At 66.2% G+C, this 48,277-nt stretch carries 42 protein-coding genes and 1 pseudogene; 31 read left to right on the top strand and 12 right to left on the bottom strand.

The window, feature by feature from the left end; all coding sequences use genetic code 11:
• The 4 genes and pseudogenes from BH95_RS29435 to yczE form a co-directional block, all read left to right on the top strand.
• Positions 1-490 (top strand): cbb3-type cytochrome c oxidase subunit I (locus BH95_RS29435; RefSeq protein ID WP_244164846.1); only part of this gene is annotated, 490 nt, incomplete at its 5' end.
• Between the two features lie 130 nt (positions 491-620).
• Entirely contained in the window at positions 621-1,862 is a 1,242-nt protein-coding gene (gene serB, locus BH95_RS07495; protein WP_051127719.1) for a phosphoserine phosphatase SerB, read from the top strand.
• Complete coding sequence (locus BH95_RS07490) at positions 1,859-2,650, top strand: aminoacyl-tRNA hydrolase (RefSeq protein WP_020110360.1); 792 nt, start codon at positions 1,859-1,861, stop codon at positions 2,648-2,650. The genes serB and BH95_RS07490 overlap by 4 nt, the downstream gene beginning before the upstream one ends.
• Positions 2,651-2,764: 114 nt before the next feature.
• Positions 2,765-3,358: pseudogene (yczE, locus tag BH95_RS30065) on the top strand (membrane protein YczE); the annotation flags it as partial.
• An 11-nt stretch (positions 3,359-3,369) separates the two neighbouring features.
• Here yczE and glgX read toward each other — a convergent pair.
• Positions 3,370-5,523, bottom strand: coding sequence for a glycogen debranching protein GlgX (gene glgX / locus BH95_RS07480; protein WP_037181503.1), 2,154 nt, complete (start codon positions 5,521-5,523; stop codon positions 3,370-3,372).
• A 31-nt stretch (positions 5,524-5,554) separates the two neighbouring features.
• On the opposite strand from glgX, the gene BH95_RS07475 reads away from it, so the two are divergent.
• From BH95_RS07475 to BH95_RS07455, 5 genes are read left to right on the top strand one after another with little or no spacing between them, the layout of a single operon-like run.
• Positions 5,555-6,397 carry an ABC transporter ATP-binding protein gene (locus BH95_RS07475; protein WP_020110358.1) on the top strand — a complete coding sequence of 281 codons (843 nt, stop codon included), beginning with the start codon at positions 5,555-5,557 and terminating at the stop codon, positions 6,395-6,397.
• A gap of 34 nt (positions 6,398-6,431) precedes the next feature.
• Positions 6,432-7,232, top strand: coding sequence for an NUDIX hydrolase (locus BH95_RS07470; RefSeq protein ID WP_019664345.1), 801 nt, complete (start codon positions 6,432-6,434; stop codon positions 7,230-7,232).
• A gap of 28 nt (positions 7,233-7,260) precedes the next feature.
• Complete coding sequence (locus BH95_RS07465; protein ID WP_019664344.1) at positions 7,261-8,040, top strand: enoyl-CoA hydratase/isomerase family protein; 780 nt, start codon at positions 7,261-7,263, stop codon at positions 8,038-8,040.
• Positions 8,041-8,097: 57 nt separating this feature from the next.
• Positions 8,098-9,135: a class I SAM-dependent methyltransferase gene (locus tag BH95_RS07460; RefSeq protein WP_019664343.1), complete on the top strand. Its 1,038-nt coding sequence runs from the start codon at positions 8,098-8,100 to the stop codon at positions 9,133-9,135.
• A gap of 33 nt (positions 9,136-9,168) precedes the next feature.
• Entirely contained in the window at positions 9,169-10,371 is a 1,203-nt protein-coding gene (locus tag BH95_RS07455) for a THUMP-like domain-containing protein (RefSeq protein WP_037181502.1), read from the top strand.
• On the opposite strand, the gene BH95_RS07450 is transcribed toward BH95_RS07455, so the two are convergent.
• Positions 10,338-11,648: an outer membrane protein assembly factor BamB family protein gene (locus tag BH95_RS07450; RefSeq protein ID WP_230594063.1), complete on the bottom strand. Its 1,311-nt coding sequence runs from the start codon at positions 11,646-11,648 to the stop codon at positions 10,338-10,340. The two genes, BH95_RS07455 and BH95_RS07450, sit on opposite strands and share 34 nt — an antisense overlap.
• A 303-nt stretch (positions 11,649-11,951) precedes the next feature.
• On the opposite strand from BH95_RS07450, the gene BH95_RS07445 reads away from it, so the two are divergent.
• Positions 11,952-12,728, top strand: a complete 777-nt coding sequence (locus BH95_RS07445; protein ID WP_037181501.1) for an acyltransferase — start codon at positions 11,952-11,954, stop codon at positions 12,726-12,728.
• On the opposite strand, the gene BH95_RS07440 is transcribed toward BH95_RS07445, so the two are convergent.
• From BH95_RS07440 to BH95_RS07430, 3 genes are read right to left on the bottom strand one after another with little or no spacing between them, the layout of a single operon-like run.
• Positions 12,711-13,958, bottom strand: a complete 1,248-nt coding sequence (locus BH95_RS07440) for a glycosyltransferase family 4 protein (RefSeq protein WP_019664339.1) — start codon at positions 13,956-13,958, stop codon at positions 12,711-12,713. The two genes, BH95_RS07445 and BH95_RS07440, sit on opposite strands and share 18 nt — an antisense overlap.
• Complete coding sequence (locus BH95_RS07435) at positions 13,955-15,505, bottom strand: 1,4-alpha-glucan branching protein domain-containing protein (protein WP_176458852.1); 1,551 nt, start codon at positions 15,503-15,505, stop codon at positions 13,955-13,957. The genes BH95_RS07440 and BH95_RS07435 overlap by 4 nt, the downstream gene beginning before the upstream one ends.
• A 32-nt stretch (positions 15,506-15,537) precedes the next feature.
• Positions 15,538-16,329, bottom strand: coding sequence for a class I SAM-dependent methyltransferase (locus BH95_RS07430; protein ID WP_019664337.1), 792 nt, complete (start codon positions 16,327-16,329; stop codon positions 15,538-15,540).
• Positions 16,330-16,550: 221 nt separating this feature from the next.
• Between BH95_RS07430 and BH95_RS07425 the strand changes: the two genes are divergently transcribed.
• From BH95_RS07425 to ligA, 8 genes are all read left to right on the top strand, one after another.
• A complete protein-coding gene (locus BH95_RS07425; protein WP_019664336.1) occupies positions 16,551-17,351 on the top strand; it encodes an electron transfer flavoprotein subunit beta/FixA family protein in 801 nt (266 codons plus the stop codon).
• 45 nt (positions 17,352-17,396) lie between these two features.
• Positions 17,397-18,353, top strand: a complete 957-nt coding sequence (locus BH95_RS07420) for an electron transfer flavoprotein subunit alpha/FixB family protein (RefSeq protein ID WP_019664335.1) — start codon at positions 17,397-17,399, stop codon at positions 18,351-18,353.
• A gap of 149 nt (positions 18,354-18,502) precedes the next feature.
• The gene (locus tag BH95_RS07415; protein ID WP_019664334.1) at positions 18,503-19,333 is read left to right on the top strand and encodes a GNAT family N-acetyltransferase; all 831 of its coding nucleotides are present in this window, start codon (positions 18,503-18,505) and stop codon (positions 19,331-19,333) included.
• Positions 19,330-20,271, top strand: a complete 942-nt coding sequence (locus tag BH95_RS07410; RefSeq protein WP_019664333.1) for a lysophospholipid acyltransferase family protein — start codon at positions 19,330-19,332, stop codon at positions 20,269-20,271. The genes BH95_RS07415 and BH95_RS07410 overlap by 4 nt, the downstream gene beginning before the upstream one ends.
• A 120-nt stretch (positions 20,272-20,391) precedes the next feature.
• Complete coding sequence (locus BH95_RS07405; RefSeq protein WP_027498573.1) at positions 20,392-21,630, top strand: cysteine desulfurase family protein; 1,239 nt, start codon at positions 20,392-20,394, stop codon at positions 21,628-21,630.
• Entirely contained in the window at positions 21,630-22,721 is a 1,092-nt protein-coding gene (gene mnmA / locus BH95_RS07400; RefSeq protein WP_019664331.1) for a tRNA 2-thiouridine(34) synthase MnmA, read from the top strand. The genes BH95_RS07405 and mnmA overlap by 1 nt, the downstream gene beginning before the upstream one ends.
• On the top strand, positions 22,718-23,737 hold the full coding sequence (locus BH95_RS07395) for a methionine synthase (RefSeq protein ID WP_019664330.1): 1,020 nt from the start codon (positions 22,718-22,720) through the stop codon (positions 23,735-23,737). Before mnmA ends, BH95_RS07395 begins: the two co-directional genes overlap by 4 nt.
• Positions 23,738-23,777: 40 nt before the next feature.
• Positions 23,778-25,964, top strand: a complete 2,187-nt coding sequence (gene ligA / locus BH95_RS07390; protein ID WP_037181500.1) for an NAD-dependent DNA ligase LigA — start codon at positions 23,778-23,780, stop codon at positions 25,962-25,964.
• A 1-nt stretch (position 25,965) separates the two neighbouring features.
• On the opposite strand, the gene BH95_RS07385 is transcribed toward ligA, so the two are convergent.
• Positions 25,966-26,616: an amino acid-binding protein gene (locus tag BH95_RS07385; RefSeq protein ID WP_019664328.1), complete on the bottom strand. Its 651-nt coding sequence runs from the start codon at positions 26,614-26,616 to the stop codon at positions 25,966-25,968.
• A gap of 302 nt (positions 26,617-26,918) precedes the next feature.
• Between BH95_RS07385 and gatC the strand changes: the two genes are divergently transcribed.
• From gatC to BH95_RS07370, 3 genes are read left to right on the top strand one after another with little or no spacing between them, the layout of a single operon-like run.
• Positions 26,919-27,218 carry an Asp-tRNA(Asn)/Glu-tRNA(Gln) amidotransferase subunit GatC gene (gene gatC / locus BH95_RS07380; RefSeq protein ID WP_026347656.1) on the top strand — a complete coding sequence of 100 codons (300 nt, stop codon included), beginning with the start codon at positions 26,919-26,921 and terminating at the stop codon, positions 27,216-27,218.
• Positions 27,215-28,687, top strand: a complete 1,473-nt coding sequence (gene gatA, locus BH95_RS07375) for an Asp-tRNA(Asn)/Glu-tRNA(Gln) amidotransferase subunit GatA (RefSeq protein WP_020110347.1) — start codon at positions 27,215-27,217, stop codon at positions 28,685-28,687. Before gatC ends, gatA begins: the two co-directional genes overlap by 4 nt.
• A 5-nt stretch (positions 28,688-28,692) precedes the next feature.
• On the top strand, positions 28,693-29,754 hold the full coding sequence (locus BH95_RS07370) for an alpha/beta hydrolase (RefSeq protein ID WP_037181499.1): 1,062 nt from the start codon (positions 28,693-28,695) through the stop codon (positions 29,752-29,754).
• Positions 29,755-29,756: 2 nt separating this feature from the next.
• Here the strand turns inward: BH95_RS07370 and BH95_RS07365 are convergent, their stop codons facing one another.
• Both BH95_RS07365 and BH95_RS07360 read right to left on the bottom strand, forming a co-directional pair.
• A complete protein-coding gene (locus tag BH95_RS07365) occupies positions 29,757-31,118 on the bottom strand; it encodes an alpha/beta-hydrolase family protein (RefSeq protein ID WP_037181498.1) in 1,362 nt (453 codons plus the stop codon).
• Positions 31,115-31,756 carry a hypothetical protein gene (locus BH95_RS07360; RefSeq protein WP_033189945.1) on the bottom strand — a complete coding sequence of 214 codons (642 nt, stop codon included), beginning with the start codon at positions 31,754-31,756 and terminating at the stop codon, positions 31,115-31,117. The genes BH95_RS07365 and BH95_RS07360 overlap by 4 nt, the downstream gene beginning before the upstream one ends.
• A gap of 167 nt (positions 31,757-31,923) precedes the next feature.
• Between BH95_RS07360 and BH95_RS07355 the strand changes: the two genes are divergently transcribed.
• From BH95_RS07355 to BH95_RS07345, 3 genes are all read left to right on the top strand, one after another.
• Positions 31,924-33,165 (top strand): sensor histidine kinase, encoded by a 1,242-nt coding sequence (locus tag BH95_RS07355; RefSeq protein WP_037142627.1) that lies wholly within the window; start codon positions 31,924-31,926, stop codon positions 33,163-33,165.
• 114 nt (positions 33,166-33,279) lie between these two features.
• Positions 33,280-33,942 (top strand): response regulator, encoded by a 663-nt coding sequence (locus BH95_RS07350; protein ID WP_037181495.1) that lies wholly within the window; start codon positions 33,280-33,282, stop codon positions 33,940-33,942.
• A 75-nt stretch (positions 33,943-34,017) separates the two neighbouring features.
• Positions 34,018-35,049, top strand: a complete 1,032-nt coding sequence (locus BH95_RS07345; protein ID WP_026347655.1) for an ATP-dependent 6-phosphofructokinase — start codon at positions 34,018-34,020, stop codon at positions 35,047-35,049.
• A 3-nt stretch (positions 35,050-35,052) separates the two neighbouring features.
• Here BH95_RS07345 and BH95_RS07340 read toward each other — a convergent pair whose 3' ends face one another.
• Positions 35,053-35,517, bottom strand: a complete 465-nt coding sequence (locus BH95_RS07340; RefSeq protein ID WP_208601162.1) for an acyl-CoA thioesterase — start codon at positions 35,515-35,517, stop codon at positions 35,053-35,055.
• Between the two features lie 94 nt (positions 35,518-35,611).
• Between BH95_RS07340 and gatB the strand changes: the two genes are divergently transcribed.
• Positions 35,612-37,117 (top strand): Asp-tRNA(Asn)/Glu-tRNA(Gln) amidotransferase subunit GatB, encoded by a 1,506-nt coding sequence (gene gatB / locus BH95_RS07335; protein WP_020110342.1) that lies wholly within the window; start codon positions 35,612-35,614, stop codon positions 37,115-37,117.
• A 60-nt stretch (positions 37,118-37,177) separates the two neighbouring features.
• On the opposite strand, the gene BH95_RS07330 is transcribed toward gatB, so the two are convergent.
• Positions 37,178-38,320: a PQQ-dependent sugar dehydrogenase gene (locus BH95_RS07330; RefSeq protein ID WP_037142623.1), complete on the bottom strand. Its 1,143-nt coding sequence runs from the start codon at positions 38,318-38,320 to the stop codon at positions 37,178-37,180.
• Between the two features lie 78 nt (positions 38,321-38,398).
• On the opposite strand from BH95_RS07330, the gene BH95_RS07325 reads away from it, so the two are divergent.
• Positions 38,399-39,271, top strand: coding sequence for a DoxX family protein (locus tag BH95_RS07325; protein ID WP_019664316.1), 873 nt, complete (start codon positions 38,399-38,401; stop codon positions 39,269-39,271).
• 53 nt (positions 39,272-39,324) lie between these two features.
• On the opposite strand, the gene ilvD is transcribed toward BH95_RS07325, so the two are convergent.
• Positions 39,325-41,166 carry a dihydroxy-acid dehydratase gene (gene ilvD, locus BH95_RS07320; RefSeq protein ID WP_037159764.1) on the bottom strand — a complete coding sequence of 614 codons (1,842 nt, stop codon included), beginning with the start codon at positions 41,164-41,166 and terminating at the stop codon, positions 39,325-39,327.
• Positions 41,167-41,221: 55 nt separating this feature from the next.
• Complete coding sequence (locus BH95_RS07315; protein WP_026347654.1) at positions 41,222-41,731, bottom strand: PH domain-containing protein; 510 nt, start codon at positions 41,729-41,731, stop codon at positions 41,222-41,224.
• A 259-nt stretch (positions 41,732-41,990) separates the two neighbouring features.
• On the opposite strand from BH95_RS07315, the gene BH95_RS07310 reads away from it, so the two are divergent.
• The 5 genes from BH95_RS07310 to BH95_RS07290 all read left to right on the top strand — a co-directional run.
• A complete protein-coding gene (locus BH95_RS07310) occupies positions 41,991-43,943 on the top strand; it encodes an acetolactate synthase large subunit (protein ID WP_019664313.1) in 1,953 nt (650 codons plus the stop codon).
• Positions 43,940-44,443 carry an acetolactate synthase small subunit gene (ilvN, locus tag BH95_RS07305; protein WP_019664312.1) on the top strand — a complete coding sequence of 168 codons (504 nt, stop codon included), beginning with the start codon at positions 43,940-43,942 and terminating at the stop codon, positions 44,441-44,443. The genes BH95_RS07310 and ilvN overlap by 4 nt, the downstream gene beginning before the upstream one ends.
• Positions 44,444-44,503: 60 nt before the next feature.
• On the top strand, positions 44,504-45,505 hold the full coding sequence (gene ilvC / locus BH95_RS07300) for a ketol-acid reductoisomerase (protein WP_019664311.1): 1,002 nt from the start codon (positions 44,504-44,506) through the stop codon (positions 45,503-45,505).
• Between the two features lie 176 nt (positions 45,506-45,681).
• Positions 45,682-47,277, top strand: coding sequence for a phosphoglycerate dehydrogenase (gene serA / locus BH95_RS07295; RefSeq protein ID WP_037142620.1), 1,596 nt, complete (start codon positions 45,682-45,684; stop codon positions 47,275-47,277).
• 41 nt (positions 47,278-47,318) lie between these two features.
• On the top strand, positions 47,319-48,277 hold a 959-nt coding region (locus tag BH95_RS07290), incomplete at its 3' end, for a 3-isopropylmalate dehydrogenase (RefSeq protein ID WP_037181919.1).

Here is a 48,277-nt window from a genome sequence, read left to right as displayed (position 1 = left end):
GCATTTCTGGTTGACGTTCTTCGGGTTCCACGGCACGTTCCTGGTGCAGCACTGGCTCGGGAACGAGGGTATGCCGCGTCGGTACGCCGATTACCTGGCGTCGGACGGGTTCACCACACTCAACATCATTTCCACGATCGGGGCGTTCGTGCTCGGTGCGTCGACGTTGCCGTTCGTGTGGAATGTCTTCAAGTCCTACCGGTACGGCGAAGTGGTCACCGTCGACGATCCGTGGGGATACGGCAACTCGTTGGAATGGGCGACCTCCTGCCCGCCGCCGCGGCACAACTTCACCGAACTGCCCCGGATCCGTTCCGAGCGTCCCGCGTTCGAACTGCACTACCCGCACATGGTCGAACGCCTCCGCGCCGAAGCCCACGTCGGACCAGGCAGCCATGGCGGACACACCACCGAAGTCCTCGAACAGGCACGTCGCGCACCTATCGCGACGAGCGACCACGAAGGATCCGGCGACCACGACCCCAAGTAAACATCCAGTCAGTCGGCAAGAGCCCCTCCCGGAACTCGGGCGGGGCTCTTCGCTTGCGACAATCTGATCAGTGAAGCAGCAAGAATGGCGACGCACCACCGAGGTCAGCGTCGTCGCGAAGGGAGAATCGGTGCCTGACAGAGGTTTCGCTACCGAGGACATCGCTGTACTCGTCACCGTCACCGGGCCCGACAAACCTGGCGTCACCTCGGTTCTGTTCGCGGCGCTCTCGCGTCACGAGGTGAGCCTCCTCGATGTGGAGCAGGTGGTCATCCGCGGCCGTCTGACTCTCGGCGTCCTGCTGTCGTGCCCACGCGATCCCGAGGCACTGCAGGACGAGCTGGAGGAGGCCATGTCCACCGTCGGCGTCCACGTCGACGTCGAGATCGGTGCCGACCCGGTGGGCAGTCGGAGTCTCGCGACTCACGTCGTCGTCGTCCTCGGCCGTCCGGTCACCGCTCGGGCCTTCAGCAGCATCTCGCGCGAGCTCGCGAGACAGGGTGCCAACATCGACTCCATTCGTGGAGTCGCCGACTATCCGGTCACGGGTCTCGAACTCGACGTCACGGCCACCAACACGTCGCCCGACGCCGACCGTCAACTCAGAAAAGGTCTGTCCGAGGTCGCGGCGGGCGTCGGTGTCGACGTGGCCGTCGAACGAGCAGGCATCGCGCGCCGCTCCAAGCGACTCATCGTCTTCGACGTCGACTCGACGCTGGTTCAGGGCGAAGTGATCGAGATGCTGGCCGCCAAAGCCGGACGTGAGGCCGAGGTTCGAGCGGTCACCGAATCCGCCATGCGCGGCGAGATCGATTTCACCGAGTCGCTGCACCAACGCGTGCAGGCATTGGCCGGACTCGACGCGTCCGTCATCGAAGACGTCGCCGACGAACTCGAGCTGACGGCGGGTGCCCGCACGACCATTCGTACGCTGCGTCGTCTCGGGTACGCCTGCGGCGTCGTCTCTGGTGGTTTCCGTCAGGTCATCGAGGGACTCGCTCACGAGCTGGAATTGGATTTCGTCAAGGCGAACACACTCGAGATCGTCGACGGCAAACTGACCGGGCGTGTGGTCGGCGAGATCGTCGACCGAGCTGCCAAAGCGACAGCGTTGCGCGAGTTCGCGGCCCAGGCCGGTGTTCCGATGGAACAGACGGTGGCCGTCGGAGACGGAGCGAACGACATCGACATGCTGACAGCCGCGGGTCTCGGAGTGGCGTTCAACGCGAAGCCTGCGTTGCGCGAGATCGCGGACACCGCGATCTCGCACCCGTACCTCGACGCGGTCCTGTTCATGTTGGGCGTGACACGTAGTGAAATCGAAGCTGCGGACGCCGTCGACGGCGGCGTCAGGCGAGTCCCGATCCTGTGAGCGACATCCCGGAAACCCCGGTGCCCGGCGCCGGGCCGATGGAGGCGACCGCCGAGAGTTCGCTCAGCACGTTCGCCGAGCGGCATGCGGTGCTGGCCCGGGGCTACGGCGGTCGTGCCGATCCGGAGGATCCCGCGGACGTGCTGGCGATGGCCGTTGTTCTGCACATCCCCAAGGCGGATCCGCCGCCGCGCAGCAGTCTGCTGGAAGCCGCCGCGGCCGCGGCCGTCGCGGTGTGTCTGGACGAACGTGTCGGATCCGGCGGCGAGTGGGAGGACCGCTTCCTCGCGTGGACCGGGTCGAGAATCCGCAAGGTCGCCAGGCGCGCGCGGGGTGCGCACTGGACCGCTGCGCAGGACGTTCCCGGACTGACCGTCGACGTCGGCGGCGCGCACGCCCGCGCTTTCGTTCCCGGCAGGGTGGGTGATCTGGATCCTCGCGTGAAGCGTCTGCAGATCGGCGGCACCGATGTCGCGCACGATGATGCGGGTGCACCGACACCGGGAGTACCGGTGCTGTGGATAGATCCAGCCCTCGAGATGACGGTGGGGAAAGCCGCCGCCCAGGTCGGACACGCGTCGATGTTGCTCGCGGGCGCGATGACTCCGGAGCAGTGCCAGGACTGGGCGCACACCGGGTTCGCCTGTTCCGTGCGTGACGCCGACGAGCAGCAGTGGCGCCGAGCGCGTGCGCTGGTCGAGGCAGGTCAGGCCGTGGCCGTGCGGGATGCGGGGTTCACCGAGGTGGCGCCCGGCTCGATGACGGTAGTCGCGGCAATCCGACCGTAGTCTCCACGGACCCGACGATCACGCCGCCGTACAGCGTCCACGTCCGGTCGGAGGGGTCCACTGCCTGAAAACTGGATGTTTCGGCAAGCGCCAGATCAGAACGACACTGGGTGAATGAGAAGGACGAAGCTCGACACACCGGTGCCGCCGCGCGCACGCAGAGAACTGACGATCCGACTGGTTGCCCTCTACGTCGGACTGTGGCTCTACGGAGCGTCCATGGCGTTGATGGTGACGGCCGGTCTCGGCCTCGATCCGTGGGATGTGTTCCATCAAGGAGTCAGCCGGCACGTGCCGTTGAGCTTCGGCGCGATCACCGCACTGACCGGCGCCGTCGTTCTGCTCCTGTGGATTCCGTTGCGCCAGAAGCCCGGACTGGGGACCGTCAGCAACGTCGTGGTCATTGCGATCGCGGTGGACGCCACGCTGCACTGGCTCCCGGAGGTAGGGAACATGGCCGTCCGCATCGCGCTGTTGGTGACCGGAATCGTCGTGAACGCCTTCGCGACTGCGCTGTACATCGGTGCGGGCATGGGGCCGGGTCCGCGCGACGGGTTGATGACGGGACTCGTCGCGCGAACCGGACTGTCCGTGCGACTGATTCGCACGTGCATCGAGTTGGCGGTGGTGGCAACGGGGTGGCTCCTGGGCGGCACTGTCGGGGTCGGGACCCTGCTGTACGCGTTCGGAATCGGACCCCTCGTTCAACTGTTCATGACTTACCTGCCGTCGCTGCGGAACACGAGCACACCCGGTCCGGTCAGCGAGATCGCCGATCCGGCTTCGACGGACGCCGCGTCGGTCGGAATTCCGCGTGGTTCGGCCGAATCGAACACCGGCGCGAATCGTCGGGCAGCCCACGACGGGCAGGCCAGTGAGATCTCCGTCGGACCACCGGAGTGCACGATCAGCAGTGAGCTGTCGTCGTCGACGCGCACGCCGTCCGGCTCGTAGGACCGGACGTCGCCGCCGTCGACCCACGCCTGGATGGTGCGGACGGAGTCGTCGTTCCACTGTTCGGTCGTCAACTCGCTGCCGTGTCCGTCGAACCAGACCAGGTCCGGTCGGCCCGACGGGGTGTCCCGTCCGAAGAAGAATTCCTGCTGCCGGAGCGACGGTGCGCTTCGTCGGATGCGCAGCAGGCGTGAGACGAACGCGACGAGATCGGAATCGACGTTCGACCAGTCGATCGCCCACGCGTCCTCGGCTGGTGCGTCCTCGGCGATGCAGTACGCGTTGTTGTTGCCGAACTGCGTGTGTCCCAGTTCGTCTCCGGCGAGCAGCATCGGCGTTCCGGTGGACAGTGCAAGGGTGGCGAGCAGCGCGCGTACGTGGCGGGCTCGAGCACCGGTGACGGCCGGGTCGTCCGTCGGTCCTTCGACGCCGTGGTCGACCGAGATGTTGTTGTCGGTCCCGTCGCGGTTCTCCTCGCCGTTGGCCTCGTTGTGCTTGCGCGAGTACGACACGAGGTCCCGGGCGGTGAAGCCGTCGTGGGCGGTGACGAAATTGATCGATGCCCAGGGCTTTCGGCTGCCACCGCCGTAGATGTCCTCGGATCCGGCGAGCCGTGACGCGAGCTCGCGCACACCGATCTGTTCCGCCCAGAATCGGCGGATCGTGTCGCGATAGCGGTCGTTCCATTCGGACCACATCGGGCCGAATCCACCCACTTGATAGCCGGCTCCCGTTGCATCCCACGGCTCGGCGATGAGCTTGACTCGTGAGAGAACCGGATCGGTCGTGATGGCTGTGAGGAGGGGTGCGCGGGAATCGAATCGCCACCCTCCCGGCCGGCCCAGCGTGCTGGCGAGATCGAATCGGAAGCCGTCGACTCCCATGACCTCGGTCCAGTACCGCAGGCTGTCGCAGACCATGCGCACCACGGCGGGCGACGCGGAGTCGAGTGTGTTGCCGCACCCGGTGATGTCGACGTCGTAACCGCGACCGTCCAGCAGGTAGTAACCCGGCGCGTCGAGTCCGCGCCAGCTGATCGACGGCCCGGACACCGACGACTCGCACGTGTGGTTGTAGACGACGTCGAGCACGACTTCGATTCCGGCGCTGTGCAGTACGTCGACCATCGTCTTGAACTCGGTCACCTCGGCGCCGGGTTCGGACGCGAAACGTGGATCGGGCGCGAAGAACGCACCCGTCGAATATCCCCAGTGATTACGCATTCCCCGTGCCCGCACGTCGGGTTCGGTCGACATCGCCTGCACCGGAAGAAGTTCCACCGTTGTCACGCCGAGTGTGGTCAGGTGTCGGAGTACCGCGGGTGCCGTGAGGCCCAGGTACGTCCCTCGGTGCTGCGCGGGTACGTCCGGATGCCTGGCGGTGTAGGCGCCGACGTGGAGCTCGTACAGCACGGTTCGATCCCAGGGAACGGACGGCCGGACGACCTCGCGCAGGACGGCCGGGTCGGTGACGACCGACAACGGCATGTGCCCGAGCGAATCGACTGTGCTCGGTTGCCCGAACGGCTCGTCGTCGTAGGGGAGAAGGGCATGCGCGTCGCCCAGCTGCCCGGCGATCTGCCGGCCCGCGGGGTCGAGAAGAATCTTCCGGCCGTTGAAGCGTCGCCCGCCCGCCGGGTCCCACGGACCGTGCGCTCGGAACCCGTATCTGGTGCCGGGGGTCACGCCGGGGACGAAACCGTGCCGAATCCCGAAGGTCTTCTCCCGAAGTTCGACGCGCCGTTCGGAGCCGTCGGGATCGACAAGGCATACCTCGACGCCGTCGGCCTCGGGCGAGTGGACCGCGAATTGCGTACCACTTACCGACGCAGTAGCTCCCAACGGAAACGGAGAGCCCGGAGGAGAGGACTCCTCGCGGGAGGCGGGACGATCGTCGGTGTGATCAATGAAGGGCGACACGCTTCGAGATCCTGCCGTGTGTGGGGGATGGATGTGCGACAAGATAGATCACGTGTCTGAACCGGATCCCGATTTGCTCATCGATTTCAACGACGTACTCATCAGGCGAGGTGGGGTGACGCTGGTCGGCCCGGTCACCTGGCAGGTGGAACTCGACGAACGATGGGTGGTGCTCGGACCCAACGGGGCGGGCAAGACCTCCCTGATGCGGATCGCAGCCGCCGAGGTGCATCCGACGTCGGGCACCGCACACGTCCTCGGTGAAGTGATGGGGAAGGCCAACGTCGCTGATCTCAAGACGCGCATCGGACTGTCGTCGTCGGCTCTCGCTCATCGCATCCCTGCCGACGAGACGGTGAGCGATCTGGTCGTGTCCGCCGGATACAGCGTGCTGGGACGGTGGCGTGAACGGTACGACGACATGGACACCGAGCGCGCGGTGGACATGCTGGAGAGTCTCGGAGCCGAACATCTGTCGCAGCGGACGTACGGAACGTTGTCCGAAGGCGAACGCAAGCGCGTGTTGATCGCCCGTGCGTTGATGACCGACCCCGAACTCCTTCTGCTCGACGAGCCCGCCGCGGGTCTCGACCTGGGCGGCCGCGAGGAACTCGTCGCGCGACTGGCGGATCTCGCCGCCGATCCCGACGCACCGGCCACCGTTCTGATCACCCACCACGTCGAGGAGATTCCCCCGGGCTTCAGTCACGCACTGCTGCTGAAGGAAGGTGGTGTGGTGGCGCAGGGGCTCGTCGACGACGTGATCACCGCCGAGAACCTGACGGAGGCATTCAGCCAGTCGATCACTCTCGATCGGGTCGACGGGCGTTTCTTCGCTCGGCGGACACGGGCTGCCGGGCAGCACCGCCGGTGACACGTCCGACAATCGGACGTTGTAGTTTCCGAGGATGACTCCGACCGAAGTTGTGCCCGCCCGGGACGCGTCGACCGTGATCCTCGTCCGCGATGCCACGGCCGGAATCGAGGTGTTCCTCCTCGAGCGCGTGTCCGGCATGGCGTTCGCGGGCGGCATGACGGTGTTTCCCGGCGGCGGCGTCGACGCGTCCGACGGTGACGCCGACCTGGCCTGGGCAGGGCCCGATGCCTCGTGGTGGGCAAGCAGGCTGGGCGTCGACGAACGCAGAGCTGCGTCACTCGTCTGCGCGGCGGCCCGCGAGACGTTCGAGGAATGCGGAGTGCTGCTCGCCGGTCCGACACCCGACTCGGTTGTGCGTGACACCTCCGTCTACGCCGACGACCGGGCGGCACTCGAACGGCACGAACTCACCTTCGCAGCCTTCCTCGAGCGCCACGGTCTGGTCCTGCGGACCGACCTGCTGCGACCGTGGTCCAACTGGATCACGCCGAACGGCGAGGCGCGCCGCTACGACACCCACTTCTTCGTCGCGGTCACGCCCGAAGGGCAGATCGCCGACGGTGACACGCGCGAGGCCGCGTCGGTCGGGTGGCGGTCACTCGAATCGGCCCTGGACGACTGGCGCGGCGGACGGACGATTCTGCTTCCCCCCACGTGGAGTCAACTGGCCGGGTTGTCGGCCTTCGACTCGGTGTCCGACGTCCTTGCCGCGGAACCGGTCATCACTCCCATCCAGCCGAACCTCTACCACGTCGACGGGGAACTGCGGGTCGAGTTTCCCGACCACGAGGCCTACTACGCGGGCAGTGCGCACCCGTGGTCGGGGAGATGACACCGGGCACCCGGTAGCGTGTGCGGACATGGCTGAGTTCGTGAATCTCGAGGTATCCGACGGTATCGGCACCATCCGCTTGGACCGACCACCGATGAACGCGTTGAACCGTCAGGTGCAAGAGGAGATCAGGGCCGCCGCGCGTGCCGCGACGATCGATTCATCGGTCAAGGCTGTCATCGTCTACGGCGGCGAGAAGGTCTTCGCCGCCGGTGCGGACATCAAGGAAATGGTGGAGTTGTCGCCTGCGCAGATGACCGACATCATCGGGGATCTGCAGTCCGCACTCGGGTCGGTGTCCGAGATCCCCAAACCCGTCGTCGCGGCGATCACGGGTTACGCACTCGGAGGTGGCCTCGAGGTCGCGTTGAGCGCCGACCGGCGAATTGCGGGCGACAATGCGAAACTCGGTGTGCCGGAAGTGCTTCTCGGCGTCATCCCCGGCGGCGGCGGTACCCAGCGGTTGGCACGGCTCGTGGGTCCGAGCAAGGCCAAGGATCTGGTCTTCACCGGTCGATTCGTCGGAGCCGAGGAAGCGCTCCGCATCGGACTGGTCGACGAGGTCGTCGCCCCGGACGAGGTGTACAACGCCGCGAGAAAATGGGCGTCGCAGTTCACCAAGGGTGCTTCGCGGGCGCTGGCTGCGGCCAAGGCGTCGATCGATCAGGGCCTCGACACGGATCTGCACACGGGCCTGAAGATCGAAGCTCAGCAGTTCGCCGCTCTGTTCGCGACGAAGGATCGGACCATCGGCATGGAGTCGTTCATCGCCAACGGACCGGGCAAGGCCGACTTCACCGGCGAGTGACCGCCTGACCACGAAACTGGAACTTGTTCATTTCCTACCGGATAGTAGGCTGCCCTCATGACTGCAAGCCCTCACGACGGTTCGTCCGACACCAAGGCGGCCGGCGCTGATTCCAGCCTCCACGTCGTACCGGACCCCGCGCCCAACCCGCACGCCACGGCGGAGCAGGTGGAGGCCGCGCGGAGCGACACCAAGCTCGCCCAGGTCCTCTACCACGACTGGGAGGCCGAGACGTACGACGACAAGTGGTCCATCTCGTACGACGAGCGCTGCATCGACTACGCCCGCGGACGGTTCGATCAAGCGGTCGGCTCCGCTCCCGACGCGCAGGACGCGCTGCCGTACGGTCGCGCACTCGAACTGGGGTGTGGGACCGGGTTCTTCCTGCTGAACCTCATGCAGGCGGGTATCGCGAAGAAGGGTTCGGTCACGGACCTGTCGCCGGGCATGGTCAAGGTGGCACTGCGCAACGCCGAGCACCTGAACCTCGACGTCGACGGCCGTGTCGCGGACGCGGAGACCATCCCGTACGAGGACAACACGTTCGATCTCGTCGTCGGACACGCCGTGCTGCACCATATTCCGGACGTGGAGCAGTCGCTCCGCGAGGTACTCCGCGTGCTCAAGCCCGGGGGCCGCTTCGTGTTCGCCGGCGAGCCGACGACGGTCGGAAACTTCTACGCTCGGTGGTTGGGCCGCGCTACGTGGGAAACCACCACGCGAATCACGAAACTGCCGTTCCTGGAGAGCTGGCGCAAGCCGCAGGAGGAACTCGACGAGTCCTCGCGGGCCGCGGCTCTCGAAGCCGTCGTCGACCTGCACACGTTCGATCCGAGCGATCTCGAGAACATCGCGGCGAGCGCGGGTGCCGTCGACGTCGAGGCGCGAACGGAAGAGTTCGCCGCAGCGCTGCTCGGCTGGCCGGTCCGAACGTTCGAAGCAGCAGTTCCCGCCGAGAAGCTGGGATGGAACTGGGCCAAGTTCGCGTTCGGCGGCTGGAAGACACTCAGCTGGGTCGACGAGAACGTGCTCAAGCACGTCGTGCCGCGTGGATTCTTCTACAACGTGATGATCACCGGTGTGAAGCCGTCCTGACCGTTCGCACTCGCTGAACGTATCGGCACTGTCATGAGCTACACCTTCACCGACGCCGACATCGACTACCTCACCGGTGATGTCGGCGTCGGTGCGCTCGACTGGATGTCCGGCCGGGCGCTGACCAGGCAATCCATGCTCGCGGACGTCACCGCGGCACGCAGCAGGTTCGGCGAGAACTCCGCCGTGCTCGTCGAGACCACCACCGTGCGGCGCAAGGCGTCGGGCAAGCTCGACGGTGCCGAGTCATGGCTGCTGACCGACGACGCCGTGCAGCAGGCGACGCCGACGATCGTGGCGCGGCGCCGTGCCGAGCGGCTCGCGGGCCGCGACGTGCACGACGTCACCTGCTCGATCGGCACCGAACTGGACTCGTTGGTCCGTACCGCACGGACCGTGCTGGGAAGCGACCTCGACCCGGTGCGGTTGCGCATGGCACGTCACAACGTTCCGGCGGCGTCGGTCGTTCGCGCCGACGCACTCGTCCCCGTGTCCCGCGGCACCGTCGTGCTCGCCGACCCCGGGCGACGTTCCGGAGGCAGACGCACCCATGACCCTGCGGCTCTGCAGCCGCCGCTACCGGACCTGATCGAGACGTACTCCGGCCGCGATCTCGTCGTCAAGTGCGCTCCCGGTTTGGATTTCGACTCACTCGGGTGGGCCGGTGAAGTCGAACTGGTGTCGCTCGACGGCGGGGTCAAGGAAGCGTGCCTGTGGTCCGACGGCCTGTCCACGACGTCGATCACACGGCGCGCGTCGGTACTGAGTTCCGACGGATCCGCCTACGAGATCACCGATTCCGAGCCCGACGACATCGACTCCGCCGAACCCGGGGAGTGGTTGATCGACCCCGACGGAGCCATCGTCCGCGCAGGTCTCGTTCGTCACTACGGGGCTCGGCACGGGTTGTGGCAACTCGATCCCCGCATCGCATACCTGACCGGCAACGCGGTGCCCGAGGGCGTGAACGGATTCCGCATCCTCGACCGGATCAAGTACTCGGAGAAATCGTTGCGGCAGGCCCTTGCCGCGCACGGATGCGGATCGGTGGAGATCCTGGTGCGTGGCGTGGACGTCGACCCCGCAGTGCTACGGCCCCGACTGAAGCTGAAGGGGGACACAGCACTGTCGGTGATCATCACGCGGATCGGCCGGTCCGGTGTGGCGTTCGTCTGCCAGGCTCGTCGCCCGGGCAGGACCGATCAGGACGTGAAGGTGAAGATCTCGCCGAGGTAGGTCGACGTGACCACCTGGCCGTCCGGCCCGATCGACGTACCGACCGTGGAGCCGGAGGCGCCGTCGAGCACCTGCTCGGACACCGTCTCCCCGCTCGCCGAGTCCAGCGCAACGAGTACTACGTCGTCACCGCGGCCGACGACCGTGACGATGCGGCCGTCGGCGGTGCTCACCGGAGTACCCAACTGCTGCAGATCATCTCGCGACCACGAGACACTCGCGCTGGTGCCGTCGTCGCGGATGGAGCGCACCGACCCCTCGCCGCCCGACGGGACGATCGAACCGTCGCCCGCGACCGATGGTGTGTTGCTCGCACCGAATCCGGCTCCGAACGTCCACCGCTGCGCACCGTTCGAGGCGTCGAACGCGGACACCCGGCCGTCGACGTCGGCGAGATAGATCGTCGAGCCGTCCTCCGACAGAACAGGACTCGACGACACTCCGGCCGGGAGCAGTTCCGACGACCAACGCTCCGTGATCGACGGTGTCGCCTCCGCGTCGTAGTGCAGCGAGATCAACTGCGGTGCAACGGCACCCGAACGCCACAGAACGAGATAGATGTTCGACGCATCCAGGTCCACGGCAGGCGTGGCCGCCACCGCGCACTCGGCGGAACCCGACGCGCACGCATCGAGACCGGTTGCAGGCGGAAGAAAATCGGCGCCGGGCTCGGCCAGGAAGTCGGGAGGGTCGATCAGATCGTGGATCGGCACGACGGACTTGCCGGTCTGGGTGTCCAGGACATTGATCTGACCGAACTGCGTCACAGCCAGAACGCTGCCGTCACCGAGGAACTGCGCAGAACGTGGAACGCCGTTGGTGGGAGTGCGCCAACGCAATTGACCGTGCTCGTTGAACGACGAGAACCCACCGTCGTCGCCGACGTACACATTGGCCACGGAATCGACCAGAGGTGTCTCGGTGCCCACGGACGGCCCCACACGGTTGCACCAACGCTTACGGCCCGACTCGATCTCGAACGAGAAGAGATTGCACCCGGCCTCACCGAACGTCGAGACGAACATCTGACCGCTCGCCGCGATCGACACCGGCGACGACGTCGTCGCCCCCAGCGGCCGCGACCACGCGAACCGAACGTCCGACAGTCCGACATGCTCGGTGGAGCTGCTGTTCCGGGAGTCACCGTGCACGACAGGCCACCCGTCGGGCGCGAAGGCGTCGATTGCCTCGCCGCCCCCGCCGCACGCCGCGGCGGTCAGGGCTGCAACGGTCGCCAGCGACACCACGCGAGCCACACCAGCTCTACCGCCAAGCACCTTGTTACTTCTCCTCGACCGTGTCCGACGCACATGATTCAAGGACAGAGACTATCCCGGCCACCGTCGCGATGGCCAAAGCGGTCCACACCGATCGTCCCGCAGGCTCCACTCGTGCCCTATCGGGTCGTTCCGCAAGCTCCACTCCTGCCGTCCCCGGGTCGTTCCGCAAGCTCCACTCCTGCCCTCCCGGGTCATTCCGCAGGCTCCACTCCTGCCGTCCCCGGGTCGTTCCGCAAGCTCCACTCCTGCCGTCCCCGGGTCGTTCCGAGTCACCCTGCAGTGCCGCTAGGGTGGACGGCTATGACGAGCATGTGGAACGCGCCGCTGCGTTCACGCTGGCGGGGATCCCGACGACGCGACGAGGATCAGGCCAGGTTCCTCACCCGCGATTCGCTCCGCTGGGTGCTGAAGAACAAGGCCTACACACCGTGGTACCTCGTTCGGTACTACCGGCTCGCTCGGTTCAAGGCTGCCAATCCTCATGTCGTGCTTCGGGGAATGGTGTTCCTGGGCAAGAACGTCGAGATCCATTCGACTCCCGAGTTGTCCCGGCTGGAGATCGGGCGATGGGTACACATCGGCGACGGCAATGCCATTCGCTGCCACGAAGGATCGCTGCGGATCGGCGACAAAGTGGTCTTCGGCAAGGACAACGTCGTCAACACCTACCTCGACATCGAGATCGGTGCGTCGACGCTCGTTGCGGACTGGTGCTACATCTGCGATTTCGACCATCGGATGGAAGACGTCACCACACCGATCAAGGACCAGGGGATCGTCAAGGGACCGGTCCGGATCGGTCCCGACACCTGGATCGCCGCCAAGGTGACGGTTCTACGCGAGACCAGCGTCGGCCGCGGATGTGTGCTCGGTGCACACGCCGTCGTCAAAGGTGTCGTACCGGATTACAGCATCGCCGTCGGCGCACCGGCCAAGGTGGTCCGCAACCGCAAGGCCGACTGGGAAGCCGGTGCTGCCGAGCGCGCGAAATACATCGCTGCGCTCGAGGACATCGAACGCAAGAAAGCACTCAGGGCGGCGGAAGCTGCGCGCGGCGACTCAACTGCGCTCGGGTAGAGCGCGTTCGACGATTGTGGGCCGCGCGAGCGGATACCGCACCTTCCGTTTCGCGGCCAGATAGACCTGGGCGGTGGCTTCCGCGACGTGCTTCCAGTCGAAGTCGACGGTCAACCGCTCGCGGGCAGCGTGCGCACGCTCCTGAGCTGCATCGACGTTGTCGAGAACGCGCCGAACCCCAGCGGCGAGGCCTGCGACGTCGGACGGCTCGAAGGACAGACCGGTCACGCCGTCGACGATCGCTTCACCCAGCCCGCCGGCAGTCGACGCCACCAGCGGGGTTCCCGCTGCGGCGGCTTCGAGAGCGATGATGCCGAAGGGCTCGTAGCGGCTGGGTAGGACGATCGCGTCGGCTCCATGGAGCCAGGACAGCAGTTCCGTGTGGTCGAGCGATCCGAGGAACGAGACTGCGCGGGTCACCCGATGCGTCCGGGCGAGCTCCGCCAGCCACGCGAACTGCGTTCCCTCGCCTGCGATGTGCAGCGTGGTGCCGGGATGGCTCCGACGGATGCGCGGCATGGCGGCGATGACGTCCTGTATGCCCTTCTCGTATTCGAGACGGCCGACGTACAGCAGTGTGGCGGGTTCCTGGCGAGGCTGGCGAGGACGGAAGTTCCACGTGCGGATGTCGATGCCGTTCCTGATGACCGACACCGCCGAGTCGCGAATCCCGAACAGTCGAGTGACCTCGTCCTTCATCGACGCCGAACAGGTGATGACCGCGTCGGAATCGTTGGCCAGCCACCATTCGATGGAATGCACCTGACGATTGATCGTGCCGGAGATCCAGCCACTGTGCCTGCCCGCCTCGGTGGCGTGGATCGTCGAGACGAGGGGGACGTCGAAGTGTTCGGCGAGCGCGATGGAAGGGTGCGCCACCAGCCAGTCGTGCGCGTGGACCACGTCGGGTTGCCAGCCGTCGCCAAGGCCCGGTTTGCCGAGTGCGATTCCGGCGCGAACCATCGCGTGTCCCATGGCAAGGGTCCACGCCAGCATGTCCTCGCCGAAGACGAAGTGTGCGGGATCCTCGGCCACCGCGACCACCAGGACGCCGTCGTCGATGCGATGGTGCGTGGGATGGGTCGACGCATCGGTGCCCGTCGGGCGGCGCGCCAGAACGACGACTTCGTGCCCGGCGGAGACGAGCTCGGTAGCCAGATGATGGACGTGTCGGCCCAGCCCTCCGACGACGACCGGCGGGTACTCCCACGAGACCATCAGAATCTTCACTTCAGTGCTCCCCTCCGAGCTCCCGATCCGTGCTGCAGGTTCTTCGGGTCGTACTTTCCTGCCACTCGACGAGCGTCGAGCGCCGGGAACAGCCCATCTGCCTGGTTCCACCCGCGTGCGAGCCGCTCCGCGTCGTCGTGACGACCACCGCGGACCGCGTCCGCGATCTCCCGGAGAGCGTGGGCGTGAACATGCGCGCGCTGACGCGCATATCCGGCCGCCGTGTCCTTGCTGACCATGAACGCCCAGTCACTGGCAACCGTGTTGAGTGTCTCACGCAGAATCTGGTCGTTCACCCTGTTGCGCAATTCGGGCATGCCCGATCGCTGCCCGTCCATCGTGCGCTGACCGTCGAGTGCGCTCAGTGCTGCCTCGACCACCTCGGCGTTCAGTGCAACCAGATCGCGTACGGCGTCTCCGTTCCACACGCGCCAGTCCTTGCCCGACCCCCACGAGGACTCGGTCAACTGGACCGGTGCGCCGACGAATCCCTTGGTGCGAGCGTCGTCCAGGGTTCCGACGTCGATCCCGGCTTCCGGCAGGGCTCGCAGGACGCGTTCGAGCCACACCGGGCCCTCGAACCACCAGTGGCCGAACAGTTCCGTGTCGAACGCCGCCACGACGAGTGCGGGTCGACCGATGCGATCGGACTCGGAGCGGAGCCTGCGCCTGACCGTGTCGACGAAATCCGCGACGTGGATGTCGATCGCGGCGGACGCGGCGGCTGGATCGTAGGGCTCTTTGTCGGCCGAGTCGACGGTTCGCCCGGTGACACGGGCGTGCTTGAGCCCGGTCGCATGGTCGTAGGTGTGGAAGTCGCGGTACGAGGCGTGCCCGGGGTAACCGGATTTCGGCGACCACACGCGATAGCTGACCTCGAGATCGCGCCCGAACGCGACGACGTCGGATTCTCGCACCGGTCGCCCGAGCGTCGTGTCGCCTCGCAGGGATGGGCCGTCGACCATGAAATGGGTGACCCCTGCGTCTGCGTATCCGACTTCCATCCCCGGTGCGTACGCACACTCTGGTGCCCAGATGCCGGTGGGCCGTGTGCCCCACCGCCTCGCCGCGTCGGAAAGCCCCTCGGACAGCGAGAATTCGCGCAGTCTCGGATCGAGCAGCGGTTGGAAGGGGTGGGCGAGGGGACCGCCGAGCAGTTCGACCGTTCCTGCGTCGACGAGTGTGCGAACGACCGGTGATCCGCCGTGCCGCCATTTCGTTTCGAATGTGTCGAGTGCCCGTGCAGCGCTTCTGTGTTCGCGGATCGACATCGCGCGATCGGTTGCCTCGTGTGCGCGCAGCTGCCAGTTTCCGAGCCAATGATGCATCCCCGCAAGGCAATGCGGGTCGTCGAGTTGAGCGGCGAGCACCGGCGTGATTCCGAGCGAGAGCAGGTTGGTACGTCCCTCGTCGGCGAGCGTCGAGAGCATGTCCGTCAGCGGCAGATAGGAGTCCGCCCACGATTGGTACAACCACTCCTCGCCGACCGGCCATCGGCCGTGATTGGCGAGCCAGGGCAGGTGCGAGTGCAGAACCAGAGCGAACATGCCCGGTTCGGTCACCTTCGGTGAAGGTGTGCTCACCCGCTCACCGCAGCTCCGCCGTGAGGCTTGATCGCGACGGCGACCAGGTCGAGGCTCCCGTCCATGTCCGTCGGGTGGATGTCGAAATCTGCCGTGGTGATCGATGCGACATCGGCCGAGAGGGCTGCCGGCCAGGGCTCCCCGGCGAGTGCGCGCTCGATCTGAGCGTCGATGAACGACCCTCCGTGTTTGGAGTCGAGATCGCGCAGCGTGGACCCGTGATGAACACCGGTCATCACGTCGACGGTGAAACCGGCCTGTTCCAGCAGCTCCGACAACTCGTCGGCGTTCAGCTCGCGCGTGTGGAACGGATTCAACGGAGTGTCTCGCCCCGGGGAGAACGTGATGCGATTCGGTGTACTGACGAGCAACTCTCCACCCGGGCGGAGGACCCGGAAGCACTCGTCGAGGAACTGCCCCTGATCCCACAGATGCTCGATCACCTGGAAGTTGACGACCACGTCCACCGAGTCGTCGCGAAGGGGCAGCTGCGCCAGATTGCCGCGGAGCATGCGGACTCCGCGATACCGATCGTGCACGTGAGCGGCGGCGCCTGCGTCGTAGTCCACGCCGGTGACCGACTCGGCAACGGCGTCGATCATGTTGGCGCCGTACCCTTCTCCCGATCCCGCCTCGAGGACGACGCGGTGCCGGCACCGCCCCAGCAGGTGCTCGTACACGACCTCGTGTCGGCGGAACCAGTAGTTCTCCTCCGCGATGCCAGGAACCGTGCGCTCGCCGGTGAGGGGGAGCGGTGCGTCCGCGTTGGCTGTCGATGATTCGCTCACCGACGAGAGGGTAGTGCCTAGGTACGGAGAAGAACCATCGGCAGTGGCGTCCGATCAGGAGGGGGCGGATGTATTGTCGGATCGGAAATGCGGTAAGTTACCCACCAGTAACTAAACATGGGGTAATCTACGGCAGGGCCTAGAACAGCAAGAACCCATAAGGCACGACCCGATTCACCCTACGAATCAGCGGAACATGACCAGGAGGTCGACGCAGACCCATGACGAACATCGTTGTTTTGATCAAGCAGGTTCCCGACACGTGGTCCGAGCGCAAACTCACCGACGGTGACTACACGCTCGACCGCGAGGCAGCCGACGCCGTTCTCGACGAGATCAACGAGCGCGCCGTCGAAGAAGCCCTGCTCATCAAGGAATCACAGGGCGGCGAGGTGAAGGTGCTGTCCGCAGGCCCCGACCGCGCCACCGATGCCATCCGCAAGGCTCTGTCCATGGGTGCCGACAGCGCCGTGCACCTCAACGACCCGTCGCTCCACGGGTCCGACGCCATCCAGACTGCGTACGCGCTTGCAGCTGCGCTCGGAAACGTCGCGTTCGAGAACGACGAGCCCGCCGATCTGATCATCGCGGGTAACGAGGCCACCGACGGCCGTACGGGCGCTGTACCGGCGATCATCGCCGAGTACCTCCAGATTCCCGCTCTCACCCAGCTCCGCAAGCTGACCGTCGCCGACGGCACCGTGTCGGGCGAGCGCGAGACGGACGAGGGCATCTTCGGCCTCGAGGCAGCACTGCCGGCCATCGTCAGCGTCACCGAGAAGATCAACGAGCCGCGCTTCCCGTCCTTCAAGGGCATCATGGCCGCGAAGAAGAAGACGGTGCAGACCATCACGCTCGCCGAGATCGGCGTCGAAGACGGCATCGTCGGCGTGGAGAACGCAGGAACGACCGTCACGTCGTCCACCCCCAAGCCTCCCAAGACTGCAGGCGAGCGGGTCACCGACGAGGGCGACGGCGGCGACAAGATCGCCACCTACCTCGTAGGCCAGAAGATCATCTGATCCCGCCGACGTAACGCCGCGCAGACCACTTAAGGAGAGCAAGTCATGGCAGAAGTACTCGTGCTCGTGGAGCACGTCGAGGGAACCCTCAAGAAGGTCAGCACCGAGCTGATCACCGCGGCCCGTGCACTCGGCGAGCCGTCGGCAGTCGTCACCGGTCCCGCCGGTACCACCGACAAGCTGGCCGACGCATTGACCGAGGCAGGCGCGGAGAAGATCTACGCCGCAGAGTCCGACGACATCGACGGCTTCATCATCACCCCCAAGGTCGACGTACTCTCGGCACTCGCCGAGTCCGTCTCGCCCGCCGCGATCATCACCGCAGCCAGCATCGAAGGCAAGGAAGTCGCGGGACGCCTCGCGGCGCGCCTGGGCTCCGGGCTGCACAACGACGTCATCGCCGTGAACGGCGACGGCAGTGCCACCTACTCGATCTTCGGTGGCGCGTTCACCGTCGAGGCGAAGGCCAACGGAGACGTCCCCGTCATCTCGTTGCGTCCGGGTGCCGTGGAAGCCGAGCCGAAGGCAGGCGCGGGTAGCCGCGAAACCGTCGAGGTACCGGCACAGGAAGACGGCGTCGTCAAGGTCACCTCGCGTGACCCGATCGTCGGAGGCGACCGCCCGGAACTCACCGAAGCGACCGTCGTCGTGTCCGGTGGCCGTGGCGTCGGCAGCGCGGACAAGTTCAACGTCGTCGAGGACCTGGCCGATTCGCTCGGCGCGGCCGTCGGTGCGTCGCGTGCAGCGGTGGATTCCGGTTACTACCCGGGTCAGTTCCAGGTGGGTCAGACCGGTAAGACGGTCTCCCCGCAGCTCTACATCGCACTCGGCATCTCCGGCGCCATCCAGCACCGCGCCGGAATGCAGACCTCGAAGACCATCGTCGCAGTCAACAAGGACGAAGAAGCACCCATCTTCGAGATCGCCGACTACGGCATCGTGGGCGACCTGTTCAACGTCGCACCTCAGCTCACCGAAGCGGTGAAGAAGCACAAGGGCTGATCTCGCCCGGACAGACGACACGCCCCCGCCTCCCCGTTTCGGGGGGTGGGGGCGTTTCTGTCGTTCACGCAACGTGTTCGGACACGTTACCCACCTGATGCGCTGACGTGGCCGCGGCTCGTTAGACAACTTGCATGACCACTTCAGTCATGAACTCGCGTGCATCGTCCGTGCCCGAGACGGCCACGAAGGGCCGAGCCGCCGCCGACCGCTATTCGCTCGTCCTGTCCACCGACCGAGATCATCGCGACGCCGCTCAGAAACTCCGCTACGACGTGTTCGCGTCCGAACCCGGATACGACATCCCCCGAGATCCCAGCGGCCGCGACGCCGACCGCTTCGACGAATTCTGCGACCATCTTCTCGTCCGCGACAACACAACCGACGACTTCGTCGGTTGCTACCGCATGCTCACTCCCGACGCCGCCATCGCAGCCGGGGGTTACTACACCGCAACGGAATTCGATCTCACAGCCCTGAATCCGTCCGCATCCTCGGTAGTCGAGATGGGACGCGCCGTCGTGCGGCCCGAGCATCGATCCGGCTCCGTCCTCGGACTCATGTGGGCTGGAATCCTGCACTACCTCGAAGTGACCGGCCTCGAATGGGTCATGGGATGCGTATCGGTACCCATGCAGGCGTCCGCCGACGACGTTCCGGGGGCGAACGTCCGAGGCGTCCGCGACTTCCTGCTGGACAAGCATGGATCGGCACCCGACCGCCGCGTGATCCCACGTAACCCCGTCGTGGTCGACGGCCGCGGTCTCGACGAGATCGTGGCCCCTGCTCGCACATCGATCCCTCCGCTGCTTCGCGGATACCTGCGACTGAACGCGGTGGTGTGCGGAGAACCGTCGCACGACCCCGACTTCGGTGTCGCGGATTTCGTCGCACTGCTCGGGCTGAGCGATGCCAACACTCGGTACCTGGACCGGTTGAGGAGCGCGGCCAACACCTACGAGACGAGGGGACAGGGATGACCGCGTCGAACATCGTCGACTCGTCCGGCCGCGCGGCCGAATCGGCCGTGACGGAACAGGTGGTGGATCATGCGTGGATGCCGTCCAGCCCGTGCGGAGACGGCTGCATCGCGCGCGGGAGCGCAACCGTGGGTTCGGTGGTGGTCGCACTGCGCATTCTGGTCGCGCTGTTCGCGGTCGCGCTACTTCCGGTACTGATCGCCGTCGGTGTGGTCTCACCCCGACTGCGCAGGCGCGTCACTCGATTCGGTGCGCGGATGTTGCTGTTCGCCGTCGGTATCGGGCTCTGCGTCCACGACCCGCGGTCGGATCGGGAACGCTCCCGTACCGAACACGGCGCGCTCGTCGTGGCCGGACACATTTCCTGGACGGACGTACTGGTCCTGACGGCACTGCGACCGGCGACGTTCGTCGCCCGCGGCGACCTGATCGAGTGGCCGGTACTGGGCCTGTTGGCCAGGGCAATGAAGGTGCTTCCCATTCACCGGCAGAAACTGCGTGCGCTCCCGGGGACCGTCGACCAGGTTGCGGACAGGCTGCGTGGCGGTGGAACGGTCGTGGTGTTCCCGGAAGCGACGACCTGGTGCGGACAGGCGTACGGCTCGTTCCGGCCTGCGATGTTCCAGGCCGCGATCGACACCGAGACCTGGGTGCAGCCGGTCCGGCTCGCGTACGTAGACGGAAATTCTGCTCGTACGACGGCGACGTGCTTCGTCGGCGACGAGACCATCGGTCAGTCGATCGGCCGGATCCTGCGGCTGAAAGGAGTCGTCGCGCGCGTGGAACTGACCGCTCCCGAGGCGCCGGGCTCCGATCGTCGGGATCTCGCGAGGCGGTGCGAGGCGGCGGCGCGATCCGGCGATCGGCTCGACCCGACCGTGCACGATGTCGTCACCCTCGACGTCGTCCGAGCCCCGGAGCGCCCCGCGCACCGCTGAGCAGGAACCTCGGCTGGACGGGTGTCGCGGCTGGGCAGGTGTGACGGGGGCAGGTGTCACGGGTGGGGGGTGTCACGGGTGCGAGGGTCACCGGTGATCACCGGCTATCCTGGACGCGTTATGCCTTCTGCCCGCAGTTCGGCTGCTGCCCCCCGCGCGAGTGCACCCGTGTACCTCGATCATGCTGCGACGACGCCCATGTCCCGCGCGTCCATCGAAGCGATGACGGCAGTGTTCGCCACCGTCGGGAATGCGTCCTCGCTGCACGGATCCGGCAGGGCCGCCCGCCGGAGGGTCGAGGAGTCGAGGGAATCGATCGCCGAACACCTCGGAGCGCGCCCGTCCGAGGTGATCTTCACCTCAGGGGGAACGGAGAGCGACAACCTCGCGGTGAAGGGGATCTTCGCGGCTCGCCGTGATGCGGATCCGTCGAAGACCAGAATCATCGCCAGCGCCGTCGAGCATCATGCGGTCCTCGACGCAGTCGAGTGGCTCGCTGACCACGAGGGCGCAGAGGTCACCTGGCTCGAGGTCGATTCTCGGGGCCGAGTCCACCCGGACACCCTCCGTGCGGAGCTGGCCGTCGGGGCGGATCGGACTGCGTTGGTGACCATCATGTGGGCGAACAACGAAGTCGGCACGATCATGCCGATTGCCGAGCTGTCCGCGATCGCTCGGGAGTACGACGTGCCGATGCACAGCGACGCGATTCAGGCCATCCCGCACCTGCGCGTCGATTTCGGCGCCAGCGGCCTGTCCGCCATGAGTGTCGCTGCGCACAAGTTCGGCGGACCTCAGGGCGTCGGTGCCCTGCTGCTGGGACGCACGACGGCGTGTGTCCCGCTGTTGCACGGAGGCGGCCACGAGCGTGACGTCCGATCCGGTACGCACGACACCGCGTCGGTCGTCGCGATGGCCGCGGCGCTCGAGGACACCGTCGCCCACCTCGACACCCGTCATGCGAATGCGGAGCGGTTGCGCGAGAAGATGGTCAGGGGCGTGCGTGCGATCGATCCGGAGGTGATCGTCAACGGCCCGATCGACGATCGACGGCTACCGGGTATCGCCCACTTCACCTTCCCCGGCTGCGAGGGAGATTCCCTGCTGATGCTGCTGGATGCGGCGGGCATAGAATGTTCGACGGGGTCCGCCTGCACCGCCGGTGTGGCCAGCGCCAGTCACGTGTTGATCGCGATGGGCGCGGATCCGTCGATCGCCCGTGGATCGCTGCGTTTCTCGCTCGGACCGGAATCGACCGACAACGACGTGGACGCACTGCTGGCAGCGTTGCCGCAAGTAATCGAACGAGCCCGCGCAGCGGGATTGGCGAGCGTAGGAGCTCGGGGAGGACAGCGCTGATGCGTGTACTGGCTGCAATGAGCGGCGGAGTGGATTCGGCAGTGGCGGCTGCCCGCGCAGTCGACGAGGGCCATGACGTCGTCGGCGTCCATCTCGCACTGTCGACCGAGCCCGGGACCTTGCGCACCGGTTCCCGCGGTTGCTGCTCCAAGGAAGACGCCGGGGATGCGCGCCGAGCCGCGGACGTGCTGGGGATCCCGTTCTACGTGTGGGACTTCGCCGACCGATTCAAGGAAGACGTCATCGACGACTTCGTCGAGTCGTACGCTGCGGGCGAGACGCCCAATCCGTGCCTGCGGTGCAACGAGAAGATCAAGTTCTCCGCGCTCGCCGACCGTGCGCTCGCCCTCGGATTCGACGCCGTGGCCACGGGGCACTACGCCCAGCTGCACGACGGCGTGTTGCGCCGTGCCGTCGACGCCGACAAGGACCAGTCCTACGTGTTGGCGGTTCTGACGCACAATCAGCTTTCCCGGGCGATGTTCCCCATCGGGGACACCCCCAAGTCCGAGATCCGCGAGGAAGCCGCGGCACGCGGACTCGCGGTGGCGGACAAGCCGGACAGTCACGACATCTGCTTCATCCCGTCGGGTGACACGCGTGCGTTCCTCGGCGCGAAGATCGGTATCCGTCCCGGCAAGGTCGTCGACGCTGACACGGGGGCGGAACTGGCGGACCACGAGGGTGTGCACGGCTTCACGATCGGTCAACGCAAGGGGCTCGGCGTGTCCGGGCCTGCCGCGGATGGAAAGCCTCGGTACGTCACCGCTATCGAGCCGGACAGCGGCAACGTCATCGTCGGGTCCGCTACTCGCCTCGACGTGTGGGGAATCACCGGCGACCGTGCGATCTGGACGGATGGTGTCGCACCCACGGGGCCGATCGAATGTGTCGTGCAGGTTCGCGCGCACGGTGGGCTCACCGAAGCAGTTGCGGAAGCAACCGCCGACGGTGGAGTGGACATTCAGCTTCGCAGTGCACTGACCGGAGTGGCGAAGGGACAAGCGGCTGTGTTGTATCGCCGCGACGTCCAGGGCGACATCGTCATCGGCAGTTCCACCATTGCCGGCACTCGTTCCGAGAGCGAGTGAGCGCCAGCGTCTTCGGGGCGCTGGCGACGGGCATCGGGTCGTGGCCCGGCACCGACGTTCGAGAGGCGTCCTCGATCGTTCTCGGTGAGCTGCCTGCACTGCCGCACATCGTCGAGCTACCGGCTCGTGGACTCGGTGCGGACACCATCGGCAGGACAGGCGCGTTGATGGTGGACATCGAACTCGACGTGCGCACGTCGGGTTACCGCGTGTCGCAGCGCAAGTCTCTGACGGGTCGCCGCGCCGAAGATCTGTTGCACGAGGATCTCGACGTTCTCGAAGAACTCTGGGAGACGGGTGGCTTCGCCGCGACCCATCACGTGTTGAAGGTGCAGGCTGCAGGTCCGTTCACGATGGCGGCCCAGGTCGAGCTGCGCAGTGCGCACCGAGTGTTGACCGACCGGGGCGCGGTTCGCGACTTCGCGGGTTCGTTGACCGAGGGCTTGCGGCAGCAGTGCGCCGAGCTTCGGTCACGGCTGGGTGTCGATGTCGTGGTGCAACTCGACGAGCCGAGTTTGCCTGCAGTTCTTGCTGGTTCGCTGTCGGGGGTGACCAGACTCGATCCGGTGCGGGCCGTACCGGAGCCCGAGGCGTTGGATCTGATCGACTCCGTGCTGCGCGGGGTCGGAGTGCCTACCGCCGTGCATTGTTGCGGTGCGGACGTGCCGTTGGACCTGCTGCGCCGAAGCGCCGCGGAGGCCGCTGCACTCGACGTGGCGCAGCTCGGCGCACGTGACCTCGACGGCATCGGAGAGTTTCTTCAGGCGGGCAAGACGATCATGCTCGGCCTCGTGCCTGCGGTGCGGCCGGAGAAGGTGCCGACGTGGCGTGAGGTCGCGGCACCCGCGGTGACACTCGTCGACCGGCTCGGATTTCCGCGGTCCGTTCTGTCGACTCAGGTGTCGGTCACTCCCGCGTGTGGGTTGGCCGGGGCGACGCCGGAGTGGGCCAGGCAGGCGCTCGAACTGGCGGGCAATGTCGCGGACGCCTTTCAGGACGCACCCGACTCGCTCTAGCAGCGTCTCGAGTGTCGGTGGGGTCCGTTAATGTTCGAGTGTGGACGAATCGACTGCACCGACTGCCGCGACCGAGAACGCCGACGATCGGGCGACGGGCACTCCGGCCTCCAGTGAGGACAAGGAGCGGTGGCAGCAGCTTGCCGAGGACGTACGGGGTCATCAGTTTCGCTACTACGTCCGGGATTCGCCGATCGTTTCGGACGGTGAGTTCGACGCGTTGCTGCGTGAGCTGACCGAGCTCGAGGAGCGCCATCCCGAATTGCGCGTGGCGGATTCGCCGACCCAGTTGGTCGGTGGCGGGTTCGCGACGGAGTTCACCGCGGTCGACCACCTCGAGCGAATGCTGAGTCTGGACAACGTCTTCGATCACGACGAACTGCGGGCATGGGCCAAGCGTGTCGAGACCGAAGTGGGTGATCGCTCCGCAGGCCTGCACTACCTGTGCGAGGTCAAGATCGACGGCGTGGCACTCAACTTGGTCTACGAGAACGGAAAGCTCGTCCGCGGTGCCACTCGCGGTGACGGTAGAACCGGCGAGGACGTGACGCTGAACGCCCGCACCATCTCCGACATTCCGGAGACACTGACTGCCAGCGAAGATCACCCGATTCCGACCCTCCTCGAGGTGCGCGGCGAGGTGTTCTTCCGGCTGGAGGATTTCCAGGCACTCAACGCCTCGCTCGTGGAGGAAGGCAAACCGCCCTTCGCGAACCCACGTAACTCGGCGGCAGGTTCGCTGCGTCAGAAGAACCCGGCGGTCACGTCCAAACGCAGACTCGGCATGATCTGCCACGGCTTCGGCCGCATGGAGGGGTTCGCTCCGGACACTCAGATGCATGCCTACGAGGCGCTGAAGGCATGGGGGCTTCCGGTGTCGTCCCACACGACGCGTGTGGAGGGAATCGATGCCGTCGTGAAGAAGGTGGCCTACTGGGACACACACCGGCACGACGTCGAGCACGAGATCGACGGCCTCGTCGTCAAGGTCGACGAGATGAGTCTGCATCGTCGGCTCGGGACCACCTCGCGCGCGCCGCGCTGGGCAATCGCCTACAAGTACCCGCCGGAGGAAGTGACCACCAAGCTTCTCGACATCCGGGTGAGTGTCGGCCGCACCGGACGCGTCACCCCGTTCGCCTACATGGAGCCCGTGTTGGTGGCCGGTTCCACCGTTTCCCTGGCAACGCTGCACAACGGCTCCGAGGTCAAACGCAAGGGTGTCCTGATCGGGGACACCGTGACCATTCGGAAGGCAGGCGAGGTCATTCCGGAGGTTCTCGGGCCTGTCGTCGACGCCCGCACCGGCGACGAGACCGAGTTCGTCATGCCGACCGAGTGTCCCGAGTGCGGAACCACGCTTGCACCGGCGAAGGAGGGAGACGCCGACCTTCGGTGCCCCAACTCCGAGTTCTGCCCGGGGCAACTCCGTGAACGTATGTTCTTCGTTGCAGAACGAGGCAGGTTCGACATCGAAGGGCTCGGCTACGAGGCCGCGACCGACCTCCTGAAAGCCGGGGTGATCGAGAACGAGGGCGATATCTTCTCGCTGACCGAGGACGACCTGCTCGAGACCGGCATCTTCCGCACCAAGGCCGGGGCGTTGTCCGCCAACGGAAAACGATTGTTGGCCAACCTGGACAAGGCGAAGGACCGCCCTCTGTGGCGCGTGCTGGTGAGCCTGTCCATCCGCCACGTCGGACCGTCCGCGGGCCGCGCGCTCGCCGGCGAGTTCGGCAGTCTCGAGCGCATCGAGAACGCGTCGCACGAGGAACTCGCTGCTGTCGACGGAGTCGGCGGGACCATCGCCACGGCCGTATCCGAGTGGTTCAGAGTGCCGTGGCACCGCACGATCGTCGAGAAATGGCGTGCGGCGGGTGTGCGGATGGAGGACGAGCGCGACGAGTCCATCGTCCGAAACCTGGAGGGCATGTCGATCGTCGTCACCGGATCGCTGGAGAACTACTCCCGTGATCAGGCGAAGGAAGCCATTCTGGTGCGCGGAGGCAAAGCCGCGAGTTCGGTCTCGAAGAAGACCGCATTCGTCGTCGTCGGCGAGTCGCCGGGCAGCAAGCACGACAAGGCCGTCGAGCTCGGCGTACCGGTGCTGGACGAGGCCGGATTCACCGTACTTCTCACCGAAGGCCCCGATGCAGTGCGGGAGCCGGATCCTGATGCCGAGGCGGAAGCTGACGATGCCGCGGACGACGCGGGGGAGGACGCATAGCTCAGCCGAGAACGGTGGCGACGATACCTGCGAGGTAGCCGAGCCGCGCGACCTCGGAGGGACGGAAGTCCGGTCCTCCCGGGCGCCCGAGCATCAAGACCGTCCCGGAGGCGCCGAGCGGCGCCGCGGCGATCTTCGTGTCCATGTCGCGCCATACCTGCGGCACCCACTCGGCGTCACCGTCGAGGGAAGCCGGGTGTGCCAACGGCATCCACGGCATGTCTGTTGCGTGTGTCTCCGGTGCACCCGAGCTGCCCACGACGCGGTAGGCCCCGTGCGGACCTGTCGCTACCACGACGCTCCAGCCGACCCGCAGTACCCGCGGTGCTCCATCGACCAGCACCTGCAGCCTGTCGTCGGTCGCCGCGGCCACCCGGTCGATCAACTCCAGTTCACGATGGGTGTCGAGCACACCGGTGTACGGCCGGATGGAGTCGACCCGAACGTCGGTCAGATTCTCGGCGGCGGTGATCAGCGTGTCGGGCAGGGCGCCGGGCGGTACGTCCACGACGAGGTCGTCGACGGCGTAACCGTCGCCGCGTTCGATGACGTCGAGCGACAGAATGTCCGCACCGACAGAACCCAGCGCGACGGCGAGCGAGCCGAGGCTGCCCGGTCGGTCGGGGAGCTGAACGCGGAGCAGGTAGGACATGTCGCGCCCTTTCGCTTACGAGAGATGACAGAACTTCGTGGGTGAAACACCGCGAGCCATCCTCGCACTGTCGGCCTCTCGGGGCGCAACTGCCGCACCGGCCGTGACCTTCGCGACATCTGGGTGGGACCGAGTTAGCCGGGAGTGGAGCCTGCAGGAATGACCCAGCCAACCGGGAGTGGAGCCTGCAGGAATGACCCAGCCAACCGGGAGTGGAGGCAGCGACGAGGGCCCCGATAAGGTTGACGGCGGCCGCGTGTTTTTCGCGGTGCGTCGTCATATGTGTGAAAGGGGTCTACGCGGTGCCTGATATCTCCCGCGACGAGGTGGCTCACCTCGCCCGGCTGTCTCGGCTTGCGCTCAGCGAAGCCGAGTTGGACGAGTTCGCCGGCCAGCTGGATTCGATTCTTCACCATGTGAAGGCAGTGGCCGAGGTGGCTGCGGACGATGTGACGCCGACGGCCAATCCGAGTGCGATCACCAATGTCACGCGCCCGGACGTGATCGTCCCTGGCCTGACGCCCGAGCAGGCTCTGGCCGAGGCTCCCAACGCCGAAGAAGATCGATTCGCAGTGCCGCAGATTCTGGGAGAGAGCGAATGACCGACCTGACCACGCTCGACGCGTCCGACCTGGCGTCGAAGATTCACGCGCGCGAGGTATCGGCCGTCGAGGTCACTCAGGCTCATCTGGACCGCATCGACAAGGTCGACGGGGACATCCACGCGTTCCTGCACGTGTCGGGCGCCGCCGCATTGGTTGCCGCCAAGGAGGTCGACGAGGCCATCGGTGCGGGAGAGGCCCCGGCGTCGGCACTTGCCGGTGTGCCGCTGGCGCTGAAGGACGTGTTCACCACCACGGACATGCCGACGACGTGTGCGTCGAAGATGCTCGAGGGCTGGATCTCCCCGTACGACGCGGCGGTCACCTCGAAACTTCGGTCGGCGGGAATTCCGCTGCTCGGCAAGACGAACATGGACGAGTTCGCGATGGGTTCGTCCACGGAGAACTCCGCGTACGGTCCGACCAAGAACCCGTGGGACACCACACGCATTCCCGGTGGATCCGGCGGCGGCAGTGCTGCCGCGCTGGCGTCGCATCAGGCTCCGCTGGCGATCGGAACCGACACCGGTGGATCCATTCGCCAGCCTGCAGCGTTGACGGGCACCGTCGGCACCAAGCCCACCTACGGCACGGTGTCCAGGTACGGCCTGATCGCGTGTGCGTCGTCGCTCGACCAGGGCGGGCCCTGCGGGCGCACGGTGTTGGACACCGCGCTTCTGCACGAGGTCATCGCCGGTCACGACCCCCGTGATTCGACGTCCGTCGACACCTCGGTGGCGTCCGTGGTGGCCGCCGCCCGCGAAGGAGCGGGCGGCGACCTGAAGGGTGTGCGTGTGGGTGTGGTCAAGGAACTGCACTCCGACAGCTATCAGAGCGGGGTCATCTCCTCGTTCGATGCCGCCGTGGCGACGTTGACGTCGCTCGGTGCGGAGGTCGTCGAGGTCTCGTGCCCCAACTTCGTTCACGCGCTCGCGGCGTACTACCTGATCCTCCCTTCGGAGGTGTCCTCCAACCTCGCCCGGTTCGACGGCATGCGCTACGGAGCTCGTGCGGGCGACGACGGTAAGCACAGTGCCGAGCAGGTCATGGCGATCACGCGCGCAGAAGGGTTCGGCGCGGAAGTGAAGCGCCGCATCATGATCGGCACCTACGCGCTGTCCGCCGGGTACTACGACGAGTACTACGGTCAGGCGCTGAAGGTGCGGACTCTGATCGCTCGCGATTTCGACAACGCGTACGAGAAGGTCGACGTGCTGGTGTCGCCGACCACTCCGACGACGGCGTTCCCTCTGGGGGACAAGGTCGACGACCCGATTGCCATGTACCTCAACGACCTCTGCACGTTGCCGACGAACCTCGCCGGTCACTGCGCGATGTCGGTGCCGTCGGGTCTCGCCTCCGAGGACGGACTGCCCGTCGGTTTGCAGATCATGGCACCGGCGTTCGCCGACGACAGGCTGTACCGCATCGGCGCGGCCTACGAGACTGCGCGCGGCGCGCTGCGCTGACCCACGTGACGATTCGTTCGGTGCACGACGCCGCCCTGGGTGTCGTGCACCTTCGAATCGACACCGTGATTCTGCCCGCTCTGGTCCTGGCGCTGGTGTGCACGCTGGGGTGGATTCTGTTGCGGCGACGTGTGATGCTGATCCCGTTGTCCGCAGCACTCGTCTGCGGCGTACTCGCTGCGCTGAACACTCAGATCTGGCATACGCCCACGCTCGCGGCAGCACTCGGGCATCCGCCCAGGGGCACCGTGACGGGCGCGGTGATTCCGGGTGAGACCTCCGGGTTTCATGCACGTCCGGCTGCGATCTACACCCCTCCGTTCTACGGAACTCCCGGCGACGCGGTTCCGCCGGTGCTCGTCCTGCTGACCGGCCAACCGGGTCATGTCGTCGACTGGATCGACGGCGGACACCTGGCCGACACGATGGATACCTACGCAGCGTCCCACGACGGCCGTGCGCCCGTCGTGGTGGTGGCCGACGCGCTGGGCGAGTCCGACCCCATGGGCTCCGTCGACGAATGGGGCGAGCCCACTCCCAACCCGATGTGCATGGACTCGCGTCTGGGCAACGTCTCCACGTATCTGTCGGTGGACGTGCCCGCATGGATACGGCACACGATGCGGGTGGACACGGATCCGAGCGCGTGGGCAATCGGCGGTTACTCCTACGGCGGCACCTGCGCCGTGCAAACGGCTCTGACCGCCCCGGGGATCTACCCGACGTTTCTGGACATCTCCGGTGAGGACGAACCCCGCCGAGGCACGCGCGAGGACTCGATCACCGCTGCGTTCGGAGACGGTAGCGCCGAGTCGACTCGACGTTTCGACCAGTGGACTCCGCTGACTCTGCTGCGCGAGAAGACGTTTCCGAACTCCTCCGGCGCGTTCGTCGTCGGCTCCGAGGACACGGAGTTCGAGCCTCAGACTCGCGAACTGTTCGCCGCTGCCGCCGCGGACGGGCTGTCCGTCCAGTATTCCGAACTTCCCGGCGGCCATTCCATGGATGTGTGGGCACCGGCCCTGGAACGTGAAATGGACTGGCTCGGGACCCGAATGGGACTGTAGATCTACCCACAATCGAGAAGGCCTGTTCCCTGATCCTCCCCGTACCGATGGCCGTGGCCCGCAGGCGCATCGAGCGCGAAGAGCAGATCCACCGACGTCTGTGCAAAGGAGACCAACGGAATCCACTGTGGCACCGGTGCGTCGACTCGTGCCTTCGTCAGATCCGGTGGTGAGAAGATCAGCTCGCTCGACCACCACACCACCGGATCGGATGTGTTCGCCAGAACGACGCCTTGTCCGGTATCCACCTTGTTCGCCGGGGGACCGGCCCACAGTGTGCTGCAGACCGCCGACGAATCCGGCTGCAGCGCAGCGCTCCCTGCCACCGAGCCGAGGCTCTGGCCGTAGATGTGCAGCTTCGGTCTGCGGTCCTCGTCGAGCGCAGCCAGCTTCGCTTCCACGGCCACACGCAGGGCTCGGGTGGATTCGATCGCAGCGTCCTCCGCGAACAGGAACGTCGCCCAGCTCGGTTGGTCCGAGTACTGCAGAGCGACTGTCGCGACGTCACCACCGAATCGTTCGTCGAACCCCCGGACCGCGTTCTCGTCGACCCATCCCGATCCGGTGGGCACGGCGATCACGACGTGCGCCTTGGCCAGACCGCCGGACCGCTCCAGTTCGTCCGCAGCCAATTCTGCGCGTTCGCCGTACGTCGGAGCGGCACGCAGCCCGACGTACGTGCGCACGGCCGTGCTGCCCTCGCCTCCCGCGAGGAACCGCTGACCCTGCACCCCGACCGAGACACCACCGACGGGGTCGACCGCGTGCTCCTGAACTGTGCTCGATACGAGGTCCGCCTGCGCATACCGCTGTGCGAAAGACTCACGTGCCCAGTCGAATCCGAAGACCGATACCGCAACGGCCGCGACGGCTGTCGTTGCCAGCAGTCGCATCGCCCCGAGTTTGCCCGCTCCGCGGGCCGAGCCGATTCCGATGACGACCAGAAGAGCACAGACCGAGACCGAACCGCAGACGACTTCGATCCAGTACATCGGACCCACACGAGGGACTCCCCAGGACTCGCGCACTCCGTTCTGCCACTGCGCGTCGGCGATCCCGACCGCACCGACGGTGAGCAGTGCCAGGCCGAGGGCTACGCGGCGAGCTCGCGGTCGCGGACAGGTCCGGTGCACCCGGGACGTGATCCGGTGCGCTACCGCGGAGACGACCAATGCTGCCGCGGCGAACAAGCCGGTCACCACCGCCTGGACCAGAGACGCTCGGGGCAGCAACGACGGCGACAGGGATGCCGCGACGGACAGTGCAAGAAGCAGCGACGTGCTCACCCGAGGAACCGCGGGAACAGCATGCAGGTTCGTCGGTGCCTGCGGGGTCGTTGTCGTGGGCGTGAGTACGAACGTCATGCGAGTACCTCCGGGCTACGACGGCGCAGAACGGCACCGGCGACGGTCGTCGCGGCGGCGGCGGCCGTCGTCAGGACGCCACCGGTGATCAGGAAAGGCAGGGCGGGCTCCGGCGCCGGCGATCGGTAGTTCTGGCGCCAGGAGTTGAAGTCGACTGCAGTGCTTGCGATATCGCTCATCACGAAACAGCTCGCGCGGGACCAGGTTCCGAGTCTGCCGTCGCAGGCGTCGTCCATCGACGTGCTCAACGCGGCGTCGAGGCGTGTACGGGCGTCGGGGGATGCAGGCGCGCCGTGCGCCGCGCCGAACCGCAGCAGGTCGTACCCCAGATCGTGTGCTTTGCAGGCGGATTCGAAGTCTGTGGGTAGTGGGACGGGCGACGAGCAGTCCCCGTCCGGTGCCACTGCCCTCCCGTCCTCGAGCGTGGGGCGGTAGTACTCGTTCTCGAAGCCGATCGGTATCGCACCGATGGCGGCCGTTGCGTCGTCGTCGACCAGGGCCTCGATGGCGACGGTCGCCGCGGTCCGGCGAGGTGCCGAGATGTCTGCGTCGGCGACCGGCATCGCCGTGCCGACTCCGATGCCCAGCATGGTTCCGACCACCACGGTGCCGACGACGTACTTCGCTCTCGCTGTCATGGCTACGAACGCTAGGAATCGAACACCGAATCGGTAATCGTCCCGAAGTGCCGTTTCGACGTGCCGTCGTGGTGCGTGACGGCTGCGCGAAGTGCTACCGCGGGGGTAGGTCGATCTCACCCCTCGGTACGATGACTTTTCGCTCGCGAGTTCCTACTGTTCTTCTCGTGGGCATATTCAGTAGGACCGAGAAGGCGACACGATTTCGACGGCTGGTTCCGCCAGGACGCGGCGTCGACGTCACCATCCTCGCGGTGACCGCGATTCTGTACTCCATCGCGTGGCCGACGTTGCACGTCACCCACGACGTGCCGGTTCCGATCATGCCGATCGTGTCTGCTCTCGCCGTGTTTCCCTTCGTGCTCGTCCGTGCGAATCCCGCTCTCGGATGGGCTGTCTCGGCCGGCTCGGCCGTAGTGATCCCGGTTGCGTTCGATCGCTTGCCGGGGTACGACTTTCCGTGGCAGGTGACACACCTCCTCGTGCTTCTCGCGCTCGTACTTTCCGTCAGTCTTCGGTGCGCACTACCGGTCGTGGCGGTCACCTGGGTTGCGACCGTCCTGCTGTTTCTCGGATATGCACCGGGCAACGACGGAATAGGGTGGGGTGTCGGACTGACCGCGATCGTGGTGTTCGGCCTGCTGATTCGCTGGCTGGTCCTGTCGCGGCGGCAACTGGCCAAGCAGGAGGAGGTCAGCGAGCTCGAACGTGCGCGCAGAACGATTCTCGAGGAGAAGGCCAAGATCGCACGCGATCTTCACGACGTGGTTGCCCACCATATGTCGTTGGTGGTGGTGCAGGCGCAGAGCGCTCCGTACCGAGTCGACGACGTATCGCCCTCGGCGGCTGCGGAATTCGAATCGATCGGGGCAACTGCACGGGAGGCGCTGAACGAGATCCGCGGAATGCTCGGGGTTCTGCGCAGTGACGGAGTGGTGGCCGACGACGCGCCTGCGCCCGGGGCAGGAGACATCACGACGCTGCTCGAGAACACCCAGCGCGCAGGGGTTCGGCTCAGCTGGCAGATCCTCGGCGGTGCCGACGCGGTGTCGGCGACCACAGGGCTCGCTCTGTATCGGATCGTGCAGGAATCGTTGTCCAATGCCTCTCGGCACGCTCCCGGTAGCGAGGTTCGAGTACGACTCCACTACGCACCGGACGTCACCTACCTCGAAGTGATCAACGATCGGGCCGTCGACTCGAACGGCGCCGGCGCGAGCGACGGAAGCAGCGGCACGGGAGGTCATGGCATCACCGGGATGCGCGATCGCGCGGTCGGAGTGTCCGGTTGGCTCGACGCCCGCCCACGATCCGACGGCGGATTCGAGGTCATCGCTCGGCTTCCGGGAAAAGCGGAGACGGTTCCTCCCGGGGCGTCCGCGCTTCCCGTCACCGGGCCCGCCGCCTGATCGGCCCAGTCTGATCGGCCCCAGTCTGATCGGCCCCAGTCTGATCGGCCCCAGTCTGATCGGGCCCCATTCTGATCCGGCCCACCGACTACGTCAGGACATAGGGTGTCATCCGTGGCCATCACCGTGTTCATCGCAGACGATCAGGCAATGGTGCGGCAGGGTTTCGGTGCCTTGCTCGCCGCTCAACCGGACATCAGCGTCGTGGGAGACGCGGACAACGGAGCCACCGCAGTCACCGAGGTGAAGCGACTACGCCCCGACGTCGTTCTCATGGACGTCCGTATGCCGCAGATGAACGGACTCGACGCCGCACGCGCGATACTCCGCGCGTCGCTCGATCCTCCCGTCCGCATCCTGATGCTCACCACGTTCGACATCGACGACTACGTCTACGAGGCGCTGGCCATCGGAGCCAGTGGGTTCATGCTCAAGGACGCACCCGCCGACGAACTGATTCGGGGAGTGCGCGTCGTCGCCTCGGGTGAGGCGTTGCTGGCGCCGTCGGTGACACGCCGGTTGATCGCCGACGTCACCACACGTCGCGGCACGGCCAAGCAGCCGCCGGCACAGCTGTCGGTACTCACGCCGCGCGAACGCGAAGTGCTCGAGCTGATCGCCAAGGGCCTGTCGAACACCGAGATCGCCGCAACTCTGTTCGTCGCCGAGCAGACCGTCAAGACCCATGTGGGCAAAGTGCTCGGCAAACTCGACCTCCGAGACCGCGCCCAGGCAGTGGTGCTGGCGTACGAGAGCGGAGTCGTCACACCCGGGTGAGCGGCGGCGCTGCGAAATGACCAGATAGCCCAGCCGGATTACGGTGTGAGTATGGAACCGACGAGAGGCGAAAAATTGCGCATCGGAGTTCTCACGGGCGGCGGTGATTGCCCCGGGCTCAATGCGGTGATCCGTGCGGTGGTTCGGACGGCGGATGCGCGGTACGGCTCCACCGTCGTCGGATTCCAGGACGGGTGGCGTGGTCTGCTGGAGAACCGCCGGATTCAGTTGCGCAACGACGATCGCAACGATCGACTGCTGACCAAGGGCGGGACGATCCTCGGTACGGCACGCACCAATCCGGAGGTGCTCCGGGCCGGTCTCGACAGGATCAAGGAAACGCTGGAGGACAACGGGATCGACGTCCTCATCCCCATCGGCGGCGAGGGAACGTTGACGGCGGCCAACTGGCTGTCCGAGGAAGGTGTGCCCGTCGTCGGGGTACCGAAGACGATCGACAACGACATCGACTGCACGGACGTGACGTTCGGATTCGACACCGCACTCACCATCGCGACCGACGCGATCGACCGGCTGCACAGCACCGCCGAGTCACATCAGCGTGTGATGTTGGTGGAAGTGATGGGCAGGCACGCGGGATGGATTGCGTTGCATGCCGGTCTGGCGTCGGGTTCGCACATGACCTTGATTCCCGAGCATCCGTTCGACGTCGAGGAAGTCTGCGATCTGGTGCGCAAGCGCTTCCAGCGCGGTGACTCGCATTTCATCTGCGTCGTCGCCGAGGGTGCGAAGCCGCGGGAAGGGTCGATGGCGTTGCGCGACGGCGGCATCGACGAGTTCGGTCACGTGAAGTTCACCGGGGTGGCGCATCAGCTCGGCCAGGAGATCGAGCGTCGCATCAACAAGGAAGTACGAACCACGGTGCTGGGGCATGTTCAGCGCGGCGGAACCCCGACTCCGTACGACCGGGTGCTGGCCACCCGATTCGGGGTCAATGCAGCCGACGCAGCGCATGCAGGTGACTTCGGTCAGATGGTGTCCCTGCGCGGCGCCGAGATCGGTTTGGTGTCGCTCGCCGAGGCGGTCAAGCAACTCAAGCGCGTACCGGAGAGCCGCTACGTCGACGCGGCGGCGTTCTTCGGCTGATCTTCAGAGGCGGCCGGCTTCCTGTCGGATCTGCGACTCGCGGTGCTCGTTGTCGCGACGAAGATCGCGGCGGCGTCGGCCCGCCTCGAAGCGCTGCCGTCCGAGAGCGGTCGACGGTTCGAGCGGCGGAAGCTCGAGCGGTGTGCCCGTGTCGTCGACGGCGACCATGGTGAAGTAGCAGCTGTTCGTGTGACGGGTTTCGCCGCGCTGGATGTTCTCGGTCTCGACGCGAATGCCGACTTCCATCGATGTACGTCCGGTGTAGTTGACCGACGCGGAGAAGGTCACGAGTTCGCCGACATGGATCGGTTCGCGGAACACCACGCGGTCCACCGACAGGGTGACGACGTACGCCTGCGCGTACCGACTCGCGCAGGCGTACGCCACCTGGTCCAGGAATTTCAGAATCGTCCCGCCGTGAACGTTGCCGGAGAAGTTCGCCATGTCGGGTGTCATCAGCACGGTCATGTACAGCGTCTGCTTCGAGGTGTCCGTCACCGGCCAACCGTAGCGAGCACCACTGGTTACTCGCGCGTTCTTGCCAGCGCATAAACTCGTGTGCATGACTGCTGCCTTGGTCGATCTGATCGATTACGACGACGTGCTTGCCCGTTTCGACCCAGTTCTGGGCATGGAGGTCCACGTCGAGCTGGGCACAGCCACCAAGATGTTCTGCGGCTGCCCGACGGCGTTCGGGGCCGAGCCGAACACGCAGGTGTGCCCGGTCTGCCTGTCCCTTCCCGGTGCATTGCCGGTGGTGAACTCCGCGGCCGTCGAGTCCGCCATCCGCATCGGTCTCGCACTGAACTGCTCGATCACCCCGTGGGGCCGGTTCGCGCGGAAGAACTACTTCTACCCGGACCAGCCGAAGAACTACCAGATCTCGCAATACGACGAACCGATCGCCACCGAGGGATACCTCGACGTACTGCTCGACGACGGAAGTACGTTCCGCGTCGAGATCGAACGGGCGCACATGGAGGAGGACACGGGTAAGTCGACGCACGTCGGCGGCGCGACCGGACGGATCGAGGGCGCGAGCCACTCGCTGCTCGACTACAACCGTGCCGGTGTTCCGCTGGTGGAGATCGTGACCAAGCCCATCACCGGCACCGGTGCACGCGCCCCTGAGGTCGCCCGCGCCTACGTGACGGCGTTGCGGGATCTGCTGAAAGCGCTCGACGTGTCCGACGTTCGCATGGACCAGGGTTCGTTGCGCTGCGACGCGAACGTGTCGCTGATGGAGAAGTCGGCGTCGGAGTTCGGTACCCGCACCGAGACGAAGAACGTCAACTCGCTCAAGAGCGTCGAGGTCGCCGTGCGTTACGAGATGCGCAGGCAGGCGGCCGTTCTGCAGTCCGGCGGCGAGGTGGTGCAGGAGACACGGCACTTCCAGGAGTCCGACGGCACCACGTCGAAGGGCCGGAAGAAGGAAACTGCCGAGGATTACCGGTACTTCCCGGAGCCCGACCTCGCGCCCGTCGCTCCCGACGCGGCCTGGATCGAGGAACTCCGCGCGACGCTCCCCGAGCTCCCGTGGCTGCGCCGGGCGCGCATCCAAGCGGACTGGGGTGTCTCCGACGAGGAGATGCGCGACCTCGTGAACTCCGGCGCGCTGGATCTGGTCGCGTCGACGGTCGACGCCGGTGCGACGCCGCAGGCTGCGCGCTCGTGGTGGGTCTCCTACCTGGCTCAGAAGGCAAACGTCGCGGGCGTCGAACTGGACGCTCTGGCGATCACGCCTGCACAGGTGGCCGAGGTGGCCGGCCTCGTCGCCGACGGCAAGGTCAACAACAACGGCGCGCGTCAGATCGTCGACGGCGTCCTCGCCGGTGAAGGTGAGCCTGCTGCGGTCATGGCGGCACGCGGGCTCGTCGTCGAGAAGGACGACACCAAGTTGCAGGCTGCAGTCGACGAGGCGCTCGCTGCCAATCCCGGTGTGGCCGACAAGATTCGCGCCGGCAAAGTTCAAGCCGCGGGCGCGATCGTCGGCGCCGTCATGAAGGCCACTCGCGGTCAGGCCGACGCGGCCAGGGTCAAGGAACTGGTCCTCGCTGCGTGCAGCTGATTCAAGGACGTGATCGAACGGCCCCCGCGGTACGGTACTCACCGCCGGGGCCGTTCGGCTCTAGTCGAATCCGCCGCCGCCCGCCGGGACCGGAATCTTGACGACGCGGTCGTCGTTGGGGCCCGGTGCATCACCGTTCTTGTTCACGGTGCCCGCCCAGATCTGGCCGTCGGGTGCGATCGCAGCGCCGTTGAGACGGCCGTAGCGGTCCTGGACGAGCAGCGACGGTGCCGCGGTGACTGCTCCCGTGTCGGGGTCGGTGACGAGGACGGCCATGGCCTTGGCGCCGGTCAGGGAGATGGCAACCGCCCCGTCTCCTGCGCCGCAGCCGGCGACGCCCGGTCGATCCGGCCACGTCCACACCGGCGACACGACCGCGCCGAGAGGATCGATGCGCTGGAGCCGATCCTCCACTGCTGTCCGGTCGGTGACCCAGATTCCGCCCGACGGATCGATGCACACGTCTCCCGCGGTTCCGATGCCACTGAGGGCGACCTGCGGGGGTGGACCGCTCTGGCCGGGGACCAGCGAGTCGACCCGCAGAAGCTTGCCTGCGAGCGACGCCGGATCGGCGGCGGATGCTGGGTTTCCGGCGTCACCGGTCAGCACCAACAGCTGACCTGGGTTGAGGAAATCCAACGCGCCGCGGTTCCCCTGAGCACCTCGGGGGATCCCGGTCAACACGTTCTTGGGTGTGTCGCCTGCCGCGATGCGCACGACTCTGTTGTCCGATGCAGTCGTGATGTACGCGTACATCAGACCGTCCTCGGCGAAGCTCGGCGACAATGCGAGATCGAGCAGGCCCCCGTCGCTGCCGGCGTCGACGTCGAGGCGCGCGATCTCGACGGGGGACTGGCCCTGGGTGACCTGCATGATCCGTCCGGTGAGGCGTTCGGCGACCAATGCGGAGGCGCCACCGGGAAGCATCACGAGCCCACCCGTCGGGTCGAGGCACGTCGCGATGACGTTCGGGTCCAGATCGATGCAGGGACCCGGCTGCGGTTGCGGACCGCTCGGCGTCGTCGAGGTGGGTGGGGCGTCCGGATCCGCGGGATCGATCTCGGCGGCGCCGAACGACGGTTCGGGGGTGAACGGGCTGGCCGTGGAATCGTCGAACCGAGCACATCCGGCCGCCAGGGCCACGGTCATCGTCAGGACGGCGACGGTAGTTGCGGTTCGGGACGACGCTCGCACCAACTTCATGTACGAAACGTTACTCGAGGCGCCGCGCCCGGGCTCAATACGGCTGAATCGGCACCGACTCGCTCTACTGTTGAAGCTGTGACCGACAAGCCTCGCGACGAAGAGCGGCCCGACACCGGCTACGAGCCCGCGTCGAGCCCATACGACCAGCCGACCGAAAAACTCCAGCCTCGGACCGAGGACGAATTGGACTTCGGGAAGAGCGGATCCGGGGCGTACCCGACCGAACAGATCCCCTCGTCGTTTCGTCCCTCACGTTTCGACGAGCCGATCGCGCCCGACAGCAGCACCGCCTACTCCGACAAGCCCACCGAATTCCTGCCGACCACCCCTGCCGCGGCGGGGTACGGCACCGGCTCCTCGGATCGGTTCGCGGCGGATCAGAACGCGCCGGAACCGGTCGTGCGCACCGAGACGGTCGAAATTCCGGCCCGGCGCGGTACGACGGATCTCGGCTTGCTTCTCCTGCGTCTCGTAGTCGGCGGAATCTTCCTGGTGCACGGCCTGCAGAAACTGACCGGTGTGTGGAACGGACCCGGTCTCGACGGGTTCCGGTCACTGCTCGAAGACACCGGTTACGACCGCGCGGACATCCTGGCCATCGCCGGGGCCGTCGGTGAAACCGCGGGTGGCGCTCTGCTGATCCTCGGTCTGGCGACACCGTTCGCCGGCGCCGCGGTGCTGAGCGTCATCATCAACGCGTGGCTGTTCAAGCAGGCCGCCGAGCCGGGGCTGCAGTTCTTCGCGCCGACAGGAGTCGAGTACGAGACGGTACTGGGTGTCGCCGCCGCGGCGATCATCCTCACCGGGCCGGGAAAGATCGCCTTCGACGGACGGCGAGGGTGGGCGACGCGTCCACGTTTCGGATCCTTCGTCGCGCTGATCCTGGGTATCGCCGCCGGGGTCTGCCTGTGGATCTTCCTCAACGGAGCCAACCCGATCGCGACCTGATCCCGCGGTGAGTGGAAATGTAGGTCAGGACCTACATTTCCACTCACGTGAGGTCAGGGGACGTACCGAACCGCGCCCTTGTCCGCGGAGGTCGCCAGTGCCGCGTAGGCACGCAGTGCCGTGGTGACCGTGCGCTGACGATCCACCGGCTGCCACGGCCGCTCCGACGCCTCCATCTTGGCCCGACGGGTCTCCAGGGTGGCGTCGTCGACGAGGATCTCGAGGGTGCGGGAGGCGACGTCGATACGCACCTGGTCACCGTTCTCGACCAGTCCGATGACTCCGCCCGCGGCCGCCTCGGGGGAGATGTGGCCGATGGACAGTCCGGACGTGCCACCGGAGAAGCGTCCGTCGGTGACGAGAGCACAGAGCTTGCCGAGTCCGGCTCCCTTGAGGAACGCCGTCGGGTGCAGCATCTCCTGCATGCCAGGTCCGCCCTTGGGGCCCTCGTATCGGACGACGAGGACGTCACCGGGCTGAATCTTCTTCTGCAGGATCGCCGACACCGCTTCTTCCTGAGACTCGACGACCAGTGCCGGGCCCTGGAACGAGAACAGTTCCTCGTCGATGCCCGCGGTCTTCAGGATCGCCCCGTCGAGTGCGATGTTTCCGCGCAGGACGACCAGACCACCTTCGACGGTGTACGCGTGTTCCTTGTCGCGGATGCAGCCGCCGACGGCATCGGTGTCGAGCGAGGACCACCTGTTCTCGGTGGAGAACGGCTCGGTGGTCCGAACGCCGCCCGGCGCCGCGTGGAACAGCTCCAACGCCTCGTCCGACGCCGTGCCGGAGCGAATGTCCCACGTGTCCAGCCACTCGTCGAAGCTCTTCGTGTGCACGGTGGAGACGTCGGTCTCGAGCAGGTTCGCGCGGCGGAGTTCGCCCAGCAGCGCGGGGATTCCGCCTGCCCGATGCACGTCTTCCATGTGGTAATCGGAGTTGGGGGACACCTTGGACAGGCACGGAACCTTGCGGCTGATGGCGTCGATGGTGTCGAGATCGAAGTCGACCTCGCCCTCCTGCGCCGCGGCGAGGGTGTGCAGCACCGTGTTGGTGGACCCGCCCATCGCGACATCGAGTGCCATGGCGTTGCGGAACGCCGCAGGGGTTGCGATGTTGCGCGGCAGAACGGACTCGTCACCGTCGCGGTAGTACTTGGTTGCGGCCTCGACGATGGTGGTGCCTGCGCGCTCGAACAGCGCGTACCGGGCTTTGTGCGTGGCGAGCGTGGATCCGTTGCCGGGCAGTGCCAGTCCGAGGGCCTCGGTGAGGCAGTTCATCGAGTTGGCGGTGAACATGCCCGAGCACGAACCGCACGTCGGGCACGCACTGCGCTCGACCTCGTCCAGGCCTTCATCGGACACGGCGTCGTTCGCACTGGCCGAGATCGCGGTGATGAGGTCCGTCGGTGCCTGCGCGACGCCGCCGACGACGACGGCTTTGCCTGCTTCCATCGGCCCACCCGAGACGAACACGGCCGGAATGTTCAGTCGCATCGCGGCATTGAGCATTCCCGGCGTGATCTTGTCGCAGTTGGAGATGCACACGAGAGCGTCGGCGGTGTGTGCGTTGGCCATGTATTCGACCGAGTCGGCGATGATCTCGCGGCTCGGAAGCGAATAGAGCATGCCGCCGTGCCCCATGGCGATACCGTCGTCGACGGCGATGGTGTGGAACTCGCGCGGTACGCCGCCCGCGGCACGTACGGCGTCGGCGACGATCTCGCCGACGTTCTTCAGGTGCACGTGCCCGGGCACGAACTGCGTGTAGGAGTTGGCAATTGCCACGATCGGTTTGCCGAAATCCGAATCCGTCATTCCGGTGGCGCGCCAGAGCGAGCGTGCGCCCGCGGCGTTGCGTCCGACAGTGGTAACTCGTGACCGTAGCGGCGGCATGGCTTCTCTTCCTCGATCAATAGCGGTTTCTCGCCCGATCGAGGTTACTCCCGGCTCAGGAAGTCGAGGCGCCTGGCTCGGCTTCTCGGTCCGCGTCCGCTGTTCGATCCTCCTCTGCCGTCCTGTCGGCTTCGGCTGCGGCCGCATAGGGATCGGTGATTCGCCCGCCGCTCGCCGCCGCGAGAACCGGAAGTCGGTCGAAGCGAACCAACGGCAGCGACTTCTCGGACTTGTCGGTCAGGACCACGCGCGCCCATCGCCGGTTCGGGAAGTGAATGCCGCGCACGTTTTCCCACGCGACGAACTCGGAGCCGAACAATCTGCGTATCGCGAGACCGTCGAAGCTGACGACGGTACGAACGCGGAACACCCACACGGCAGCGATGATCGGGATCAGCACGAGCCATCCGAACGCTGCGGGCCAACTGGCGGCGGGGAAGGCCACGCCGATGAACAGCATGCCGACTCCTACCAGCGACAGGCGCGAGATACGGATGACCTGCGGCGCGGGAACGGGCGTATGGGATGATGTATCCGGTGGTTCGGACTGCTGCGAAGACGACACCCCTTCATCTTCGCATTGCACCTACGCGATCTCACATAATGGGATTGCGTCGTGACGAGTTTGACTCTTCCCTATGCGCGCGCCTACCGTCGAGCGCGTGAAGCGGAATTGGATACTCGTAATCGGCCGGCGCGTCAACGCCTGAGCCGGTTCTCGACCAACTCGCATCGACGCGCCACCCTCGTACAGCCTCGGCTGACGGGGGTTTTTTCTTGCCCAGAGATCGCCCAGCTACATCTTTCATCCTGAGGAAGCACTAGTGAGCGCACCAACCGCACGCCCAGGGCCCTCGACTCGTAAGTCGGGAGCAAACGCCAGCTCGTCGGCACCGGACATCAACGGCGCCGTCGACGGATCGCGTCGCCACGTCGCACCCGAGAAGGTGACCGGCGCACAGTCCGTCGTCCGAGCACTCGAGGAACTCGACGTCGACACGGTATTCGGCATTCCGGGTGGAGCCGTTCTTCCGGTGTACGACCCACTCTTCGACTCCAAGAAGGTTCGCCACGTCCTCGTTCGTCACGAACAGGGCGCCGGGCACGCAGCCACCGGGTACGCGCAGGCCACCGGCCGCGTCGGCGTCTGCATGGCGACCTCCGGCCCAGGAGCGACGAACCTCGTCACACCGCTCGCCGACGCCCAGATGGATTCCGTTCCCGTTGTCGCCATCACCGGCCAGGTCGCGAGAAGTCTCATCGGCACCGACGGGTTCCAGGAAGCCGACATCTCCGGCATCACGATGCCCGTCACCAAGCACAACTTCCTGATCACCGACGGCGTCGACATCCCACGCATCATGGCCGAGGCGTTCTACATCGCGTCCTCCGGCCGTCCGGGTGCGGTCCTCGTCGACATCCCCAAGGACATCCTGCAGGCACAGACCACGTTCTCGTGGCCACCGGAGATGCGGTTGCCCGGATACCGTCCGGTCACCAAGCCGCACGGCAAGCAGGTTCGTGAGGCAGCTCGGTACATCGCCGACTCCAAGCAACCCGTTCTGTACGTCGGTGGCGGTGTCATCAAGGCCAACGCGTCGGCAGAACTGCTCGAACTCGCGGAACTGACCGGCATCCCCGTCGTCACCACGTTGATGGCGCGCGGAGCGTTCCCCGACACCCACAAGCTCAATCTGGGTATGCCGGGCATGCACGGCACCGTCGCCGCTGTGGCCGGCCTGCAGCGCAGCGATCTGTTGATCACGCTCGGCGCCCGGTTCGACGACCGCGTCACCGGACAGCTCTCGTCGTTCGCGCCGAACGCGAAGGTGATCCACGCGGACATCGATCCTGCCGAGATCGGCAAGAATCGTTATGCCGATGTGCCGATCGTCGGTGACTGCAAAGAGGTCATCGTCGAGTTGATCGAGGCGCTTCGTGCCGATCGCGCCACGGGCACCACCGTCGACCTCGGCGACTGGTGGGCGTACCTCGACGGAATCCGCAAGACGTACCCGCTGAGCTACGACCGCCCCAGCGACGGAAGCATGTCGCCGGAGTTCGTCATCTCCTCGGTCGGCAAGTTCGCCGGACCCGACGCGATCTACTGCGCAGGCGTCGGCCAGCACCAGATGTGGGCCGCGCAGTTCATCAACTACGAGAAGCCGCGCACGTGGCTCAACTCGGGTGGACTCGGCACCATGGGCTACGCCGTTCCGGCGGCGATGGGCGCCAAGATGGGCCTTCCCGACGCCGAGGTGTGGGCGATCGACGGCGACGGCTGCTTCCAGATGACCAACCAGGAACTCGCCACCTGTGCGGTCGAGGGAATCCCGATCAAGGTCGCACTCATCAACAACGGCAACCTCGGCATGGTCCGTCAGTGGCAGACGTTGTTCTACGAGGAGCGGTACTCCAACACCAATCTGGGAACCCACGGCGCCCAGCGCATCCCCGATTTCGTGAAACTGGCCGAGGCCCTGGGCTGCGTCGGAATTCGCTGCGAGCGTGAGGAAGACGTCGACGCGGTCATCGCACAGGCTCGCGCGATCAACGACCGTCCCGTCGTGATCGACTTCATCGTCGGCGCCGACGCGCAGGTCTGGCCCATGGTCGCCGCAGGCACCGGTAACGACGAGATCATGGCCGCCCGCGGAATCCGACCTCTGTTCGACGAGGACGAGGCCTCGGTGGCCGAACCCGCCGTCATCCACGAGGCAATGGCACGCGAGCAGGCACATGGCAACGCCCTGCACGAGAAAGGCACCGACAAGTGAGTACCAGCCACACCCTCAGCGTCCTCGTCGAGGACAAGCCAGGTGTTCTGGCACGCGTCGCCGCACTCTTCTCGCGTCGCGGATTCAACATCTCCTCACTTGCGGTCGGAGGCACGGAGATCGCGGGGATCTCCCGAATGACGATCGTCGTCACCGTCGACGAGTTCCCGCTCGAGCAGGTGACGAAGCAGCTGAACAAGTTGATCAACGTCATCAAGATCGTCGAGCAGGACGACGACTCGTCGGTTGCCCGCGAATTGGTGCTCATCAAGGTGCGCGCCGACTCGACCGTGCGCAGCGAGGTCATCGAGACCGTGAACCTCTTCCGCGCCAAGGTGATCGACGTGTCACCCGAGGCTGTCACGGTCGAGGCCACGGGTACGCGCTCCAAGCTGGATGCGCTGCTGAAGATGTTGGACCCCTATGGAATTCGAGAAATAGTTCAGTCGGGAGTCGTTGCCGTCGGACGTGGACCGAAATCGATCACTGCGTCGCGTTAGCGACCACATGTGATGAACATGCTCAAACAAGAGGAAAGGTATTAACCAGTGGCAGTCGAGATGTTCTACGACGACGATGCTGATCTGTCGATCATCCAGGGCCGCAAGGTCGCCGTCATCGGATACGGAAGCCAGGGCCACGCGCACTCGCTGAGCCTGCGCGACTCGGGCGTCGACGTCCGCATCGGCCTGAAAGAGGGATCGAAGTCCCGCGCCAAGGCAGAGGAGCAGGGCCTGAAGGTCGGCACCCCCGCCGAGGTCTCCGCGTGGGCCGACGTGATCATGGTGCTGGCACCGGACACCGCGCAGGCGTCGATCTTCAAGGAAGAGATCGAGCCGAACCTGAAGGACGGCGACGCGCTGTTCTTCGGTCACGGCCTGAACATTCACTTCGATCTGATCACGGCTCCCGAGTTCGTCACGGTCGGCATGGTCGCTCCCAAGGGGCCGGGCCACCTCGTGCGTCGTCAGTTCGTCGACGGCAAGGGTGTTCCCGCGCTCATCGCGATCGACCAGGACCCGAAGGGCGAGGGTCAGGCGCTGGCACTGTCGTGGGCCAAGGGCATCGGTGGCACTCGCGCCGGCGTCATCAAGACCACGTTCAAGGAAGAGACCGAGACCGACCTGTTCGGTGAGCAGGCTGTGCTGTGCGGCGGTACCGAAGAGCTGATCAAGACGGGCTTCGAGGTCATGGTCGAGGCCGGCTATGCGCCGGAGATGGCGTACTTCGAGGTGCTGCACGAGCTGAAGTTGATCGTGGACCTGATCTACGAAGGCGGCATCGCGCGCATGAACTACTCGGTGTCGGACACCGCGGAGTTCGGTGGCTACCTGTCCGGGCCCCGTGTCATCGACGCGGACACCAAGAAGCGGATGCAGGCCATCCTCGCCGATATTCAGTCCGGTGAGTTCACCCGTCGTCTCGTCGCCAACGTCGAGAACGGCAACACCGAGCTCGAAGGCCTGCGCAAGGCCAACTCCGAGCACCCCATCGAGGTCACCGGCAAGAAGCTGCGCGACCTGATGAGCTGGGTCGACCGCCCGATCACCGAGACGGCCTGATCCGACGTCGAATCCGATGTAACCCGAGTGAAGGGCATCCGTGAGGGTGCCCTTCACTCGTTCGACGAGGGTGAACCCCACTCGGTTCCCCTCGGCCTCTAAACTTGTCCCGCACCGCACACGCAAGACCCGATCGACCGCTACCGTCACCTCGACCTATCTAGGGAGTTCTTCACGTGAGCCAGCCAGGCCGTCCTGTCGTTCTGATCGCCGACAAACTTGCGCAGTCCACTGTCGAGGCACTCGGCGACGGCGTCGAGGTTCGCTGGGTCGACGGCCCGGACCGCCCGGCACTGCTCGCCGCGGTCCCCGAGGCCGACGCGATTCTCGTCCGCTCCGCGACCACGGTCGACGCGGAAGTGCTCGCAGCCGGCACCAACCTGAAGATCGTTGCTCGCGCAGGCGTCGGCCTGGACAACGTGGACGTACCCGCAGCCACCGAGCGCGGAGTACTCGTCGTCAACGCACCGACGTCCAACATCCACACCGCCGCCGAGCACGCCGTCACACTGCTGCTGTCCGCCGCCCGCCAGATTCCCGCGGCCGACGCCACCCTCCGTCAGCACGAGTGGAAGCGCAGCAAGTTCAACGGCGTCGAGATTTTCGGCAAGACCGTCGGTGTCGTCGGACTCGGCCGTATCGGTCAGCTCTTCGCGCAGCGTCTCGCCGCGTTCGAGACCCACATCATCGCCTACGATCCCTACGTTTCCGCTGCTCGTGCCGCGCAGCTCGGCATCGAGCTCGTCAGCCTCGACGAACTGCTGACCCGCGCCGACATGTTCTCCGTGCACCTGCCGAAGACCCCCGAGACCAAGGGAATCATCGGCAAGGAAGCTCTCGCGAAGACCAAGCCCGGTGTCATCGTCGTCAACGCAGCGCGCGGCGGACTCGTCGACGAGCAGGCCTTGGCCGACGCCATCACCAGCGGCCACGTCTTCGCCGCAGGCATCGACGTCTACGCCTCCGAACCGTGCACGGACAGCCCGCTGTTCGAACTCCCGCAGGTCGTGGTGACCCCGCACCTCGGAGCCTCGACCACCGAGGCTCAGGACCGTGCCGGCACCGACGTCGCCAAATCCGTACTGCTCGCTCTCGCAGGGGAATTCGTCCCCGACGCCGTCAACGTCAAGGGCGGCGCCGTCGGCGAAGAGGTCTCGCCGTGGCTCGAGATCGTCCGCAAGCAGGGCGTGCTGCTCGGCGCCCTGTCCGACGAACTTCCCGCGTCGCTGTCCGTCGACGTGCGCGGAGAACTCGCTGCCGAGGACGTCGAGATCCTGAAGCTCTCGGCGCTGCGTGGACTGTTCTCCGCCGTGATCGAGGACTCCGTCACCTTCGTCAACGCTCCCTCGCTCGCCGAGGAGCGCGGCGTCACCGCGGAGGTCACCAAGGCACCCGAGAGCGAGAATCACCGCAGCGTCGTCGACATCCGCGCCGTCTACGGCGACGGATCCGTCCTCAACGTCGCAGGAACGCTCACCGGCACCACACAGGTCGAAAAGATCGTCAACATCAACGGACGCAACTTCGACCTTCGCGCCGAGGGCAAGAACCTCATCGTCAACTACACCGACCAGCCCGGCAGCCTGGGCCGTATCGGCACGTTGCTCGGCGACGCAGGAATCGACATCCAGGCGGCAGCACTGAGCCAGGACTCCGAGGGTGACGGCGCGACCATCCTGCTCCGCGTCGACAAGGACGTACCGTCCGAGCTCAGCTCGAGCATCGCATCGGCCGTGGGTGCGTCGACCATCGAACTCGTGGATCTTTCCTGACCGTCTCTCACCCCTGATCGCTCGACAAGAACGAGGAGTACATGAAGCTCGCCGTCATCGCCGGAGATGGAATCGGCCCCGAGGTCGTCGACCAAGCACTCCAGGTGCTCGACGTCGTCGTCCCCGGAGTCGAGAAGACCGAGTACGACCTCGGTGCACGCCGCTACAACGCGACCGGCGAGCTTCTTCCGGACTCCGTGCTGGACGAGATCCGAGGCCACGACGCAATCCTGTTGGGCGCCATCGGAGATCCGTCGGTCCCCAGCGGCGTGCTCGAGCGCGGACTGTTGCTTCGTGCACGGTTCGAGCTCGATCACCACATCAACCTGCGTCCGGCAAAGTTGTACCCCGGCGTGACCGGGCCGCTCGCGGGCAACAAGGACATCGACGTCGTCGTCGTCCGTGAAGGCACCGAGGGTCCCTACACCGGAAACGGCGGGGCGCTCCGGGTGAACACCCCGCACGAGGTGGCCACCGAAGTCAGCGTCAACACCCGCTACGGCGTCGAACGCGTCGTCCGTGACGGATTCGCGCGTGCCGTGGCACGCAGGAAGCACCTCACGCTGCTGCACAAGACCAACGTGCTGACGTTCGCCGGCAGCCTCTGGGCACGCACGGTCGAGGAAGTCTCCACGGAATTCCCGGACGTCGAGGTCGCCTACCAGCACATCGACGCTGCAATGATCCACCTGGTCACCGACCCGGGCCGGTTCGACGTCATCGTCACCGACAACCTCTTCGGTGACATCGTCACGGACCTCTCCGCTGCAGTCAGCGGCGGCATCGGCCTGGCCGCCAGCGGAAACATCGACGCGACGCGAACCAACCCGTCGATGTTCGAACCGGTCCACGGCAGCGCGCCCGACATCGCAGGACAGGGCAAAGCCGACCCGACCGCAGCCATCCTGTCGGTATCCCTGCTGCTGGCACACCTCGGCGACACCGCAAATGCAGAGCGCGTCGAAGCCGCCGTCGCCGCCGACCTCGCCTCCCGAGGTTC

This window comes from Rhodococcoides fascians A44A, assembly GCF_000760735.1.
Lineage (GTDB): Bacteria > Actinomycetota > Actinomycetes > Mycobacteriales > Mycobacteriaceae > Rhodococcoides > Rhodococcoides fascians_E.
This window is presented reverse-complemented; position numbering and strand designations above follow the sequence as displayed.

Excerpts from the sequence above, each read along its gene's own strand:
- BH95_RS07475 (WP_020110358.1), top strand. The coding sequence starts at position 5,555 with ATGTGCGACAAGATAGATCACGTGTCTGAACCGGATCCCGATTTGCTC.
- BH95_RS07470 (WP_019664345.1), top strand. The coding sequence starts at position 6,432 with ATGACTCCGACCGAAGTTGTGCCCGCCCGGGACGCGTCGACCGTGATC.
- BH95_RS07465 (WP_019664344.1), top strand. The coding sequence starts at position 7,261 with ATGGCTGAGTTCGTGAATCTCGAGGTATCCGACGGTATCGGCACCATC.
- BH95_RS07460 (WP_019664343.1), top strand. The coding sequence starts at position 8,098 with ATGACTGCAAGCCCTCACGACGGTTCGTCCGACACCAAGGCGGCCGGC.
- BH95_RS07455 (WP_037181502.1), top strand. The coding sequence starts at position 9,169 with ATGAGCTACACCTTCACCGACGCCGACATCGACTACCTCACCGGTGAT.
- BH95_RS07445 (WP_037181501.1), top strand. The coding sequence starts at position 11,952 with ATGACGAGCATGTGGAACGCGCCGCTGCGTTCACGCTGGCGGGGATCC.
- BH95_RS07435 (WP_176458852.1), bottom strand. The coding sequence starts at position 15,505 with ATGTTCGCTCTGGTTCTGCACTCGCACCTGCCCTGGCTCGCCAATCAC.
- BH95_RS07425 (WP_019664336.1), top strand. The coding sequence starts at position 16,551 with ATGACGAACATCGTTGTTTTGATCAAGCAGGTTCCCGACACGTGGTCC.
- BH95_RS07420 (WP_019664335.1), top strand. The coding sequence starts at position 17,397 with ATGGCAGAAGTACTCGTGCTCGTGGAGCACGTCGAGGGAACCCTCAAG.
- BH95_RS07415 (WP_019664334.1), top strand. The coding sequence starts at position 18,503 with ATGAACTCGCGTGCATCGTCCGTGCCCGAGACGGCCACGAAGGGCCGA.
- BH95_RS07410 (WP_019664333.1), top strand. The coding sequence starts at position 19,330 with ATGACCGCGTCGAACATCGTCGACTCGTCCGGCCGCGCGGCCGAATCG.
- BH95_RS07405 (WP_027498573.1), top strand. The coding sequence starts at position 20,392 with ATGCCTTCTGCCCGCAGTTCGGCTGCTGCCCCCCGCGCGAGTGCACCC.
- mnmA (WP_019664331.1), top strand. The coding sequence starts at position 21,630 with ATGCGTGTACTGGCTGCAATGAGCGGCGGAGTGGATTCGGCAGTGGCG.
- BH95_RS07385 (WP_019664328.1), bottom strand. The coding sequence starts at position 26,616 with ATGTCCTACCTGCTCCGCGTTCAGCTCCCCGACCGACCGGGCAGCCTC.
- gatA (WP_020110347.1), top strand. The coding sequence starts at position 27,215 with ATGACCGACCTGACCACGCTCGACGCGTCCGACCTGGCGTCGAAGATT.
- BH95_RS07365 (WP_037181498.1), bottom strand. The coding sequence starts at position 31,118 with ATGACGTTCGTACTCACGCCCACGACAACGACCCCGCAGGCACCGACG.
- BH95_RS07360 (WP_033189945.1), bottom strand. The coding sequence starts at position 31,756 with ATGACAGCGAGAGCGAAGTACGTCGTCGGCACCGTGGTGGTCGGAACC.
- BH95_RS07340 (WP_208601162.1), bottom strand. The coding sequence starts at position 35,517 with ATGACCGTGCTGATGACACCCGACATGGCGAACTTCTCCGGCAACGTT.
- gatB (WP_020110342.1), top strand. The coding sequence starts at position 35,612 with ATGACTGCTGCCTTGGTCGATCTGATCGATTACGACGACGTGCTTGCC.
- BH95_RS07330 (WP_037142623.1), bottom strand. The coding sequence starts at position 38,320 with ATGAAGTTGGTGCGAGCGTCGTCCCGAACCGCAACTACCGTCGCCGTC.
- ilvD (WP_037159764.1), bottom strand. The coding sequence starts at position 41,166 with ATGCCGCCGCTACGGTCACGAGTTACCACTGTCGGACGCAACGCCGCG.
- ilvC (WP_019664311.1), top strand. The coding sequence starts at position 44,504 with ATGTTCTACGACGACGATGCTGATCTGTCGATCATCCAGGGCCGCAAG.